The following is a 47661-nucleotide window of genomic DNA, read 5'->3' on the forward strand; positions in this document are numbered from 1 at the left end:
GCCAATACCTACCATTTTTGTGTGGATGAGATTTTAGAGCGCTTTTCTTCCCAAATTGCCAGTTTCGATCAATTTACAGAAATAATTGGGTTGGACCGACAGCTCCAGTTTCGATATCAGACAGCCATTTATGAATTCAGTAAAGGGCGGATAGAGAAAGGAATTGAAGAAAGTATATATTGCCTTTCTCTAGCGGATTTGATGAATCGACATGACGAGGCTCTTACATACATAGCATTGTTTGGATGGTTAGGGAATTTGAATAAACGAATAGCTAACCAAAAGGAGTAGGTGGCTAGTATCTCGTCACGGATTATTTTAAATAGATAGTAGATTGAAGAAACATCCTTTGTTAGGATGTTTTTATTCAATTTTTTGCAGTCGTTAAAAACCTTCATAACATATTGTGGTTAATTATGTAATTCGTTGTAAAAATAAGGTGGTTGAAAATGACGATATTGCAAGAACATTAGAGATCCAAGAGCATCTCAAAAAAGAGAAGCCGCAGGTGCCACTAAAAGCAAGTGTATTATTATGAGGTTATCAGAAGGAGATAACGAAATGAATTATTACATAATATTTTTCGTTACTTTATCTATTACTCTCTTCTTTTGTGTTTTATTCATAAAATGGAATAAGCGTGCAGCATTGCTCTATCTCTTGAATACTTTCATTGGCTTAATTTTTATTTTTTATACCCTATATTACAATGTCTTTGAGAACATTAGCTTTGTGTTATTGCCATTATTAGTCTTAGGAATATACTTGAATATTGTTAAGATCATTAAGATTGTAAGATAATAGAAGGACTCATTCTCCACTCCCCAATGCCAATATATCGTAGATCGATGAAACATCCTCTGCTAGGTTGTTTTTTATTCAATTTTTGCAGTCGGTAAGAATCTGCATATCATTTTATGGTTAATTATGTAATGAGATCCTGGACGTGGTAAAAGGAGTAGGTTGATTTTTAGATATGAAAAAGAGTCGAACAGTATAGGAGAATACAAATGATTAGCATTAGAAATTTTAAATCTACGAAAAAAATAGCATTGGCTACTATTAGTTTTATAACAATTGCAGGACTTGCTGTTTACTATATAAGTGACTTAAAAAAACAAAATTTCCTTTATTCCAGTGATTCAGATTATAGAATCGTTTCTGGTGAAGTATGGTTTACCGAGACATTCACTGACGTGGAGGGTCTAGCTGAAAATGCAGATATCATAGCCGAAGCTGAAGTTATTTCTCAAAAAAATAACCCTAATTATGAAAGACTAGATGTGTATACAGTCTCTGAATTAAGATTAACGAAAGTCTATAAAGGTGATGTAGAGATAGATGATACAGTATCTGTACTGGAAACTGGAGGGGAATTCGATGAAAGAGAGGCGGCCAAATATTTCTCAGGAAAGCCAGGATCTGAATTGAATGATGATCTTGGTGATCCTGGAATAATAACGGTAGGGATTGAAGGAAGTGTTCCTATGAAAGCAGGAAATAAATACTTTGTTTTCTTAACAGAAGATAAAGATGACGTTTATAACATAGTAGGGTCAGTTCAAGGAAAGATTAAAATTAATAGTGAGAACACTCTGATTTCACAAGTTTCTCCAGAGATAATAGATCAGCATGGTGATCTTTATTTCCTCCAGGATAGTTATTCAGGGCAGAATATTTCTGAACTTAGAAACGAAGTTGAACAACTCATTGTTTCCTCTCCCAATTAGTACCCCACAGTCTCTCAACCACATGATCATTACGAAGCAGACAGAAAAAGAAGATAACGGATAATTTTCAAAGGAAACAGGGAGCTAGGTGCTCCCTATTTTCGTTGTAATGTCATAGTGGAGGTATTTTCAGTGACATACTATTCATTTCTCGTCTTTGTGCTTTTCCTGCTAATCACTAAAGTGTATAACTATATCGAGAGTATACTCAGCCCACTAGATTTCGCCTTAGTTGTCGGTATGGGTGTTTTTTGGCTATTACTAAAAAGCTGTGAATGGTTATCTGGGGTATTGGAAAAGTTTTGTATCAAGTTCAAAATAAAAGTATGGCAATTGTATGTAGTCACTATCATTTTGTATTTCATATTTTAACTTTTGACGCATTTTCCTACCCTCTCACCCCCGATTATAGAGGAGGAATGGAAGTGAAAAAAATACGGATAGTCATTGCTATCTTGTTAGTATTAATTGCAGGATGGTTTATGCTAAAAACTGTATACTCTCCTGAAAATGCAGTAAGGACCATGATAGACAATATAGCAAATGGTACACAAAATAACGTGCAAATGAAACCAGAGCAAATTGAATTAATTCGTTCCTATTTTGAATTTGCTGCGAAGAATAATCTACATTCACCCGAAATTTCAGTTAAACAAGTAGAAGGAACCGGAGATCATATACAGCTGATCGCAGAGTTTCTAATGATAGATTACGAAGAAGATAATAGAATTCGAAAAGTGTATGCAGGAAATCTCCTTTTCACCTTACAGAAATCTTCGTTTTATCAGTTTGACGTAATAAACGTCGAGGAAAAAATGAAACTTAGCCTTTAGGTGGAAAGTGCTTGTAATAGTATCCACCCGTTTCTGTTCAGGGGACGGGTTTTTTCCATGTTCAGTATTTTTTTGCCTATCTAACGTGAACCAAACTTTGCTTTCCTGTGAATATACAGTATAGAAAAAAACGAAAGGAGGGGAACGCTGTGGACGAGTGGGAGTTAATTGCCAAATGCCAAAAGGACGAGCCTGAAGCCTTTGAACAATTGGTCAAGCCCTATCTGGCGATGGCATACCGGACAGCATATTTGATCATTCATGACAAGCATCTGGCGCAGGACGCCGTTCAGGAAGGGCTCATCGAAGCGTATCAGCACATAGACCGACTCGATCAAAAACGGGGAGTGGCCTTTCGAAATTGGCTATACCGGATCATTACGTTTCGGGCTCTGAATCTGGTACGCAAGCAAAAGCCTGCTGTGGAATACGAAGAGATGATCCCGGAAGAAGCGCTATCACCGCTGGATAATGTGATCAAGCAGGAGGAGCAGCGGCAAATATGGCAGGCGATTCGCAGCATGAAGGCGGAGCATCGCGCGGTTATTATTCTTTATTATTACGAGGGCTTCAGCGTGTCGGAGATCGCCAAAATTACCGGTTCCTTCGAGGGTACGGTCAAATCACGCATGCACAAGGCCAGAAAGCTGATTGAGCAACAATTGGACAAGGAATGCATTCCATCTGATTTTTTGCGGGAAGGGGCAATGACTCATGACTAACGAGGAGCGGCAAATCAGAGAGACGCTCACGAAAGTAGCGGAAGCTGTCGAGATACCGGAATTTCAAATGCCAGGGAAAAACTCCTCCTCGCAAGTGGCAAGGCTACCGTTTTTCCGTCAGAAAAGATGGAAATCAATTGCTATCGCTTCCGCAGTGGTTGTCACGTTGCTCACGAGCATGAAGGTATCCCCATCATTTGCAGCCTATGTCCAGTCGATCTTTGAACAGTACGGGGGAGGGGTACAGCAGGCCGCTAGACAAGGCTTCGCCGAATCACCGAATCTGTCCGTTACGGATCAGGGGATTACGCTTACAGTAAAGGAAGTGATTGCTGATCCCGTGCAGGTGACTGCTGCTTTGGTGATCAAGCAGTCGGATGGCAAGGTGTTAGATACTGACTTGCTTTTAGGTGAACACTCTCCTTTAAATGTCATTGAACTGCTAGATGAAAAAGGTGAGGTTATCTCAAGCGGCTGGGGAGCTTCCTTTGATGAAACAGTCGGATTCATCGACTTTACACTTGGGAGGAAGGAGCATGAGCCTGTTCCGAAAACACTGTCGATGCATTTCAAGGAAATAGGTGACATAAAAGGAAGCTGGGAGTTGCAAGTGCCGATTACGATGACAAAAACGGCTGCCGCAACGACGGAGTTACCTGTCAATCAAACACATACGACGAAGCAAGGGTTAAAACTGACCGTCCACAAGGTGATTAACACGCCAACGACTAGCCGCGTTCAACTGGAGACACAGTGGACAGACTCCGCCAAAAAACAGTTAGATCAAGAAGCGAGGAAGCTGGAAGGAAAGACTGCGGACCCCGACTACGCTCCATATGTTCCGTATCAACAATATTCATTGGGCTACCATTATGAGGCGGCAGATGGCAGCAAGAGCAAGAGAGATGTAGAGAAACTAGAGCTTTCCGATTCCATTGATCTGCACGGACATTTCCGCTGGATATGGGATAAAGATCCGTCAGGAAAAGGCAAGCCAGAGACACTCGTCATTGACAGTCTGTACAGGGCTGTGCCGTACGATATGAGCGTGACATTCAATCCAGCAGAATTGAGCAAAAAGCCATTGGTGAAACAGGTAGGGGAGGATACCATCCTCTTAAAAAACAGCAGGCTGGTAATAGAAAAAGATACGAACAAACAGGCAATCGAACTGGAGATCGAGGTTCTTTCGAAAGAAATTACTGATATTAATCCGGTATGGTGGGTGCTTCAGAATGAGCAAGGGACAACCTACCGGTGGGAAGAGAGTAATCGTAGCTCGGGAAAGCCGGATCAGTTGGGACGCAAGCGGAATACCTTCAAGCTAGTGATGCACGAGTACAGGAACAGGGAGGTATATGAAACAACCAGGCTCCCTGAGAAGCTCACATTACGTCTAGATGTCGTGACGAAAAAATATCCGCTGGAATGGCGAATTCCGCTTACCAGTCAATAAGGAAGAAAACCGCCCCGGTTACGAGGGCGGTTTTTTCTACGTTATTTCGCGACCAACTGCGGCTCCTTCTGCCCGAGTCGGATCGTGGCTTCGCTTGGAATCCACATGCCTGTGTTCTCGTCACGTCCTTGCAGGACTACCGTCGGGTTTGCTTTGCCCATTTGCTCAGCACCTTTGGTAATTTGCTGACCAATTTTCCCACCTTTGACGCGGTTGACGACGAGCACGAGCTGTACGCTATCCAGCTCTGTCATCATCTCGAAATCCCCGTTGCTATCGCCCGCGATGAAGATCGGACCATGACCGTACTTTTTCACCAATACATCCTGGATCACTTCCGTCTTACCGTGGCCGACCGTGATTGGGTAGTCAGGCTGGTACACATTCGTGATCCGTCCGTTTTCGGTTTTCAGACGCATTCCAATGATGTTCTCCGCTGGGAGATTGTAGCCATATTTCGGGAGAGTGGCAAAGACACGTACGACTTCTTCCAGCGAAGCCGTCACGACATACACATCGATGCCATTGGCACGCAGTGTGTTCATCAGGTTAGCGACTTCTGAGGTGAGACGTAGGCCTGTTGTATGAGAGGCTTTCACCACGCCTGCTTTGCCTGCCAACGATTTCGGGCTCGTCCAGGTTACTTTTTGAATCGACATGCCCAAGCTGAGATCATTGGAGGCTTCCGCGAGTTTATGAATCTCGTCAACGGTCATGTTCGTGAAGAGGTAGAGTACCCATGGATAGCCAATCGTGTTGCTGTGCGTATCGTTGATTGCTTCATACAGGAAGAACAGTTTGGTTCTGAAATCAGCGAATTGCTCTGTTGCCGTCACCTCTTCCAGTGACTTCGTTCCTTTAAGACCTTGATAATTTTGGTATAAGTACGTGTAGTCGGCGACGAGATCAGTCGCGATGGCATCGAGTGTGACAGGCTTGCCGTCGACATTTTTATACGAATCTGAAAACGGTCCTTCTGGTACATTCGTGCGGATAACCTTACCGAATTCTTCAGGTGTGAGCTTGTAAGCCAAGTGATTGATCTGGTAAACAAACAGTGCTTCCTCTGTGTCATGCATGATGCTCGTATTGTCCCAGTCAAAAACGACATACGGCTTTTTGTTGGCATCATAGGTAGCGCTCTTGATTCCGTTTTTCTCAATCAGTTCGTTGACTGCCTGATAAGTCGCAGGTGCCCATTTCCCCTTGTCGAGCATCTGCACATTGGTGTCCTTGGCCAAAGCTGGCATTTGCATCGCGAGTAGTGCGACGATCATCAGCATGGTCAGCCACCACGTTTTGCGTTGTGCCTTTTTGTGTGACATTGTTGTCATCCCCTTCTTCTTTTTCTAGATCCCCCAAATGAAAACGCTGTCATTTTCTTTAAAAGAAAAAGGCCTTCCCCACGCCTTTTTGTAAAGCGCGGGTAGAAGACCTCATTGTCTTAAGCGTTTTCATTTGTATTCTAATCATACTAAATCTAACAGCAAAAGCAAGAAGATTCCGATAAACATGATAAGGGCAGGACTAACCATCCAGTCTAGCGAAGTCAGAAGGGTTTGCAAGAAAAAAGTGGATATAATCTAACAATAAGATAGATAAGAAGGATGATGCTTACATGACATTGATAGAATCCAGCAAAGCCATTTTGATGAACTGCATGGCATTACAAGCGAATGAGACATTTTTGGTGGTGGCTGATGAGCGAAAGCGGGACATCGGTGAAGCGCTCTGGGAGGCCGGTAAACAGCTCGGTGCAGAAGCGATGCTGATCGTGATGAAGGAGCGGGAGAAGTCCGGCCAAGAGCCTCCTGCGGCTGTGGCAGCGGCAATGAAGAGCGCAGATGTCGTTGTGTGTGTAACCCAGCACTCTTTGACGCATACGAAAGCGCGCAAAGAAGCAGCGGCAAACGGTACGAGATTGGCTACCATGCCAGCCATCACGGAGGATATGTTCCTCGCGGGGGCAATTTCTGCTGACTATACACAAGTAAAGGCTCTCACTGAGCGCGTGACCGAGATGCTGACCCATGCGCGTACCGTACGGATCGAAAAAGCGGGCAAGTCGCTGACGTTTTCCATCGCAGATCGCAATGGCGTGCCGAGCACAGGAATGTACGTCAATCCAGGGGAATCGGGCAATCTGCCTTCAGGAGAGGCGTACATTGCGCCACTAGAAGGGACAGCAGAGGGCCAGATCCTCGTGGACGGCTCCATTGCCGGTATCGGAAAAATCGATTCGCCTCTCTTGCTGACGATTCAAAATGGCCGTATCACAGAGGCAGAAGGAACAGCGGCTGAACGCCTCCTGAAAACGCTTGGAGATCAGGATGGACGGATGCTGGGTGAATTCGGGATCGGAACGAACGACAAGGCGCGCATCACAGGAGTCGTTTTAGAAGACGAGAAGGTGTACGGAACGATCCACGTAGCCTTCGGTAGCAACAACACTTTTGGCGGAACGATTGTCGCGGGGGTACATATTGATCTGGTTGTCAAAGAACCGGATGTGTATTTGGACGACAAATGTATCATGAAGAGCGGAAAGCTTTTGGGAATATAGTACAAACTAGACAGATAGGCAAGGATGAATCCCGGAACCAAATGTTGTAATATGGGAGGTATCCTAGAGGTGGATGTGGTGTAATGGCATTGTCTGAAAAAATATTTGCGATTATTACAATAGGTAACCTGATTTTGGCTGCCGTTCTTATTTTCATGGAGAGGCGAAACATTGCGGCTACCTGGGCCTGGCTGATGGTTTTGCTGTTTTTGCCGGGCATCGGATTTATCATTTACCTGATTTTTGGACATAAGTTAAGCAAGAAAAAACTGTATCGGCTCAAGGAAGGGGAATTTTCTCATTTTCGAGCTGCGGTCGATCGACAAAAGCAGTTGCTTGCCCATGGTGATCTGCAGGTGAACGACCCTGAGATGGAGAGACACCGCGACATGATTTTCATGAACGTGGTAAGTGATGGAGCATTTTATACGCAGGATAATACCATTCAGGTTTTTAAGGAAGGCCATAGTCTGTTCAACCTCATGTTCAAACAGATGGAGGAAGCACGAGAGCACATACATTTGCTCTACTATATTTTGAATGACGATGATTTAGGGAAACAGCTCATTCAACTGTTGACGAAGAAGGCACAGGAGGGCGTCGAGGTTCGATTGCTCTATGATGCGGTAGGTTCCTCTGGTGTCTCATCCCGGTTCCTGCGCCCACTGGTAAAAGCAGGGGGAGAAGTCGCCTCCTTTTTCCCGGCGAAGATTCCGTTCCTTAATTTTCGGGTCAACTTTCGGAATCATCGCAAGCTGACGATTATCGATGGAAAAATCGGCTATATCGGTGGCTTCAACATTGGTGATGAATACTTGGGTAAGGATAAGAAGCTGGGGTATTGGCGTGACACGCATTTGCTGATTGAGGGAAGAGCGGTGTACATGCTGCAAGCACGCTTTTTCCTGGACTGGAATTTGTCTGCTGCGAAAAGAATGCATGAGTCGATTGACTATTTTCCAGAGCATCACGAGACGAACGGGACCGTAGGTGTTCAAATCGTATCGAGCGGGCCGAATTCGGAAAAGGAACAAATCAAGCATGCTTTTTTAAAGATGATTTACAAGGCACGGAAGAAGGTTTACTTGCAGACACCGTATTTCGTTCCCGATGAAAGCATGCTGACCGCACTGAAAATGGCGGCGATGTCTGGGGTAGATGTGCGGGTGATGGTCCCGGGAAAGCCAGATCATTTGATGGTGTTCTGGGCTACTCATTCTTATCTCGGTGATTTGTTAAAGAGTGGTGTGCGCTGTTACCTCTATGAAAAAGGCTTCTTGCATGCCAAAACAATCGTGGTCGATACCCAGCTCTCTTCAGTTGGAACGGCTAATGTCGATATTCGCAGCTTCAAGCTGAATTTCGAGACGAATGCGTTTCTGTATGATTCGCAGATGGCAGAGCAGCTGGAGGAATTGTTTGTCTCCGATCTGGCTGATTGCCGGGAAATCACATTGGGAGAGTATGTGAACAGACCACTGCGCTTGCGCTTGTTAGAATCGTTGACGCGGCTATTGTCTCCGCTTTTATAAAAGCGGTACTGGAAAGCAAAAGAGGACCTGTTGGCCTATGTGAACAAACACGGGCTGGCAGGTCCTTTCTTTTTTCATGCTTAAGCGGTTCCGAGCGTGACACCCATCTCCGTCAAGTACTGACGGTAGGCGATGCTCGCACGGTCACATTTTAAGGACAGCTCTACTTGCAGATCGAGCGGCAGGTCCTCGGGCTTTTGATTTTCCACGATCGGTTTATCTTGCGCGAAGATGAGGTTCTGGAAGCTGATGATTTCCTCATCGGACAGGTTTGTCTCATAGTTAAAGGAAAGTACGCCAAACGCTACGCTTCGTGCTTCATCCAGCGGCATCACCGTAAGCAGAATGGACATCAGATTCCCGTTTTCTGCATCGCGTTTGGTGAATTTTACAGTCAGAGGACGGAGTATTTCGTACGTGTAGTAGACGTGCTTGGCTTGACCGGTACCGTCCGGGTCAGGCTGAAAAATCTTGATCTCATCGGTGCGAATGACGCCGTTCTCGTCGCGGTGAACGCGATAATCACCGATTTCCATGTGAGTATCGACCCCTAAATAGCCCTCGTGAACGACAGCCAGATGGCCTACATCCAAAAAGTTCTCCACGACGCGCGGAGGCTTGGCCATAACGGTCTGCGGCCCCCAAATGACATTACGAAAACGCTCATCATCAAATTCCGGCAGTGCGAAAAATTCAGGAGATTGGTTGGCGAGATTCACCCACACGAATCCGTAACGCTCTGTACAGCCGTATAAAATAGCGCGTGCCTTGCCCGGAATGGCTTGATCGGCAGGCAGCTGCGGGATTTTTACACAGGCGCCGGATGCTTCATATTCCCATCCATGATACGGACAGACCAGCTTGCCTTCTCGGACACAGCCCAGGGACAGGGCAGCGCCTCTGTGAATACAGAGGTCTTTAAACGCATGGATTCCTTCTTCGTTGCGGAAGAGGACGACCCGCTCTCCCATAATGGTGACCTGGGTAGGGTGGTCTTGTACGTCCACCGAACGACAGGCGACGATCCACTCATTACGCAGCACGGTATCTTGCACGATCATTGATGAGACACTCCTTTGGTCGATACTTCGGTTCTTCACCCCATTGTAGCGGGAGCGGAGAAGGGAAGTCAACACAAAACACGAACATTAAAAAACGATACTACTTATTTATTACGTGAATAGTTGCCTAAAAACGTGATTATCCGTTATAATCCCACTTATATCGTTCGTAATTAGCTAAAATACCACTAGGGAGGCCTTTTGAAAGTGGAACAACATCGCGAAAGCAATCAGCTTGTTGTGGGCGTCGATGACAAAATCAGTATTAGCAAGGCGTTTTTACTTGGTTTGCAGCATGTGTTGGCTATGGACTTGTACATTGCTCCTATTATTATTGCTGGGCTGCTGACCATGGACGCTTCAAGCACTTCTTTCTTTATTCAAATGTGTTTTCTCGCAACAGGTATCGGGACGTTGATCCAGACTGGCTTTGGATTGCGTTTGCCAGTCGTGCAAGGCCCTTCCTATGTTCCAATCGGTGCGCTGGCTGCGATCGGCAGTAAGCTGGGGATGGGCGCGATGATTGGCAGCATGATCCCGGGAGCGCTGTTCGTGGCCCTGATGGGTTATCCATTGAAATGGTTTGCCAAAGCGGTTCGCAAGTTCATTCCACCACTCGTAGGCGGAACAGTGATCATCATCGTAGGAATTGCCTTGATGCCAACAGGGATGGGAAACATTTATCACTCCCCGGGAAATATTTGGACGAATATTTTGATTGCCGCTGTCTCTGCGGGTGTGCTGGTCATCTGTATGCTGCTTGGCACAAGAGCAAAGGTTGCGGGTGCGTTTTTTAGACTGGTGTCAGTACTGATCGCCATTTTTGTCGGGACTGTAACGGCTGCTTTTTTTGGAACGGTCGATTTTAGTCCCGTTGGACAAGCACCGTGGCTGTCCTTGCCGCAGCTGTTTCCATATGGACCTCCTGTATTCGATATCAGTGCTGTGTTGACGATGCTTTTTGTTTATTTGATTATCATGATTGAAACGACAGGGACATGGTTCGTAGTCTCTACGGTGACGAACAGTGAATTGACGGAGGAACGTTTGAATCGCGGTGCTGTCGGTGAAGGCTTGGGTTGCTTTGTCGGGGCATTGTTCGGAGGTACACCGACGACGGGTTATTCCTCCAATGCGGGGTTGATCGCCGTGACAGGAGTAGGAAGCCGGATGGCGATTATGGCGGGCGGATTCATCCTGATCGCTCTTGGACTTGTTCCGAAGCTGTCAGCAGCGATTACCTGTATTCCGGAGCCCGTCATCAACGGAATTTTTGGGATCGTGTGTGTAGCGATTGTAGCGAACGGAATCAAGGTCATTCAAAACATTACGATTGATGATCGCACGATGATGGTCATTGGTCTGCCGATCCTCTTGACGATGGCGGTAACGGTCCTGCCGAAGGACGCGCTTGCAGGCGTACCTGATTTTGTGAACTACATTTTATCGTCAGGCATTACAGTAGGGGCCTTGGCAACGGTGCTTTTGAATGTGCTTATTCCAGAGGGAAAAAAGAACAGAGCGAAGGTTACACAGCAACAGCCTGTCAGTAACTAAATGCAAACAGCCCGGTGAGCTAAGCTTCCGGGCTGTTTTTTCTCATAGTATCGGAAAGCGGCTATGATCATCCTAAGTTTTAAAAGGTATCGATGAACCAATAAAGCTGGTGAGAAGAAAAAGCGCAGGGCTCGTAGACCTTGACAACGCCCACCCAGTCGGAACTTCCAAAAGGGGACCCGCTTGTCGAACACTTCTTCCTTGAGAAACTTCCGCCCGTAGGGTGGATTTGGCTCGACGGTCCCCTTTTGGAAGTGGAGACGGACAGTGAATCACCCCTGCTGGCGTGTCAGAGTCGAAGAGAACTGTGTTTTTTCTTCTCCTCCACTATGCATGATGACCTCACATTTTCGATCAGGATACCAATTCGAAGGACTCGGTTACGACGATGCTTCCCTTGACGGATTGGACCATCGGGCAGTTTTTGCTTGCGGCTTCAATGGCTTTTTGCACTTTTTCTTCTTTCATATTTTCACCCGTGATAATGAAGTGCAGGTGAATTTTTTTAACACGATTTGCTTCTGTTTCATTGCGCTGAACCTCAGCCGTTACTTTCATGTCCGTGCAGGGCATTCTCATCTTGTCCAACACTTTTCGCAAAACGCCGCCACTGCAAACAGCAATGGAGGAGACCAATAGCTGATAGGGGCGGAATCCGTATTGTTCATCACCGGAGACGTGCAGCTCACCATAGGACAGCTGAGTGACGAAGCCATTTTCTTTCGCTTGGAATTGCATGCGTAACCCTCCCTTGAAATTTCTTTTCTTCATTATAAGGAAAAAGGCCCCCGTGCGACAGTAATCTATCGGTACAGGAGCCTTTTGCAATTACTTCAATGCATTCCCATTTCGCAAGAGAGACTGGATGCAACGAGGAAGCATGTCTTTTAACGTATCGAAAGCATAGTCGACATCAAGGCGCTCCGTCCACTGATGGGCGTCTCGTCCGACTGGCCCCAGGTTCATGACGGGTACATCAAAGGCTTCGAGCTCCTGAAGCGGAATGGAATAGCCGTTATCCCACAAAGGCATGTTTGCTACCAATGGCTGCATGGATGCCGCCGGATATTGCAGTCCGACATAGCTCAAGTCAGAGATACCGCCAAAGTAGTTTTGTTTGACCAAATTGACCTGGTGCTGATCTCTCGCGTATGCTCTCATCTCTTCCATGGTTTGTTGGATCAACGGATGATTGCGCGAGCTGACTGCCGGGTAAAACGGTGGAGCGAAGAACAAGATCATCATCGGAGACAGCTCTTTGCACAGAATCGCTAGTTGATCCACCAGCTCGATCGTGGTGTCGCGGTCGTCCTTGCCGCCGCGGTTGGCGATGACATCTGCTTCGAGTTGACGAAGCTTTTCTTCCCCGTATGTTTTCTTCGCGTAGGCATACAGCTCTTCGTAGGTCATGACGGAAATGGACAGATCACGCGGGCTGAACGGAGCGAAGTTGGCAAACTGGCTCGCATGCTTGAGGTAGTTTTGCTTCATACGCTCCGCGACATTTCTTGCTGATTGCAGCAGAGGCTCTACGACATCCTCCATCTGCTTCTCCAGCAGGAACAGGTTGAACAGCGTCACAGCGCGGTGCGGAATTTGCACAGAGTACTCTTTTTTCAAATCCTTTTGAATCAGGTTCGTCGGAGGAGGAGATGCTTCGCCCTCAACGACCTCGCAAAAGGACGTGTTCAGCTCCAGCTCACATGTAATCTGCGAAGCCATGTAATTGCCGTTTAATCCAGCAAAAGGCTCGCCTACATGTGTTTCTTTTCCGTAGCAGAGGAAGCCTGGCAGCACTTTTCCGATAGAGCCTGTGTACAAGTACGTATTCGTATCCCCTGGATAGCGGGTAAACATTGGTTCAGAATTGAGGACGGTGGTGTAGCTGAGGTCGAACTCTTCGGCAATTTTCAAAAGCTCTGGGACTGCTGCTCGCATCCCGACAGAATTCACTTCTTCGTCAGGGACGGTCAGAAGCAAAATGTTTCCGTCGAACTCCCCGGCGATAGCCTGCTCGATCATGGACATGTGCAGGGTAAGTCCGCACTTCATATCCATGGTGCCGCGGCCAAACAGCCAGTTGCCGGTACGAATATCCTGCTGAACGTCTGCTGGCATATCTGCTTGGTTTTGCAGGAAGAGCGGAGTGAGGGTCTTCGGATCAAAAGCATGCTTCATCCAAGCGCCATAATCTTCGACATCGACCACATCAAAATGGCTGACGAGAATGACCGTGTCACGTACGCCTTCCTTCTTCACCAGCGCTGTGACAAAATGCCGCCCGTCTCCTGTCGGATTGGCACGAACATGATCGGGATTGGACTGATAATAGGGCAGGGAACGCAGCTGATCGACGACATAGCCAGGCAAGTCCTTCTCGGCAGATGACCCTGTAATGCTTGGGATGCTTACCAAATTGCACAGGAGATCAACGAGCTGCTCTTTTGTTTGCCATTTTTGCATAATGTATGCCTCCGTTTTCCGTATAGTGAAAACTGTTTCCGGTTAGTGGGCAAAAAAATTAAGGTAAAGCGCCGATCTTATGGGAAATTTCTTTGGCGCTTTGTTGCGCTTGATCAATCAGAGTGGACAAGAGGCTATCGTTAATTCGGTAGCTCGGAACGCCGATACTCAAAGCGCCCACGACCTTTTGGTTGACACCGAAGATGGGAGCGGCAATGGATGCGGTGCCCTCGGTTTTCTCACCGTAGCTGACTGCATAACCGTTTTGTCTGATTTCTGGCAGTCGCTCTAACAGCTCGCGGCGCTTTTCTGCATCCGGGATTAAACCGGTCACGATTTGCTCTGCTTCTGTCGGATTCATGCTGGCGAGAATCGTTTTGTTTGCCGCACCGATATGAAGCGGAATGCGTTCGCCCAGATTATCCATGCTTCTGACAGACATCGGACCTTCTGCTCGTTCAAGTACGATGGCATGAGAGCCCTGTGGAATGTTCAGATAGACCGTTTCTCGTACATCTGCTGCCAATCGTTCCATGACAGTACGGGCAACTGCACGCATATCCATCTTGTCCAGGATACGCAGCCCGACCTCCATCCACATATAGCCGACCTTGTACTGCTTGCTCTCAGGCACCTGGAGGATGAGTCCATGCTTGATAAGGCTGCTTATTAGACGATGTACAGTACTCAGTGGCAGGTTGGTTTGTTCAGCAATTTCCGAGATGGCCCAATGCTGCTTGTTTGGATCTGATACCAGGACGGAGATGATGCTCATCGCCCGGTCAATCGATTGTACCAACGTGGGTTACCTCCTGGCTTGGTTGCATAGTGACTGTTTGTCGAATCGTCACGCCAGCTTAATATGACCTCAATCTATCAGAATTTTTCAGCCGAATCAATATAATTTAGACTAGATAAAAATTCGTTGACAAAAAATTTGAAACTATTTTACATTAGGAGTGTAATTTTGTATTGTAGAAGCGGTTCCACAATGCGGAATAATCCTGAGTGAGTGCTCAGAGAAGATTGAATGCAACATGGTGACGGTGGTCAAGCACAGTAGCAAATGCGGAAGCGTTTACATGCGCGATTCTCCGTCGCCAGATGTTAGTAAAAAACCGTTCAAAAACCAAGCTTCAAAAACAGAAGGGAGATCTATCATCATGAAATTTTCGCGTGCGATTGTAAGAAAACCGGGAAATAGCTATGTGAATGGTTTGACGACTTCTGATTTAGGTACACCTGATTTGGCACTTGCTCTCAAGCAGCATGCTGCTTACGTAGAAGCTCTGAAACAGACTGGGCTGGAAGTGACCGTACTGGAAGCGGACGAGCGTTTCCCGGATTCTACCTTTGTCGAAGATACAGCGGTCCTCACGGAAAAATGCGCAGTCATCACGAATCCAGGTGCAGACAGCCGCAATGGTGAAATTGAGGATATGAAACTGGTGCTTCCTCGTTTTTATGACACGATTGAATATATTAAGGCCCCTGGCTTCCTTGATGGTGGAGATGTCATGCAGGTAGACAACCATTTCTACGTGGGTCTGTCTACTCGCACGAATGAAGAAGGAGCGATCCAGTTCCGCGAGATTCTCTCCAAATACGGCTATGAAGTCACCATTGTTCCGCTGAAAGAGTTTTTCCATCTGAAAACGGGAATCGCCTACCTGGGCAATGACTTGCTGGTTCTGGCCGGGGAGTTCATCGATTCCGAAGTATTTAGCAACTACAAGCATCTGGTCGTGGAAAAAGAAGTAGAATACTCCGCGAACTGCATCCATATCAACGACTACGTCATTATTCCAAAAGGCTTTGAGAGCACGAAAAAGCAAATCACCGACGCTGGCTACAATGTGATTGAGCTGGATATGTCTGAATTCCGTAAACAAGACGGAGGATTGAGCTGCCTGTCCCTGCGCTTCTAACGCAGGCAGTTCTTTCTTTTATCGGTAGACCTTGCAAGACCTTGCAACAAGCTGGTTTTCTTTTGTTCGTATTCTTTATTCCGTTAAAGAGCTGGTGAAAGAGAGGAATCATATGAACACTGGGAATGAAAAAGACACACAGCTTCAACGCTCGATGAAAAGTCGCCACTTGTTTATGCTCTCACTCGGTGGAGTGATCGGTACAGGACTCTTCCTCAATGCAGGCTTCACGATCAACCAGGCTGGACCTGGCGGAGCGCTTGTCGCCTATATCATTGGAGGGATTTTGCTGTATCTAGTCATGACTTGCCTGGGTGAGCTCGCTGTAAAAATGCCTGTGACAGGCTCCTTCCAGGCGTATGCCAGCAAGTACATAGGACCCGCAAGCGGGTTTACACTCGGATGGATGTATTGGCTCGGGTCTGCCACGACTGCCGGGGTAGAGTTCACGGCTGCGGGTATGGTGATGCAGCGATGGTTCCCGGATACGCCCATATGGATATGGTGCGCCGTCTTTATCGTCTTGCTCTTTACCTTCAATGCGCTGACGACAAAAGGGTTTGCTGAAACCGAATACTGGTTTGCTGGCATCAAAGTACTCGCTGTCCTTATTTTCATTATTGTCGGACTAGGTGCTATTTTCGGTATTGTCAGTATGGATGGAAGACCGGCTCCGTATTTCTCGAACTTCACGGCAGATGGGGGACTATTCCCGTTTGGCATTGCGATTGTCTTTATTACGATGATGAACGTCGTATTCTCGTACCAGGGCTCTGAGCTGATCGGAATCGCGGCAGGGGAAGCAGAAAACCCGCAGAAAACCATTCCGCGGGCGATTCGCAACGTCGTGTTCCGTATTCTCGTGTTCTATGTCGCTTCCATCACGATTTTGTCCGCTCTCTTCCCGTCGAGTGAGCTGGGACTTTTGGAAAGTCCGTTTGTCACGGTATTTGATGCAGTAGGCATTCCGTTTGCGGCAGATATCATGAACTTCGTCATCTTGACTGCGCTGCTGTCTGTCGGTAACTCCTGCTTGTATGCAGCGACTCGCTTGCTGTGGTCACTGTCCCATAGCAACATGGCGCATCCTGTGTTTGGCAAGTTGACCAAGCGCAAAGTACCGCTGAACGCACTCTTGGCGACGTTGGCATTCTCGTTATTGTCTCTGTTGACGAGCGTTGTTGCTGCCGATACGGTATACGTGCTGCTCATGTCTGTATCCGGTATCGCAGTCACGTTTACATGGATGGGGATTGCACTCTCTCAATTCAATTTCCGCCGTCAATACTTGCGGGAGGGTGGAAAAGTAGAAGATTTGCAGTTCGTCGCACCGTTTTACCCGGTGATGCCGCTCTTGTGTCTGGCGATTTGCACATTCATTCTGATCTTCCCGGCGTTTGACCCGACACAGCGAATTGGACTCTTCTATGGAATCGGCGCGCTGGTGTTGTTCTATACCTTCTATTATGTGCGGTATGGACGCAAAAAGGCGCATAAACCGAATCTCCCAACGCAAGGCTAAGCCTCCTGCTCGATACAAAAATGCCCCTGCCATGATGATGTGGCTGTTGACAAAATGGGTTAGGGATTTTTGTCCCTAACCCATTTTGTATTTTTAGCGTATGTGAACTGGCAGGTATCTTATGCTGGCAGGGCTTTCATCATTCGTTTTATATTTTGGGCCAACGCTGAAAAGAGGCAGTATTCGAGTATATTTCGAATCCCCCTCTTGTTCGTTCGATCTGAAGCAAATGTTCTTTCTGTACATAATCTTCTAAATGGAAAAAGTGAAGTTAAGGTTGCTTGTCTCCATCTACTCCCATCATGTTATATCTCTCCAAAAAGAAAACCGCATAGAACTTAATTCTACAGGGTCCCTTTGATACTCTATGAGTTAAGGCTTTGTCAACAGCCCCAATTGGGTGAGGGGATTTGTGATTTTTGAGATGATTTTTTCGATTGTAAAGCATGAGTATCCAAAATTACATATACTTACAAAAGTTTGCACTACAGGAATATTAAGTTGGAGAAATAGGCTGTTTGGTAAAATGGATAGAGTGTTTCGGGACGTGCTGTGTAATATGGCACGTCTATTTTTTTGCCTGAAATACGAACGTATAATCCTAATGGTGAGGAGAGAATTAGATATCAAACTTACAGACGTAGCTAATCAGAGGTTGCAGGATGCATTTCTAGCGCAAGAAGACAATCAACAGCTATATCAACGAGTGGTTAATTCGCCGGACGATACGCAGAGGAACGATGAATTGGATAGTAGATTTCAGGAATTCTACGGTGAAGTCCGATTTACTAAGTTTATCTCCTCGCTCATCCGTTTTACAGCTATCGAGTTGGCTGTACGTAATCAAAAGATAGGCAACGCATGTCAGCCTACAGATGAAATTGAGAGGGTGGTTGACAGCCTTGTTAGCGACACTGACAAAAGTGAGCGGGAGGACAACTTTGAGTGGGAAGATGTTTTAGCAGACAAAAGAATTTTGGATGCTGTTCAAGCCCTCACAGAAAACGAACAGGAGATACTTACACTTCTCTATTTGAGGAATCTCAAAGAGGCGGAAGCTGCGAGTTTGTTAGGTGTTAGCCAGCAAGCGGTATCTAAAACAAAGAAACGAGCGCTACTGAAGCTCAGAAAACAGCTAGAGGGGGGCGGATAGTACATGAGCCTGTTAACACTGGTAAAGCGAGCACAAAATAATGATGAGAGTGCAATGGTAGAGATAATAGAAAGATTTGAGCCAAAGATTCGGAAGTCGTTGAAATTCACGGATATAAGTGTACGTGAGGACATACGTCAAGAGATAGTATTTCGGATGATTAGAGCCGTCAAAACCTATAGCACAAAAAATCGATCATTGATAAGAAAATAATAATTTTTTGAATTCGGGTTGTTATTTTTCATCTTTGATTCACTTTAATTAATACCAAGTGAATAACCGCGCGGAAAATAAGCTTGGAATAAAATTTTGGAGGAAGATGAAACATGAGAGCAAGAGAATATGCGGCTAAATTAACTGTCAACTTAGATCAGCTTCGAAAGATTGAACGTGCACAACGAGAAGTTTACGATAAAGGTCTTGTTAAACCAAGTGATACCAAATTGTTGACAGCTTTGGGTGCAGTTGCTTCCGTCTTAGGACTAGTATTTGTCGCGAGTACTCCAGCAGGAGTTGTAGCAGGAGTTACGGGTATCGTAGCAAGTATCACACCTAGTGCAAAAGATGCGCTAGAATCTATGGTTAAGGCAGGTTACTGGGAACTTGGGTACATGGAGGACTATTTAGTTGATAACCCTCGTATTAATAGAATGGAAATTGAACTTCCGTTTATTGAATATAATGTAAATGGTGAAACTATTCGATTTATTACAGGCAAAGGTATCATCTTGCGAGTTCATAACGGTTCCGGTTGGATACCGGTCGACTAAAAAGGAGGGGGTGTCTCAAAAGTCGATTTTCCGACTTAGAGGCACCCTTTTTTTATTCAAAGCCTTTAAAAAATCCATGTTTTTGATTTCATAATGTTAGAGGGTCTACGATTTGTGAACAGCCATTTTTATATTTACTTAATTAGGTGATTCCCAATTTAGGTTCTCCTGTTCAATTGTTTTTATTGGATCAAAGTCATTAACTATTTTATAGACTTCTCCACTATTATTTTGAGTTATCCATACGTAGTTTTTATCTTGAAGGACTTCCATTCCGACTTTTTCTAAGTTATTTACATATATTCTAAATGCGTATGCTCCGCTTGGCTTTGTATCGCTCACTTTTTTAAGTTCCATACCTGCGAAAGCCTTCAATATTTTATCTGTGTTATTTTTATCAGTTATGGATATTCGGGCATCATCAGAGTATCGCTTGATTTCAATACTAATGGCTTCTCCTTGGTTTAGTTGATTAATTGCAATTTCTTGAAAAGAGGTAAACGTCATCTTATCCATGGTATAAAAAACTCCAAACACAACAACTACAGCAGCCACGAATAGCAGAAGCATCTTTTTTTTCAAGGTAGTATTTTCCTTCCTATATAGATATTTGAAAAACTAACATACACTCAATGAAGACGAGAAAATAAGTGTGATTGTTACATAAATTGTGAAAAACAATAGCTTGGTTTCATTTTTTGTAGGGACTTTCAACACCAACCTTATAGGTTAAACGAAATATTAACTGATCCAAGACAATTTAAACTGCTAAGTGCAGATTATTCTGATGAAAACAGGTGGTGGTTACCAGAAGTACCCGAGCTATGCATAGAAGAACTGTGATGTATTTACGACTGGTAAGTTCGGTCAGCATTTACAGAAGCCTGTGGAAAAAGGGGATAAGTCTAAGGCCGTTCCAAATATAATATTAAACTGAACTGGGTCTATGCTACCTGTCCGAATAAAAAATACTTGTAAAAATGAACTGGCCTTTCTGTTACACCGAAGGGCAGGCCCGTTTCTATTCCTGGATTAATATACACAAAAACTTCGAAACGTCATTTATAGATTTCGCTGGTGGAATCTTGCGGTTATGTTCCCGAGGAGTATACGTTCCCTTAAAGTCAATTCAGGTAAATTCCCAAAGGTACCTAAATAAGCATCTGACACATCTAATACATCGGAAAGCAACCTTAGGCTCGGGTGAAACTTTAAGTTTATTAGCTTCTGCTAATCCAATTGTTCTTGTACACAATCCTATGGCGGCGGCAAAATCGACCAAGTACATCTGTTTTGCTGTCCGTGCTGCTCTAAGACTGGTCGGGGCATTTTTTATGTGTAGGTAGTGTTTCAGGAGATGCCGAACAACTCGGCTAAATAAGGGTTCACAAACAAGCCGTCAGGGTCGAGCTCAGAGCGAATGGCGAGGAAATCGGTCAAGCGCGGATAGACCTGATGAAGCCTCTCAGCGGTCATGCTGTGCATTTTCCCCCAGTGTGGACGTCCTCCATAGCGGGCGAAAATCTCCTCCATCCGAGCAAAGTACGCTTCGTACGGCATGCCCTTGTACATATGGACGGCAATGAAGGCACTATCGCGCTCGTATGCAGGACTGAGCCAGATGTCGTCCCTTTTGACGTAACGGCACTCCAGCGGAAAATGAACAGCAAAGCGCTCCTGCTCAATCGCCTGACGCAGCTCCAATATGGCATCGCCCATATGCTCAGCTGGAAAGCAGTATTCCATTTCGTAAAAACGAACAAGGCGGGGGGTGGCGAAAAGCTGATGGCTGTAGCCACTCTCATGGACGGAGGGAACGCTTTGGGCGGATAGCTTGCTGACGCTTTTGGTGAGAGAAGGACGCAAGCGGCAGCTCTCCGACAAGAGCCAAAACAGGCCGTTTTCCACGACCATTTTTTTCAAATAGCTCCATCGTTGATTGCCACTGGGGGGATCGGTAGTCTCGTTCATGAATTTTACCTGAACGGTGTCCGAATACGGGAAGAGAAAAAATTCGAAATGCCGGTGCTCGCTTTTGAACTTCTCCAGAGAGGAAAGGCACTCATCGAGGGGCATCCGACGACTTTGATAGCGAAGGCGATAGGCTGGGAGGACACGCAGTTTGACGCGTACGATAATACCCAAGAGACCAAGAGAGACTTGCATGGCTTTGAACAGTTCGGGTCGTACTTGCTCTGACACTTCCAAAACCTCACCAGATGCGGTCACGACTGTCAGCCCCACGACTTGCGTGGAAATGCTGCCAAAATGAATCCCTGTGCCATGGGTTCCTGTGCTGACCGCCCCGGCAATCGACTGGGCATTGATATCGCCGAGGTTTTCTTGGGAATAGCCAGCTTGATGCAGGAGGTATCCGAGCGTCTTGAGCTTGGTTCCCGCCCAGACCTCCACTGTTTGCTGAATAGTATCTACGCTGATGATTCCTTGCAGCTGATCCAAGGACAGCAAGCAGTCATCTGTCTGGACAAGCCGGGTAAAGGAATGACCTGAACCGACGACCCGAATACGCGTACGTGCCTTTTTGCAGGCGAGCACGAGCTGCACAACCTCATCGACGGATTGCGGCATTGCGATTTGCTGCGGCCGACTCTGTACATTCCCTGTCCAATTGGTCCAGCGATTCGCGTTATTCCTCACAGTGAGCATATTCCATCCCCCCGATAGGTGGTCACTTCCTCGACTATTTTTCCGCCTGAAATGCAGTACAGCCGGGTAAAGCGTTCGCAGAGTTCACCTGCTTTGGCGTGACGAAAAAAGATCGGGTCCCCTAACTCCAGTGTTTCCAAGCCTTGATAGCGGACTGGTGTCTGTACCTCACCTGCGCCTTCGTTGGGGAACAGCTTTGCTTGTGGGGGCAAGTAAGGCTTGGGGAGTCTGTCATACCCTGCAGAACCAGAGGCGATATAGCCACCACCAGCACAAGTGTAAATATGTTCGGCGGGCTTGCGGATAATCTCCAGGGCAAATCCGGCGGCAGGATGAAACCGAAAATCTTGAAAGTAGTCAAAAAGCCCGGGCGAAAAAAATCCAGAGCCTGCCGTAACCTCTGTGACGGCGTCTTCTTTCCCGGTCAGGTGCAAGCTGCCTGTTCCCCCGCCATTTACGAAGCGCATTGATATACCTAGATTTTGAATAGCTTGCACCAGTGTGGCACGTCGTTCAGCCACTTCTTTTACGGAGTATTGCTTGAGAAGTCGGATCACGGTGTTTTTCAAAAACTGCCGAGGATACCGATCGCCTACACCGGCAATCTGGGCTTCGTACCCCATAACACCATCTAGATAGAGATGATCGGAGGAAGCGACGCGCTTGGCGAGGGAAAGGGCAGCTTCCAACGAACGGAGAGGGGAACGCCAGACGCCAAAATGCAGCCCCAACATATCAGACGACATATCGATATCGAGACAGACAGGCAGCCTGACTCCCGTTTCCCGGGCGATTTGTTCGAGGTGCTCGACATGAGGAAGAGAGTCGAGCATCAATGTAATCGAGCGGCCATTCTTGATCTTGTCGGCGATGGCGATTAACCAGCTTTTTTCCCAGAGCGGATAGCCAAGCAGCAGATCATCAAAGCCCGCTTCGCACAGGTGCAAGGCCTCAGGCGCGGAATAGCACATGAGACCACGAAAGCAATCGTCCAACTGCAATAGATGCTTGAGAATGGCAACGCTTCGGATCGACTTGCTCGCGATACGAACGGGTTTTCCATTGCTTTGCAAACAGATTTGTTGTGCATTTTCCTCCAGCAGATCCAGGTCGACGAAAGCGAACGGCTTTGGAACACCGGCAAAGGCAGACTGATAATAGCGATAATCCCGCATGTACAGGCCTCATCCTTTTTAAGAGAAATAATGGACCGAGCATATTCTTAAAATTCTTTCTATTCTACCTGATTGTGATCGATTCCTTCCTGGACAGATGTGCTTTCTGTGCAGAAAAAACGAATGTTCGTTTTTTAATGTTCGTGTTTTCTGGTATTTGTGTATAGTAAAGGCATGTTTACGATAAAATAAAGTTTAAAAGACGAATAAATAGGTTGTTTCTTGTTGACTTGATTCACCTTATAAGCTACTATACATATTGTTGTGACGAACAACAAAGGCTCGACGAATGAAATAGTTAATTTGTATTCGTATATCCTCAGAAATATGGTTTGAGGGTCTCTACAGGGAACCGTAAATTCCCGGCTACGAATAGGGCAGGTTTGGTATACCCTATTCGTCAGCCGGGAATTTTTTCATTCTTCCGAGGAGGGAACGGTATGAATAAGTATGATGTGATCGTTGTAGGAGCAGGACCAGCAGGGATTTTTACATGCTACGAGGTAATGAGAAAAGCACCGAATGCCAAGGTGCTGTTGATTGATAAAGGGCATGACATTTATAGCAGACGCTGCCCAATCTTGGAAGAAAAGATCAAGCTGTGCCCACCGGCAGCAGGAAAAAAAGAATTCGCGGGCTGTTTGCCGGCCTGTTCGATTACCAGCGGTTTTGGTGGAGCAGGCGCCTATAGCGATGGGAAATTTAACATCACCACTGAATTTGGTGGTTGGATGACAGACTATCTCAACCCTTCCACTGTACTCGATCTGATCAAGTATGTGGATGAAATCAATTTGGAGCATGGGGCTACCGAATCGATTACGGACCCGACGACAGAGACGATCAAGAGCATCGAGCAGCGCGGCTATGCGGCTGGACTCAAGCTGTTGCGAGCACAGGTACGTCACCTGGGAACGGAGCAAAATCTGGAGATTCTCCAGTCGATCTTCGAGCATTTGAAGAAGCACATCGACATGATGTTCAAGACAGAGGTCGAGGATATCATTACCGTCAAAGAAGCTGATGGTCATCAAGTAAAAGGTGTCGTCTTGAAAAACGGCCAAGAGTACGAAGCTGATTACGTAGTGATCGGACCGGGACGGGACGGCTCCGCTTGGTTGACCGATATCCTGAAAAAACGCCGTCTTAAAATGTACAACAATCAGGTCGACGTAGGTGTACGTGTGGAGACGTCTGATGTCGTCATGCGCGAAATCAATGAGCATCTGTACGAAGGAAAATTCATTTTCAATACGTCTGTCGGAACGCGTGTACGGACGTTCTGCAGCAATCCATCCGGTCACGTGGTCGTAGAAAACCACAGTGGAGTCATGGCAGCAAACGGCCACTCTTACAAGGACCCGGCGCTGGGCTCGATGAATACGAACTTTGCGCTCTTGGTATCGCATACGTTTACAGAGCCATTTGACAAACCGAACGAGTACGCGAGAGAAATTTGCAAGCGGGCAAACGATTTGTCCAACGGTGGGGTTATCGTGCAAAAGTACGGCGATATTTTGCGCGGCCGTCGCTCCACAGAATCGCGTATTAAGGAAGGCTTCCTGGAGCCTACCCTGAAGGAAGCGGTACCGGGTGACTTGGGACTCGTGTTGCCATACAATACGATGAAAAGTCTGATCGAGATGGTGGAAGCACTGGACAAGGTAACACCGGGGATCGCCTCCGAGCACACGTTGTTCTACGGAGTGGAAGCGAAGTTCTACTCGGCACGTCCGAAGCTGACTGAGGAATTCGAAACAGAAATCAAGGGATTGTTCTGTGGCGGGGATGGTGCCGGAATTACGCGTGGTCTTGCTCAGGCAGGGGCTGCTGGTGTCTGGATGGCTCGCAATATCGCGAAACGCATGCAATAACGAATCAGATCAAAAGCAAATAGGCTTCTTGCTGGGCACGCTTGTGCTTGGTGAGGGGCCTTTTTTTCATGATAGAACAGCATCAGGAAAGTAATGGTCCGGATGTCACGAGGACTTGGGCAGAAGCGTATTGTATGAAAGGGCCAATAATCAAACCACGACCTTTTGTTGGCATGGAGGTATCTATGTTTTTTTGTGATGATGATGACGATACCGCTGTAATAGCACTTTGGATCATTTCGATTGGTTTTGTCATACTGGCCATTGATAAAACAACCAGATTAAGTCAAAAGCCTGCCTGCGACAATGAGAAGTCGATCCAGCCTCTCATCCAATTGAACAAGCAAATCAATGGGAACAATAAGAACGGCAATGGCAATGACAACGATGACGATATGCAATTCAAACGAATTGAACAGCAAATTGCTCAATTACGAGACAGTATTCAAGATATAAAGAAGAACTTGCAGGAGAGTCCATCTAAAAACGGAGGGAAGAAGGATGATCGAAAAAAATCTGGCGAATGAGCTGGTAGCGGTAGGCGGGTGGATCGCAGTTCTGGGAGCCTTCCTGGCTGCTATAGGCTCGACTGGACAGGTGGAACCGGATCAGGATACGTCTTCAGACAACCAATCAAATGACAAAGAATCAAATGATTTGAAGAAACAAGTGCTGCAACAGAAAAAACAATTGCAAAAGCAACAGATACAGATTGAACTGATTCAATTGGAACAAGAGCTACATGAAATAATCAGCAGTACGAAAAAGAATGGCTAACCAAAAATGACTTCACCAGCAACAGAAGTTGGGCGAAGTCATTTATTATGTCCTACGAAGACGGCTTCAAGTTTTCGTTCATTTTCTTCAATACGCGGTTAAAGGTAGCCAGTTCTTCTTCATCAAGACCGCGGAGTGCGACCTGCTCTTGTTCTTTGGCAGCTTCCAGCCATTCCGGGAACCGTTCGATTGCTTGCGCAGACAAGGAAACATAGCGCTCACGCTTGTCATCGCCCTCTGAGCGAATAATCCAGCCCATCTCCTCCAGCCGGGTGAGTGTCCGGGTAATCGTCGGTGCTTCTACATTCAGGTAGTTGCTCAATTGAACCTGTGTTAACGATTGACGATAGTGCAAGCAAAGAATAATACCCCATTGTGAGCTGTATAATCCCATGGGAGCCATGATCCCATTCAATGATTTACTGAATATTCTTGCTGTTTGGCTAATTCGATGACCATAATATTGCATGAATATATACCTCCAGGAAAGCTGGTCCGATATATCGTACACTTGATTGCTTAAGTAAATATGTACATTAACATACTAGCAGTTCCAGACATATAAGTAAATGTTTATTCGATGGCGAAAAAATGGATTTTCTGACACAAATACAACCAGACAAGTGTCATGAACAAAAGACACTCACCTGGCTGATCAATACGGGGGAACACTAGTCCGCGGACAAAATGCTAAGCGGACCTTTTTCATTGATGAGCGGCTCCAGCTCATATACCGAGATGGGAAACATGGGGAAGCCAACATAATAAGGAGTGATTTCGTACAACTGGAAATAAATGACCAACGCTTTGTCGGCGAGGTAATAATCTTGGTCTGGTTTAATTGAAGTAAATCCGTTTAGTGTCGGGATGCTTCTTTCCTTGATCTGACGCTTAATGTTTTCAGAAATCACCTTGACGTAATCGCTTCCTGGCTTGAATAACTCACGCAGCGTATACAGCTTGCCTGTCTGGATATCTGCTGTTATGGAACCGAGGAAGGTCATGCCATGAGCCATTTGCGGCGTGTAGGCGTAGTTGTTCAACACGACACTGAAAATGCCGCGCTCGTTTGTTTTGATTTCGTAGCTTCCTTGCATTTGCGTATTTCCCGGTACCTGGACCCGTTGCTGCTCGTGAATTAAGCCTTGCACCGTTTGATAAATCGCCCGGTTGATATCTTTTTCCGCTTGCTGATTGGCTAGCCCCGCCAATTGCGGATAGTAAATCGTCGTGTTCGGACGGCTAATCGTCCGTGTCAGCACAGTGGCTGGCAATTGATTGAGTTCCACTTTTCTCCCGTTGCCTCCTGTACATATGAGATGTGGTAATAGCCTATTCGCAATTGTTTTTGGCTGTTCTTACTTTTTTCACAAATTTGGCAACAAAATGGCTATATAATGGGGGGAGAATCCGATACATAAGTAACAGGTCTTTTGTCTGTTGAACAGTTACTACCAGAAAAAGGGGGGCAATTATGATTCAATTGATTCGCAATACCTTGACTGACAAAGAAGGCTTTATGATTTTTATCCTATGGAATCATTTATGGATGGCAGGACTCATTGCCTATCAGATTGATGAGAACTTCTGGGAATTGACTTCACTAGGATTGCTGATCACTCTTATCGTGTCACCGTATTACTTCATTCGCAGAGACAGTACGGTCATTCGCTATCTTGTGGCAGTAGGACTCATGTATTATGCTACTTCCTTCGAACATTTCACAGCTTACCCTGAGGTTGCCTTTCTCGCCTTTGTCGTAATGGGCTTCATGGCTGCTTATTTGGATTGGAAGCTCGTCGTATTTACGGGAATTCTTCTGATCGCTACTACAATGGGTGGGTTTTATTCGGGCGTATACGAGATTTTTAGCGGTGAATTCACAGAACTGAATCTGGTTCTGCGTATTGTGGCTATTCTCATGATGGTGGGGGGACTCACCTATCTGTGTCTCGCCGGACAAGCCTCCTTGCAAAAAGCTCACGACGCAAGGCAAGAAGCAGAAGAGAAGGAGCGCCGTCTTGGCGAGATGCTCATGAACATCCAGCAAATGACGGAGCAGCTTGATCGTACAAGCGATCATGTGCATGAGCATGCGGAGGGAACGAAGCGCAATACAGATGAAATGATGGTTGCCTTCAAGGAAGTCGCCACAGGGATGGAATCGCAGGCGAATTCTACCGTTAAGATCGAGGAAGAGGTTCAATCCATTGACCAGGAAATCGAGGCGGTCACGACACAGACCAACGCGATGAAAACAGAATCGCAACAAAACAACCGTCGTCTGGCAGAAAGCGTCACGATGATGAACGAGCTCTCCGCACAGATGGAGCAAATTGTGCAGGCGGTCAATGTGGCAGCCTCTACCATTCATCAGCTCAATCGACAGGCGAATCGCGTGGAGGAAATTGTCGGTGCCATTAACCAGATCGCGACACAAACGAATCTGTTGGCGCTCAATGCGGCCATTGAATCAGCTCGCGCAGGTGAGCATGGGCGAGGATTTGCTGTTGTAGCGGATGAGGTGCGCAAGCTGGCAGAACAAAGCTCGACAGCTACACAAGAGATTACGGATATTCTCAAATCACTCCACCAGGAAAGTGAGAATGCGGTACACCATATGAGCAATGGAGAGAATTCCGTTGCCAAAGGTCGCGAGCTGGCCGTGAAAACTGTGGCATCGATTGAAGCAGTACGTGCAGGAATGATGGCATTCTTGGAAGCGGCTGATCAAGTAAGCTCCAGCATGGACCGGGTAAAAGTACGCTCCGGGGAAGTCGCGATCGAGATGTCGACCATCACGGCCGTGACCGAAGAATCTGTAGCCAACTTAGAAGAGCTATTTGCCACCGCAGAAAACCAGCATCAAAAAGTGCGTGAAATTACAGAAGAGCTGGGCGAGCTGAATACTTTGTCTCATCGTCTCCAGCAAACCTTTCACGTAAACCAGTAAGAGGTAGTTTAAAAACAGGTTCTCGCCAATTTCTCGGTGCTGAAAAGACGACTTTTTAAACCTGATTAACTTATAAAAGTGTTTGGAATTGAGAAAAAAGAATTGCATTTTCGAACCATTCTGCTAGAATGAATTCCATTCCAACTAAATATATTCACCTACCTTATCAAGAGCGGCGGAGGGACTGGCCCGATGATGCCCGGCAACCACTGGACATGTGTATGCATGAACAGAAAGGTGCCAATTCCTGCAAAACCTGTACCATGGTTTTGACAGATGAGGAAGAGAACGGCACCGTACGCAAACTCTTCCTCCGGGAAGAGTTTTTTTGTTGTAGCAAGCAAAGGAAAGGAGAAATAAACGAACAATAAATTAGTTTTATTGAATAATATTCGTAAATAGTATTGAATTTTTGGGTAAAAAGCCGTACATTACCTAATAGGATAGAGAAAAACGTAAAGTTCGGATGGGGAGAGATACATCATGAAGAAGTTATTGCTGGCATTAACAACATTCGCTGTATTGGCAACAGGGTGCTCAACCGGTACAAATGCACCTGCAGATAAACAAGAGGGGCAGGCAGCAGGACAAGAGGGCGCTGAGAAAAAGCGAATTGCCTTGATTTTGCCCGAGAAAATCGGCGTGAACCCATTCTTCCAACAAATGGATGAGGGTGCGAAGAAGGCTGCACAAGAGCTGGGCGCAGAAGTGAAAACCATTGAATCTACCGACCATGGAGCGATTGAAGAGAATTTGCGTGTAGCGGTAGCAGAAAATTACGATATGATCATCACTTCTTCCTTTACAGCAGAGGATGCATTGAAAAAAGTAGCAACAGAAAATCCAGACCGCCAATTTGCGATTATTGATACCGTAGTCGATTTGCCAAATGTTCGCAGTGTTACCTTCCGTGAGCAGGAAGCGGCTTACCTGGTGGGAGCAGCAGCAGGCTTGGCAACCAAGACAAACAAAGTGGGAATGGTCGTTGCTCTCGATATTCCGCAGCTGAAAAAATGGACGGTGGGCTTCGAAGAGGGCTTGAAAGCGACGAATGCAAATGCAGAGCTGATGGTGAACTATGTAGGAAGCTTCACTGACCCGGCAAAAGCGAAGGAATTGGCATTGCTGCAAGCTTCCAAAGGCGCTGACTTCATTAACGGTGCAGCAGCAGTAGGCGACCTCGGCGTTTTCGAAGCGGCAAAAGAAAAAGGCTTCTATACAGCAGGTCAGGACGTTGACCGTACGACGATCGATCCAGAGCATATTGTTCTGTCCCAATTGAAAGGAACCGACGCAGCAGCTTATGAAACGGTGAAGTCTTTTGTGGAAGGCACGTTTAAACCAGGTGTTGTCACGTACGGCTTGAAGGAAAAAGGCGTGGGTGTAACCTTTGTGACGCATGAGAGCAAATCTCCTCTGAACGCTTTTATTGGACAAGAAGTAGTGGATAAGGTGAAAGCGATCAGCGATGAGATTGTAGCGGGCACCCGCAAAGTACCAGACAAATTCTAAACACGCACGTAAAAAAGCTTGTGCACAGTGATGGATGTGACCGACTACGGCTGTGTAGTCGGTCTTCCATTTTCATGAAAGGACACACAGAAATGAGGGAGTGGGAATGACCGATCGCTTGGAAATGAGGGCCATGACCAAGAAATACGGAGAGTTTACCGCCAACGACAAGGTGTCGTTCTCACTGGCAGCAGGAGAAGTCCACGCGATTGTCGGGGAAAATGGAGCGGGCAAAACGACACTGATGCGGATGCTGTACGGCATGGAGCAGCCAACGTCGGGAGAGATTGTCTTACATGGCAAGCCAGTTGTTTTTCGCGGACCAGAGGACGCGATTCAAAACGGAATCGGGATGGTTCACCAGCACTTTATGCTCTTTGGCGAATTCAGTGTGACGGAAAATATCGTGATCGGGTACGAGCCGAAGCAAGCCGGCTTTTTCCGAAGAGCAGACGCGGTAGACAAGGTGCGGGCGCTCAGTGAACAGTACCGCATTCCGATCGATGCACAGGCAAAGGTGTCGAATTGCTCGATTGGTGAGCAACAGCGGGTCGAAATTCTCAAGGTCTTGTATCAGGGCGCGGATATTATCGTGCTGGACGAGCCGACCGCTGTGCTAACTCCGCTGGAGGTACGTGATCTGCTGCAAACGATTCGAAACCTGGCGGAGAGCGGCAAAAGCATCATTTTGATTACGCATAAGCTGCAGGAGGTCATGGAGGTAGCTGACCGCATAACAGTGCTGCGTGGGGGCAAAGTGACAGGAACCGTTTCGCGGGATGAGACGAACGCGGAAGATTTGGCACGACTCATGGTCGGACGTGAATTGCAGGAGCTTTCTGCGCGGGTTCCTCTGGATCAAGGCCCGCTGTTGCAGGTGGAGAACCTCACTGTACGAGAGAAGCAGACGCTGCTCGACCAAGTCAGCTTTACCGTGCATCACGGAGAAATCGTAGGGATTGCCGGGGTCTCCGGGAATGGTCAATCCGAGCTGCTGCAAGCGATTAGCGGACTGCGAGCGGCACAGGAGGGAACGGTACGGTTAGGCGGCAAGGACGTGACGAACAAATCAGTCGCTACCATTCGGGATGCCGGCTTGGCGCATATACCGGAGGATCGCTATCTGTGGGGAACGGCCAAGCTCTCAAGTGTCGAGGAAAATGCGTTGATGGGCTATCAGAGAAAGCCTGCGTACAGCCGCCGCGGCGTTGTTTTGCGGGATAAATTCCGTCAGGTCGTAAAAGGCTGGGTGGAGCAGTTTGCCATCAAAACAGGCTCTCGACAGCTGCAGGAGCTGGCAGGAAATCTGTCAGGGGGAAATTTGCAAAAGCTGATCGTAGCGCGGGAGCTGGGGCAGGAAACCCCGTTTTTGATTGCGGCTGAGCCTACTCGTGGGGTTGATATTGGTGCTATGGAGTACATCCATGAGGCACTGATCGAAAAACGCAATCAGGGAGACGGGATCTTGCTAGTCTCCTCTGAGTTGTCCGAAATTCTCGCCTTGTCTGACAGGATATTGGTCATGTATAAAGGGCGAATTGCAGGAGAGCTGTCACGCCTGGAGGCAACCGAAGAAAAAATCAGCGTGATAATGGCGGGAGGAAGCGTTCATGGCAGCAATCAAAGAGCTATCTAAGTCATTGGTTCAGCCGTTCTTGGCTGTCGTCATCGGGTTGTTGACCGGGGCGCTGGTCATTGCTGCAGTTGGCGAATCGATTGTGGGCACCTATCAGGAAATGTGGAGGGGGGCCTTTGGCAGTTTTTATTTCTTTACTTCTACACTTGCGAGAGCTACGCCTATCATGCTGATTGCCTTGGGACTATCCCTTGCCTTTCGCGCGGGGGTGTTCAACCTGGGGGCGGAAGGGCAAATGGTGCTCGGTGCCGTCAGTGCTGCTTTGGTCGCGATCTATTTGCCAGCACCGGGAATGATCAAAATAGTGGCGGCTATTCTCACAGGAATGGCGGTAGGCGGATTCTGGGCTTTGCTGCCGGGCTTTATGGAAGCCAGGTATCGCATTCCGTTGCTCATCTCTACGTTGCTCTTCAACTATATCGCGGTATTGTTTGCGAGCTATCTGGTGACAGAGCCATTCCGGGATCGCTCGGGTTCTGCGGCACTGGCACAGACAGTCATGCTGGAGAAAAGCGCTTGGATGCCAAAGCTGTTTTCCGGGATGAGTGTACACGCAGGATTTTTACTTGCGATTATCGCGGCTCTCGTGCTGTTTTGGGTGCTTCGCTTTACGCCTTTTGGCTATGAAGTGAAGATGCTCGGACAAAACTCGCTGTTCGCCCAATACGGGGGAATCAATCGAATCAAGGTGATGCTGACCGGGATGTTCGCGAGTGGTGGACTGGCTGGCTTGGCGGGAACCGTCGAGGTATTGGGGGCGCACTATCGTTTCGTGGACGGTGCCCTGACTGTTCCGGGGTTTGCGTGGACGGGCTTGATGGCAGCTCTGCTTGCAAACTCGAATCCGCTTGGCATCATTGTGACGTCGATCCTTCTTGCTGCTTTTCAGACGGGAGCCATGGGAGTGGAGCGCAATACGGACGTGCCGCTGGAGCTAGCAAGCGTCATACAGGCTGTGTTGATTTTGTTCATCTCTGCCAAGTTCAGCTACGACTGGTGGAAAAAGCGGAAGGCAAAAGGAGGGGAATCACATGGAGCTCTTTGATTGGTCCCTCCTCAGTTCTACCATTCGGATGGTCACGCCGATCTTGTTGGCAGCTTTGGGTGGAGCGCTCTGCGCACGTGTCGGAATTTTTAATGTCGGTCTGGAGGGATTGGTACTGGTCGGTGCCTTTTCCGCGATTGTCGGCAATCACTTTACCGGGAATCTCTTTCTGGCCGTTTTGATTGCCGCGCTGGTCAGTATTGTCTTTTCGCTCTTATTTGCCTATATGACGATCAAGCTAAAGGCTAACGAAATCGTCGTCGGTGTAGCGATTAACTTTCTCGCGCTAGGGTTGACGACATTTGCACTGCGGGCGATCTTTGGTGTCAAAGGGGCGTTTTACGATAAGGATATGGCTGGCTTGCCAACCGTCGAGATTCCGATCATTCACGATATCCCTGTCATCGGAGGCATTGTCTCTGGTCATTCGCCGCTCGTGTATGTTGCGTTTTTGGCTGCGATTCTGTTGTATGTGTTCTTTTATCGGACGGTTACGGGCTTCCGCGTCCTCGCAGTGGGTCTTAATCCGGTAGCGGCACGCACTCTCGGTCTGAGGGTGACGGGACTTCAGGTGCTGGCGATTGCGATGAGTGGCGCTTTGTGCGGGATTGCAGGAGCGCAGCTGTCACTGGGGCAAGTTACGATGTTTACAGAAGGAATGACGGCTGGCCGGGGCTTTATCGCGCTGGTAGCGATGATGATGGGGCAGTCGCATCCGTTGGGCATTTTGGCGTCGAGCTTTTTGTTCGGGTTGATGGATGCGCTTAGTATTCGTTTGCAGGGCTTTTCACTCCCGACGCAGTTCACTGCGATGCTGCCATATGTGCTGACGATTGCCGCGATGTTCTTCTTGAAGAACAAGAGTCATATCGGAAGCACCAACCAGCAGAGCACCCGCTAATTCATGGTACATTTTGACAGCGAAGACAGGGGGACATGCGATTTGAACAAGGCAGATCGGATCAAAAGAATGAAGGTACCTGCCCCAGTGGGACCGGGACTTGCCAGACGATTACCGCCAGGACAAATTTTGACAGAGCGCTTTCCTATTTTGCATGAGGGAGACGTGCCGGTGTATGACATGAACGAATGGACACTGCGCGTTTTCGGAGAGGTAGACAGGGAAGTGACACTCAGCTACGAAGAGATTATGGCGATGCCACAGGTGACGGTGACGAGCGACATTCACTGCGTGACGCGCTGGTCCCGTTTTGACAATGCGTTTACTGGTGTGCGTTTTCGTGATTTTCTACAGGCGATTGGTGTGACTCCGCGAGCTTCCTTCGTTATGCTGCACGGTGATCATGGCTATACCGCCAATGTGCCGCTCGCTGATCTGGAGCGCGATGATGTGTTGTTGGCCCATTCTTTTGATGGAGAGCGACTGACGGACAAGCATGGCTGGCCGCTTCGCCTGGTCGTTCCTCATCTGTATTTCTGGAAAAGCGTGAAGTGGCTCAGAGGAATTGAATTTATGACCGAAAACAAGCCCGGCTTCTGGGAGCAAAATGGCTTTCACTTGGTCGCAGACCCGTTTCGCGAAGAGCGGTTCTCCGGTGAAGCATTGCCGATCCCAGAGGATGAGTGGGAGAAAAAGGAGTTCGATTGAGATGTTGACGAATCTAAAGGTAGATCCAGAGCAACTGCCAAAACGCGTCATCGTATGCGGCGATCCAAAACGTGCAGCCTTGATTGCTTCTAAGCTGGACGGTCATCGTCAAATCGGGGAAAATCGCGAGTACCACAGCTATGCGGGTGCATGGAAAGGCGTCGAGGTAGCGGTAGTGAGCCATGGCGTAGGCTCGCCGGGAGCAGCCGTATGCTTCGAGGAGCTGGCGAAGGGCGGCGTTCAGGTCATCATTCGCGTAGGAACTGCCGGGTCCTATCAAAAGGAAATCGAGACAGGCAGCCTTGTCATCAGCTCCGCAGCGGTTCGTCAGGACGGCTTGACCAGCCAATTAGTTCCCGCAGGCTTCCCGGCTGTCGCCAATCGTCATGTTGTGGATGCGCTAGTACAGGCAGCGAGTGCGAACGCATCTGATTTGAAGGTAGTCGAGGGAATTACGCTGACACTCGATGTCTTTTACAGTGGGGTCCTAGAGTTCCCACACAAGCTGTACCAAAAAGCTGGCGTATTGGCTGTCGAGATGGAAAACACCGCTCTCTTCGTCATTGGGGCACTTCGTGGCATGAAGGCAGGCTCTATATTGGCGATTGACGGGTATGCAGATGCAGACCTGCTCGATTCGTATAACCCGCACACAGATGTCATGGCAAAAGCTATTGAAGCGGAAGCGTTGATCGCATTGGATGCAGTCATTGCGGTTTCGTAACGAACATTAGAGAAACACTCAGAACGGATTGGTTCTGGGTGTTTTTTTAGCTGTGGCTGTAGTGGGGAGAAGAATATTTCCAGACTAGGCTCCAGGCTCCGTCCAATTGGGAGAGTGCACTGCCCGCTCCGAAGGGATTCGCGGGGAAACGCATAAGTGGTAGCCGCTACGTTGCATGGGCACGTTGCGTTTCTATTGTCCGCGAATCCCTTCTCCGCTCGGTCGGACTCCACAAGTCGCTACGTCTGGAAATATTCTTCTCTGTCGTAACTGATTACGTTCTGCAATCTTTTCAGGCTTAATAACACGGAAAGCTCGTAGAGGAAACAGGAGAAAAAAGCGAAGATCTTTGGTACACCGCCCGAGACGGAATGCAAAAAGCGAAACACGCCCTTAAGCGTCCACCTCTGAAACACATCCTGAGAGGACTACTTTGGACGCGGTTTCGCTTTTTGCATGGAGTCGGGCAGTGAATCCCTCAGCGGGTGGGACAAGAAGCTGAGCGTTTTCTCCTGTTTCCTCCCCGCCACTACAGCCACATGTAAACCATACCTAAACAACATCTTTTCCCATTTTTAACATTCCCTTTAAGCTTCCTTAACGCTCGTGCAGTACCATTCAAAGTAACAAGTGAACACATCCCTTCGGTTGGAGCCATGGAGAAACCCCCGACAGCCTTTCCAAGCACTTTCATCGAGAGTTCTTTGGCATTGTCATGTCGCAGGTTTTTTTGTCTTGGGCAAAGGAGGCTTAAGCGAGTGAACCAGGAACAATTTCAGGCAAGACTGGCACAATACAAGCTGATCGCTTCCGTAAAAGAAGCGAAGTACCTGGAAAAAGCGGCAGAAGCAAGCTTGAGTGCAGTGGTACTCTCGGTAGGCAATATCGGTGTGATCAAAGGCTACGTGGATTTCTTCAAGACGAAGCATATCCCTGTATTTTTGCATTTGGAGAGGATTGGCGGTATCAGCCATGACCGGGAAGGCATCGCTTTTCTGGCGCATTACGTCAAGCCAGACGGAATCGTGACGACGCGCAACACACTGGTCAAGCTGGCGAAAAAGCAAGGCTTGCTGACGATCCAGCGCTTGTTTTTGGTAGACAGCGACTCGATTAAGTCAGGCTTAACTTCCTTGCAGGATACACAGCCTGATGCAGTAGAGCTGATGCCTGCTATGCTGCCGGAGTTTATCGAAGAATTTCGGAGCGTGATCGATACCCCGATCATTTCAGGTGGGCTGATTCGCAAGCGGGAACAGATGGAAGAAGTATTGCAGCATGGAGCGACGGCCGTTTCAGTCGGAAGTCCCCTATTGTGGAAGGAGTGTTTCATGCATGATTCAAGCGCTGTTATTTGATTTGGACGGGACCTTGCTGGACAGTCGGGATGCGGTCGTGGACGCCGTAGCTTTTACGGCAGAGCAGTACGCTCCGGGGCATTTTAGCAGAGAAGAGCTGCTCGCTCGTTTTGGCGAATCGTTTGATGATTTTTTGGCGGCAGTGGCCACCGCAGCAGGCGTTCCTGACAAAAAAGAAGTGCTGAAGAGATACTTCGCCTACGTACGGGAGCATCATGAAGATCATGTCAAACTCTTTCCGTTTATTCGAGAAGGGCTGGAGAAGCTGAAGGCAGCAGGCTATCAGCTTGCGATCGTGACGAACAAGCAGAGAGAGTTTACAATGGCTGGTCTGGAGATGGCAGGGATCGAGCATCTGTTTGAGACAATTGTCACCGTCGATGATGTATCGCGAGGCAAGCCGTCAGCCGAACCTGTACAAAAAGCACTGGGGGCGCTCGGTAAACAGCCCGAGCAAGCCATGATGATCGGAGACAGCCGCTATGATGTACTGGCTGCAGTAGGCGCTGGTGTTCAGTCTGTTGTGCTGGAGTGGTACGGACAAGAGGAATGGCTCTACGCCACACCGGATTATCGCTACGCCGACTTCGAGGCATTTGTTACGGAAATGCTGGCCGCAAAGGCACTAGGAGGGAAATAAAAAAGATGGCACGAGTGGTGTTGGAGCAGGTAACGAAAACCTTTCAGAACCAAAGCGTGGTCAAGGGCCTTGATTTGGTCATCCCGGATGGCTCCTTTACGGTTCTGGTAGGTCCGTCCGGTTGTGGGAAATCGACCACACTCAGGATGATCGCGGGGCTGGAAACGGTGACTGGTGGCAAGATCAATATCGGTGATCAAACGGTGAACCATTTGCCACCCGGTAAGCGCGATGTAGCGATGGTTTTTCAAAATTACGCGCTCTACCCAACGATGAACGTGTACGACAATATCGCTTATGGCCTGAGAAATCGAGGAACTTCGAAAAAAGAATGTCAGGTCCTGGTGGAAGAAATCGCAGAAATCGTGGGCTTATCAGACTATCTCAAACGAAAGCCGTCTCAGCTCTCAGGTGGTCAGCGGCAACGTGTCGCACTCGCTCGTGCGATGGTGAAAAAGCCAAAGGTTTTCTTGATGGACGAACCGCTCTCCAATCTGGATGCGAAGCTGCGGAATCAGATGCGAGTGGAATTGACTGGCCTGCACAAGCAACTGGGTACCACCTTCATTTACGTAACACATGATCAAGTAGAGGCAATGACGATGGGCGATCAAATCGTCGTCATGAATGATGGGCACATTATGCAAGTAGCTGCCCCGATGGACTTGTATCAGGAGCCGGAAAATCTGTTTGTCGCCCAATTTATCGGTTCTCCGGCGATGAACATTGTTTCGGCGGAAGGCAAGAGTGAGCATCTGTGGGGATTCCGCCCGGAAAAAGCAGCTTTGCTGCCTGCTTCTGTCTCTACCATCTCTAGTGAAGATCAGTGGAATGCACGAGGTCAGGTGGTATCCAGAGAAATTCTTGGCTCAGACACACTCTTTCACGTTGAGACGGAAAAAGGCAGGGTCATCGTCAAAGCGGACTCGGAGGTAGCCATGCAGGTCGGTTCCTCGGTCACGGTTACTGTACAGTGGGAGTACATGTATGTCTTCGAGAAGGTTAGCGGAAAACGAGTTGGACGCATGAGCGGAAGAGAGCCTGTATCGATACGTGCAGGAGGGGATAGCTGATGCGAAAAGCGGCAACTGTACAGGAGTTGCCGGGTGTAAGCCAGTCGAAAACAGAAGTGCGTCCGTCGGCAGCTACATGGTCTGATCTCGCTACCCGACTGCGTCCGTACTTGTATCTGGCACCCGCATTGATTAGCTTTGCCTTGTTTTTCTTTTATCCGATTGGCTCAATCATTTATTTGAGCTTCCAGGACTGGTCTTTGATCAATCTGGAGCAAATGGAATGGGTCGGCTTGCAAAACTACCAAGACTTGATGGTGGACGGAGATTTTCATCAGGTACTGGGAAATACTGCGGTCTTTACCTTCGCAACAGTGGGGATCGGCCTGACTCTATCCTTCCTGCTCGCATTATGGCTGAACAAAAAGGCTAAAGTGTACGGCATTATTCAGGCGACGGTTTTCAGTCCCCACATCATTTCGCTGGTTTCTGTCTCGATGCTGTGGATGTGGCTGATGGACCCGCAGTTTGGCCTGTTGAACGCAGGGCTGGAAGCGGTCGGATTGCCTGCGTATACGTGGCTGACTGACCCGAAAAGCTCCTTGCTGTCACTCATTATCGTCAGCATCTGGAAAGGTGTCGGCTATAACACGCTGATTTTTATTGCAGGACTGCAAAGCATTCCGGGCGATATATACGAAGCAGCGGCGCTCGATCAGTCACCGTGGTGGCGGACGCTGAGGCGGATTACCATACCAATGCTGTCGCCGACGATTTTCTTCTTGCTCATTATCAATACGATCTCATCCTTTCAAGCGTTTGACACGATCGCCATTATGACGCAGGGCGGTCCGATCAATAGTACCAACATGCTTGTCTACTACATTTACGAGCAGGGTATGGACTTCTACAATGGCGGAATCGCTTCGGCTGCCTCTGTCATTTTGCTCATACTGGTAGGGATTTTAACCGCTGTGCATTTCCTGGTGATGTCCAAGCGCGTGCATTATCGCTGATGAACTCGTGAGAAAGGAGGAGCAGCATGTATCGAGTGGTTATGGCTTCACGCAAGACCGTGGAATGGATGGGGCTTTTGATTGTCGCTTTCTTGTTTGTCTTCCCGTTTCTGTGGATGGCCTCGACGGCTTTCAAAACGATGCCAGAGGTCAGGCAATTTCCCCCGACTCTTTTACCTGAGACGTGGGAGTGGAGCAACTTCATCCAAGCGTGGGAATCAGGTCCGTTCCTTACGTATACGTGGAACAGCATTCTGGTTGCGGTAGGAATTTTGATCCTGCAATTTCTGACGGCGGTGCCTGCGGCTTATGCCTTTGCCCGCTACAGGTTTCCCGGTCGCAATCTGTTGTTTGGTCTTGTCTTGATTGTTTTGATGATTCCCGGACAAGTCATCTTTTTACCGATTTACGTGCAATTGAGTGGCTGGGGACTCGTCAACACGCTGTGGTCGCTCATCCTGCCATACGCAGCCAGCGCTTTCGGGATCTTCTTACTGCGGCAAGCATTCATGCAGGTACCGGATGAAGTGATTGAGGCAGCACGTCTGGACGATGCCTCCGAGTGGAAGATCATGTGGACGATTATGGTCCCAATGGCGAAGCCTGTGCTGGTCACTTTCGGACTATTCAGCTTTATTTACCACTGGAACGACTACTTCTGGCCGCTGATCATGACCAATAGCGACGAGGTGCGCACATTGCCGATTGGAATATCCAGCTTGCACATGTCTGACGGCGGAACCTTGTGGAACGTCATGATGGCGGGCAACATGATCCTCATTCTACCGATTCTCGTGATTTTCTTTATCGCTCAGCGGCATATTATCAAAGCGTTTATCTATCAATCGAAATAAAAAATAAAAGATAACCTTGTGGGAGGACCTAATCATGTTATCGATGAAAAAGACAGGAACAATGTTGTGTGCATTGGCAATTGGTTTGTCGGGCGTACTGGCGGGATGTGGAGCAACAGGCAAAGAGCAGTCTTCAAGTACAGGAAGCACTTCGCAGCCTGCTGCGTCTACAGCATCCAGCGGTCCTGTCGAAATTGATTTCTGGTATGCGTTGGGTGGCGTTCGCGGGAAAACGATTGAGGATATGGTCAAAAAATTCAATGAAACACATAAAGATATTATCGTCAAACCAGCCTACCAAGGAGCGTATCAAGAGAACCACTCCAAAGTACTGGCATCTGTCGCAGCGGGCAACAATCCGGATGTCACGATGGTAGAGATCGCTTCGATCGCAGCATTCGCTGATGCAAAGGTATTGGAAGATTTGACTCCCTATTCGCAAGGGGATGAAAAGAAGTACATTCCAGGTCTCATGAAAAACTCTTATTGGAATGACAAATTATACGCAGTACCATTTAACCGTTCCACTCCACTCCTGTACATCAACCGCGACATGCTGAAAGAGGCGGGCCTTGATCCAAATGGTCCGAAAACATGGGATGAACTCGTCAGCTTCTCGCAAAAGCTGAGCAAGAAAGAAGGAGACAAAACTACCCGGTACGGCTTCTCAACACCAATTGATATCTGGTTCTACGAAGCACTTGTTTTCCAAGGCGGCGGGAGCATCCTGAGCGAGGACGGCAAGGAGCTGACCATCAACAACGAAGCAGGAAAAGCACCGCTTGAGCTCTGGTCCAAAATGGTGAAGGAAGGCATCATGAAGAACCCTCCAGGAGAGAACTACAACGCGTGGGATGTAGCGGAGCAAGACTTCCTCAATCAAAAGGTCGGCATGATTTTTACCTCGACGGGTTCCTTGACGGAATTGAAGAAAAATGCCAAATTTGACATGGGTGCAGCCTTCCTCCCAGCCAATAAAACCTTCGGTACCCCAACGGGCGGTGCGAATCTCGTGATGCTTGCGAAGTCGACCGATGCGGAGAAAAAAGCGGCGTGGGAATTCATGAAGTGGATGACCGACACGGAGCAAACTGTTCCATGGTCAATCGCTTCCGGTTATATGCCTGTCACGACTGAAGCAATCGATTCGGCTGAAATGAAAGCATTCTATGAAAAAGAGCCAAATTTCAAGGTCGCAGTAGATCAATTGCAATACGGCTATCCTCGTCCAATGGCTCCGGGTTACAAAGAATTGCAGGATGTGATTCAAAAAGAACTGCAGCGGTCTATGCTTGGGCAAGCGACTGTAGATGAAGCGATGCAGGTGGCAACGGAAAAAGGCAGCAAGCTTTTGAAGAAATAAGAGAATCGAAACGATAGAGGAGCTGGCGAAATGAACATTTGTATGGCACATCGCGGGTGGTCAGGCAAAGCCCCTGAGAATACAATGACAGCGATTCGACTGGCATTGGCAGAGCCAGCTATCAAAGCAATGGAAATTGATGTACAGCTGACGCGTGACGGGGTTCCGGTGTTGATCCATGATTTTACGCTGGAACGCACGACCAATGGCCGTGGTCTGGTCATGGATCATACGCTGGCTGAGCTGCGCGAGCTGGATGCAGGGAGCTGGTTTGGCGATAAGTTCGCTGGCGAAAGAATCCCTACACTGGAAGAAGTACTGGTTGCGGTAAAAGGTCGCTGCACGCTAAATATCGAGCTGAAAGCAACAAGTGACATGTACCCTGGTATCGCAGAAAAGGTGCTTGCGCTTGTGGAAAAGCATGGGATGAAGCAAGAGGTATACGTGACTTCCTTTGACCACGATTTGATTCGCCACGTTCGCACGCTGGATCAAGAAGTGCAGACAGGCCTGATTGTATATGGGCGTCCTGTGCTCATGCTTGAACAGATGGAAGCAGCAGGTGCCACGATCCTCTCGATGGATTATCTGTACTTGACTCGCCAGCTAACAGTAGCCGCGATTGAAAAAGGCTTCAAAGTCATCGCGTGGACGCTGGATGATCCGAAGCATATCCGCGAAGTCATCTCGTGGCATCCCCAGGTACAAATTTGCACGAATCATCCTGACCGGATGTGGGAGTTCGTATAAGGAAGAAAGCGAAAAGCCGTCGGAGATCCCCCGACGGCTTCTCTTTTTATGATGATTCCTGTGGCTGCATCTGCTTCAACAAATGCTTCACGTTGAGTTCATATATCTTGGAATAGCCCCAGTCGGCATAGGCTGCTGGTGTCTCGAGCGAAAGGGTAGAATCTCCCGTAATGGATGCTTTATCATGCAACTGACGTGCTTTTTCTAGCAAATGACTGAAATATTGCTGCACGACGGGAAGGGAATCCTTGCTTGTTACCAGGCCATGACCAGGAACAACTTTTTCAATCGGAAAATCGTGAAGAAGACGATCCAACAGCTCCATCCACTCTTCGGTATTCCCGTAAATGACAAGGGGATGAGTATTCACAGAAAGCAGGTCTCCAGTAAACAAAATCCCTTCATCAGGAAGATAGAGGACCGAATCACAAGGGGTATGCCCAGTACCCATGGCTCTGAGAACTGCGGAACGCTTCGTTCCATGCAAGGTCAGCGAATTTTCGAATGTCATCGTAGCAGGAGTAGGAACCAGTGTGGTCAGAGCGGCATCCATTGCGAGGAGATCGCCTAATTCATAAGACTTTTCCTCCCGTTTTTTCTCGTCCGTTTCTTCCTCGATTGCTTGTCTCACAGTAGCGGGGTATTCTGGATGTGCTTTGGCGAATACGAGGAACTGTTCCACATGCTCCAGAGTGAGCGCTCGTGTTTTTGCAGTAGAAAGAATGGGTGTGTTCGTAAAAACTTGATTACCGCCTACGTGGTCCATGTGAAAGTGGGAATTGATGACGAGGGATGCTGGTCTGCCAAAGAGATGGAGAGCCGCATCGTGTAAGGCTTGCCCTGCCTGGGGCGTATACATGGTGTCAAAGATGACGATTAGATCTCCCAGATCGATAATGCCTGCATTGCCCATGGCTCCGGTTCCGGGTTTTGCAATCGCAGCATACACACCTTCAGCTAGTGATTCCAGGGTGAAAAAAGGAGTTTGAAATGGATCGAACTGAGCCATACCTATGCCAACCTCCAGTTTCATTTACGATTATGTTTCGATTTCAGTATATAGTAGGAATATTTTGGTAACAACATTTCTTGCAGGCAAATACACACCTCTTTGATCGGAGTGCTTATGATGATAAAAAGGCATAATCGCCAAGGAGTGAAACATCAGCCATGATGCATCCCGATACAGAATTGCGCTATAGGAACGAGCAAATCGGGTACGGTGTGTTTGCGACAAAGCTGATTCCCAAAGGAACAATTGTATGGGCACAAGATGATTTGGATCAGGTATTGGACCCTGCATTTGTGGAAAGACTTGACTCATTACGAAAACAGGACGTACAAAAATATTCGTTCAAGAACCAGTTCGGAAAATACATTCTTTGCTGGGATAAGGCACGGTATGTGAACCACAGCTTTCATGCGAATTGTGTCGCCACCATGTATGATATGGAATTGGCTGCGAGAGATATTTTGCCGGGGGAAGAACTGACCGATGATTATGGAACGTTAAATCTGGATGAACCTTTTGATTGTTTGCCAGAGTCCGACACGGACCGCTCCAGAGTGATGCCGGATGATTTGCTTCGATATTATCCACAGTGGGATCGGATCGCAACGGAAGCCTTCCAACGTTTTAATGATGTTGAACAGCCCTTGCTGCATCTGATTTCTCCGAAGCATCTGGAAACGATCCGAGGGATCACGGAGCAGCGCCTAGCGATTGACTCTGTTATTCATCTGTATCACAAGCCGCAATGGCAAACGAGGCAGCAATGGGAGACGTGAGCGGGTCGGTCAACGACCCGATTTTGTTGAACTCTGGGTAGAGAATCAGTATTATGGAATGTAAAGGTGAAGTGAAAGGTTGATTTCATTGGAAAACAAGGTAGCGGCATCCAATTTTATCCGCAATATCATGATTGATGACATTCAAGAGGGCAAAGTAAAGGAAATTATTACCCGCTTTCCCCCAGAACCGAACGGGTATCTTCATATTGGACATGCAAAAGCGATCTGCCTCAACTTTGAGTTGGCACGGGAATTTTCCGGCAAGGCCAACCTGCGTTTTGACGATACCAACCCGGTAAAGGAAGACATCGAATACGTAGAAGCGATCAAGCGGGACGTTCAATGGCTTGGCTTCGAATGGGACGGGCTGTTTTTTGCATCTGATTACTTTGAAGAGATGTACAACCGTGCGGTGCTGTTGATTAAAAAAGGTCTGGCTTACGTAGACGATCTGTCTGCCGAAGACATGCGTAAAATGCGTGGAACATGGACAGAGGCAGGCACAGATAGTCCGTTCCGCAACCGATCTGTGGAGGAAAACCTGGACCTGTTTGCACGGATGCGCCAAGGGGAATTCAAGGACGGAGAAAAGGTGCTGCGTGCGAAAATCGATATGGCCTCTCAGAACTTCAACATGCGTGATCCGGTTCTGTATCGTATCTCTCATGCGACGCATCACAACACGGGCGACAAATGGTGCATCTATCCGATGTACGATTTCGCTCATCCGCTGGAGGATGCCATTGAGGGCGTGACACACTCTCTGTGCTCACTGGAGTTCGAAGATCATCGTCCGTTGTACGACTGGGTAGTCCGCGAGTGCGAAATGGAGAATGTACCACGTCAGTACGAATTTGCACGCTTGAACCTGACCAACACGGTTATGAGTAAACGCAAGCTGAAACAGCTTGTTGATGAGAATGTAGTAGACGGCTGGGATGACCCGCGCATGCCAACCATCGCAGGCTTCCGTCGTCGTGGCTATACACCGGAAGCGATTCGTACATTCGCTCGTGAAGTAGGGGTAGCCCGCGCCAACAGCACCGTTGACGAGAAAATGCTGGAGTATTTCATTCGTGAGGACCTGAAGCTGAAGGCACCACGTACGATGGCTGTTTTGAATCCGTTGAAGGTCGTCATTACGAACTATCCGGAAGGACAAGTTGAGATGCTCGAAGCGGAGATCAATCCAGAGAACCCAGAGATGGGCAATCGTCAAATTCCGTTCTCTCGCGAAATCTACATCGAGCAGGACGACTTCATGGAAAACCCGCCGAGCAAGTATTTCCGCCTGTTCCCTGGAAATGAAGTGCGTCTGAAGCATGCTTACTTCATTAAATGCAATGACGTCGTGAAGGATGCGGACGGCAATGTGATCGAGATTCATTGCACGTATGACCCTGAAACGAAGAGCGGCAGCGGTTTTACAGGTCGCAAGGTAAAAGGTACGATTCACTGGGTGGATGCGACTAATGCGGTTCCTGCTGAATTCCGTTTGTACGAGCCATTGATTATGGATGATGAAGATGCAGAGGGCACATTCCTCGACAACATCAACCCGAATTCGTTGGAAGTGCTGCAAGGCTATGTGGAGCCAAACATGAAAGAAACCAAGCCACAAGACAAATATCAATTTTTCCGTCATGGCTATTTCAATGTCGATCCGAAGCATACGACAGATGATAAGCTCGTATTCAACCGTATCGTATCGTTGAAGAGCTCCTTTGAACTGCCAAAAGCATAGGAAATACTCGTATAAATCAAGCGCTGTTGTGCATGGAGAAACCGTGTGCAGCAGTGCTTTTTTCTTTCGTCATTATAAATTGGCGTGTATAATTATTCCTGTCAAATAAAGGGGGACGAGTAGTGAACGGGAGAGCAGAACTAACACGTAGTTTGAAGTTGCGACATATTGTCGTAATTGGGCTGGGCTACATGGCCCCGATGGCCGTTTTTGACACCTTTGGCATAGTTTCTGGAGAAACGGGAGGGCATGTTCCTGCTGCGTATGCAGTTACACTTCTTGCGATCCTGTTTACGGCGGCAAGCTACGGAAAGATGGTGCGGCTATTCCCATCAGCAGGGACCGCGTATACGTATACGCAGCAAACGATCCATCCGTATGCAGGATTTTTGGTAGGATGGGCGTCCTTGCTGGATTATTTGTTTTTACCGATGATCAATGCCCTGTTGACTGGGGTATACCTATCGTCCGTGTTTCCTGACGTATCGACCGCGTGGTGGATTATCGGATTCATTGTTTTGGTGACGGGGTTAAACGTATTTCGCGTCACGGTGACCGCATCCGTCAACTCGATTCTCGTTCTATTTCAAGTAGTGGTCGTCATTCTTTTTGCCGGCTTGGCGATTCGCGGGCTTATGCAAGGCGATGGGCTCGGCCATGTATTTAATCTGCGTCCATTTGTATCGCCGGACCTGTCAGTGATTGCACTGCTTTCCGGTGCGTCGATTCTTTGTTTCTCCTTCCTTGGCTTTGATGCGGTAACCACGCTAACGGAAGAAACTGTCGATGCGAAAAAGACGATTCCTCGCGGGATTATGCTTGTAGCACTCGCAGGAGGAGCGCTATTTATTACGGCATCTTATTTCATGCAATCATTATTTCCTGATGTTTCGGTATTGTCTGATCCAGAAGCGGCCTCTGCGGAGATTGCTTTGTTTATCGGAGGGACGATTTTTCAATTGGTGTTTCTGGCTGCTGCTTTGTCTTCGACGCTGGCATCCGGACTCGTATCAGTCACGAGTGTCACACGCTTGCTGTACGCAATGGGACGGGACGGATTTTTGCCGCGACGCTGGTTCGGCTATGTACATCCGAAGCTGAGAACACCGCTGCTCAACGTTTTGTTGGTTGGTGCGTTGATGCTGTTCGCTTTATATATGGATTTACTTACCGCTACGTCCTTTATTAACTTCGGAGCGCTGATCGCCTTTAGCTTCGTGAACATCAGTGTAATGGCGTACTATTTCCGCAAACAAAAGAACAAGCATATCAAGCATTGGTGGGGCTTCGTGCTGTCGCCGTTTATCGGTACAACGTTCATCGCCTTCCTGTGGATCAACCTCGAAGCAACGTCCATGATGCTCGGGTTGCTCTGGACCCTTGTTGGCTTGATCTATTTGTTGTACTTGGTGAAGGTCAAGAAAACCAATTTGGAAATGGTGCGGTTTGAGGAATAGCTGTAGTGGAGAAGAAGTGCATTTCCAGTCTACGCTTCGGCCTCCGCCCCGCAAGGGGAGATTGACTGCCCGCTTCGGAATAAATACCGGGAGCGCTTCAAACGTAGAAGTTTCGAAGAAGGATTTCATAAAGTGAAGCTGAAATTCCCCGCTATTCATTCCTGCGCTAGGTTGGGCTCCAGAGGCGCTATGACTGGAAATGCACTTCTTCTAACGTGGCTTTGGTGATCAGATTTGAAAGTGAATTCAGGAGGGAGAGAACAATGATTCTCTCTCTTTTTTTCATTAGCCTCCAGATTTACCCGAATGATAGCAGGAGAACAGCAAGCAGCTCACAGAGGAAACAGGAGAAAACCAGCTAATAGTTTGTCAAGTTTTTTAAAATCTTCTCTGTACTTGTGATATCATTTAAT

The 47661-nt window shown here is 47.8% G+C and carries 44 protein-coding genes and 2 riboswitches (1 of these 46 cut by a window edge); of the genes, 33 read left to right on the top strand and 11 right to left on the bottom strand.

The window, feature by feature from the left end:
• The 5 genes from AB1L17_RS21900 to AB1L17_RS21920 form a co-directional block, all read left to right on the top strand.
• Positions 1 to 291, top strand: partial view of a helix-turn-helix domain-containing protein gene (locus tag AB1L17_RS21900; RefSeq protein ID WP_412847241.1) — the final stretch only. The gene continues 1053 nt to the left of window position 1, outside the view; 291 of the gene's 1344 nt are visible here — the last part of the coding sequence; its start codon lies beyond the left edge, outside the window; it ends in the stop codon at positions 289 to 291.
• A gap of 719 nt (positions 292 to 1010) precedes the next feature.
• Complete coding sequence (locus tag AB1L17_RS21905) at positions 1011 to 1730, top strand: hypothetical protein (RefSeq protein WP_412847242.1); 720 nt, start codon at positions 1011 to 1013, stop codon at positions 1728 to 1730.
• Between the two features lie 425 nt (positions 1731 to 2155).
• Positions 2156 to 2563, top strand: coding sequence for a hypothetical protein (locus AB1L17_RS21910; protein WP_412847243.1), 408 nt, complete (start codon positions 2156 to 2158; stop codon positions 2561 to 2563).
• Between the two features lie 149 nt (positions 2564 to 2712).
• Positions 2713 to 3285, top strand: coding sequence for an RNA polymerase sigma factor (locus tag AB1L17_RS21915; RefSeq protein WP_412847244.1), 573 nt, complete (start codon positions 2713 to 2715; stop codon positions 3283 to 3285).
• Positions 3278 to 4741, top strand: a complete 1464-nt coding sequence (locus AB1L17_RS21920) for a DUF4179 domain-containing protein (protein ID WP_412847245.1) — start codon at positions 3278 to 3280, stop codon at positions 4739 to 4741. The genes AB1L17_RS21915 and AB1L17_RS21920 overlap by 8 nt, the downstream gene beginning before the upstream one ends.
• Before the next feature lie 41 nt (positions 4742 to 4782).
• On the opposite strand, the gene AB1L17_RS21925 is transcribed toward AB1L17_RS21920, so the two are convergent.
• Entirely contained in the window at positions 4783 to 6066 is a 1284-nt protein-coding gene (locus tag AB1L17_RS21925) for a haloacid dehalogenase-like hydrolase (RefSeq protein ID WP_412847246.1), read from the bottom strand.
• Positions 6067 to 6359: 293 nt separating this feature from the next.
• On the opposite strand from AB1L17_RS21925, the gene AB1L17_RS21930 reads away from it, so the two are divergent.
• Positions 6360 to 7304, top strand: a complete 945-nt coding sequence (locus tag AB1L17_RS21930) for an aminopeptidase (protein ID WP_412847247.1) — start codon at positions 6360 to 6362, stop codon at positions 7302 to 7304.
• Positions 7305 to 7387: 83 nt separating this feature from the next.
• On the top strand, positions 7388 to 8836 hold the full coding sequence (gene cls, locus AB1L17_RS21935; protein ID WP_412847248.1) for a cardiolipin synthase: 1449 nt from the start codon (positions 7388 to 7390) through the stop codon (positions 8834 to 8836).
• A gap of 80 nt (positions 8837 to 8916) precedes the next feature.
• Here cls and AB1L17_RS21940 read toward each other — a convergent pair whose 3' ends face one another.
• Positions 8917 to 9897 (bottom strand): Rieske 2Fe-2S domain-containing protein, encoded by a 981-nt coding sequence (locus AB1L17_RS21940; RefSeq protein ID WP_412847249.1) that lies wholly within the window; start codon positions 9895 to 9897, stop codon positions 8917 to 8919.
• 207 nt (positions 9898 to 10104) lie between these two features.
• Here AB1L17_RS21940 and AB1L17_RS21945 point away from each other — a divergent pair, with 207 nt between their 5' ends.
• On the top strand, positions 10105 to 11454 hold the full coding sequence (locus AB1L17_RS21945; protein ID WP_412847250.1) for a uracil-xanthine permease family protein: 1350 nt from the start codon (positions 10105 to 10107) through the stop codon (positions 11452 to 11454).
• A gap of 354 nt (positions 11455 to 11808) precedes the next feature.
• Here the strand turns inward: AB1L17_RS21945 and AB1L17_RS21950 are convergent, their stop codons facing one another.
• From AB1L17_RS21950 to AB1L17_RS21960, 3 genes are all read right to left on the bottom strand, one after another.
• Positions 11809 to 12192, bottom strand: a complete 384-nt coding sequence (locus AB1L17_RS21950) for an OsmC family protein (RefSeq protein WP_412847251.1) — start codon at positions 12190 to 12192, stop codon at positions 11809 to 11811.
• Between the two features lie 90 nt (positions 12193 to 12282).
• Complete coding sequence (locus tag AB1L17_RS21955) at positions 12283 to 13917, bottom strand: M20/M25/M40 family metallo-hydrolase (RefSeq protein WP_412847252.1); 1635 nt, start codon at positions 13915 to 13917, stop codon at positions 12283 to 12285.
• A 58-nt stretch (positions 13918 to 13975) separates the two neighbouring features.
• On the bottom strand, positions 13976 to 14716 hold the full coding sequence (locus AB1L17_RS21960; protein ID WP_412847253.1) for an IclR family transcriptional regulator: 741 nt from the start codon (positions 14714 to 14716) through the stop codon (positions 13976 to 13978).
• A gap of 364 nt (positions 14717 to 15080) precedes the next feature.
• On the opposite strand from AB1L17_RS21960, the gene AB1L17_RS21965 reads away from it, so the two are divergent.
• From AB1L17_RS21965 to AB1L17_RS21985, 5 genes are all read left to right on the top strand, one after another.
• Positions 15081 to 15845 (top strand): dimethylarginine dimethylaminohydrolase family protein, encoded by a 765-nt coding sequence (locus AB1L17_RS21965; RefSeq protein WP_412847254.1) that lies wholly within the window; start codon positions 15081 to 15083, stop codon positions 15843 to 15845.
• 112 nt (positions 15846 to 15957) lie between these two features.
• Positions 15958 to 17367, top strand: coding sequence for an amino acid permease (locus AB1L17_RS21970; protein WP_412847255.1), 1410 nt, complete (start codon positions 15958 to 15960; stop codon positions 17365 to 17367).
• A gap of 412 nt (positions 17368 to 17779) precedes the next feature.
• The gene (locus AB1L17_RS21975) at positions 17780 to 18520 is read left to right on the top strand and encodes a sigma-70 family RNA polymerase sigma factor (RefSeq protein ID WP_412847256.1); all 741 of its coding nucleotides are present in this window, start codon (positions 17780 to 17782) and stop codon (positions 18518 to 18520) included.
• Positions 18521 to 18523: 3 nt separating this feature from the next.
• A complete protein-coding gene (locus AB1L17_RS21980; RefSeq protein WP_412847257.1) occupies positions 18524 to 18733 on the top strand; it encodes a helix-turn-helix domain-containing protein in 210 nt (69 codons plus the stop codon).
• Positions 18734 to 18846: 113 nt separating this feature from the next.
• On the top strand, positions 18847 to 19290 hold the full coding sequence (locus AB1L17_RS21985; protein WP_056489293.1) for a hypothetical protein: 444 nt from the start codon (positions 18847 to 18849) through the stop codon (positions 19288 to 19290).
• A 138-nt stretch (positions 19291 to 19428) separates the two neighbouring features.
• Here the strand turns inward: AB1L17_RS21985 and AB1L17_RS21990 are convergent, their stop codons facing one another.
• The 3 genes from AB1L17_RS21990 to AB1L17_RS22000 all read right to left on the bottom strand — a co-directional run bounded on the left by AB1L17_RS21990 (position 19429) and on the right by AB1L17_RS22000 (position 23132).
• A complete protein-coding gene (locus AB1L17_RS21990) occupies positions 19429 to 19872 on the bottom strand; it encodes a hypothetical protein (protein WP_412847258.1) in 444 nt (147 codons plus the stop codon).
• A 768-nt stretch (positions 19873 to 20640) separates the two neighbouring features.
• Positions 20641 to 21957 carry a D-arabinono-1,4-lactone oxidase gene (locus tag AB1L17_RS21995; protein ID WP_412847259.1) on the bottom strand — a complete coding sequence of 439 codons (1317 nt, stop codon included), beginning with the start codon at positions 21955 to 21957 and terminating at the stop codon, positions 20641 to 20643.
• Positions 21945 to 23132 carry an amino acid deaminase/aldolase gene (locus AB1L17_RS22000; protein WP_412847260.1) on the bottom strand — a complete coding sequence of 396 codons (1188 nt, stop codon included), beginning with the start codon at positions 23130 to 23132 and terminating at the stop codon, positions 21945 to 21947. The genes AB1L17_RS21995 and AB1L17_RS22000 overlap by 13 nt, the downstream gene beginning before the upstream one ends.
• A gap of 289 nt (positions 23133 to 23421) precedes the next feature.
• Positions 23422 to 23521: riboswitch (purine riboswitch) on the top strand.
• Positions 23522 to 23572: 51 nt separating this feature from the next.
• Here AB1L17_RS22000 and AB1L17_RS22005 point away from each other — a divergent pair.
• From AB1L17_RS22005 to AB1L17_RS22015, 3 genes are all read left to right on the top strand, one after another.
• Complete coding sequence (locus AB1L17_RS22005) at positions 23573 to 25006, top strand: NAD(P)/FAD-dependent oxidoreductase (protein ID WP_412847261.1); 1434 nt, start codon at positions 23573 to 23575, stop codon at positions 25004 to 25006.
• 68 nt (positions 25007 to 25074) lie between these two features.
• On the top strand, positions 25075 to 25533 hold the full coding sequence (locus AB1L17_RS22010; RefSeq protein ID WP_412847262.1) for a hypothetical protein: 459 nt from the start codon (positions 25075 to 25077) through the stop codon (positions 25531 to 25533).
• Complete coding sequence (locus AB1L17_RS22015) at positions 25508 to 25783, top strand: hypothetical protein (RefSeq protein ID WP_412847263.1); 276 nt, start codon at positions 25508 to 25510, stop codon at positions 25781 to 25783. The genes AB1L17_RS22010 and AB1L17_RS22015 overlap by 26 nt, the downstream gene beginning before the upstream one ends.
• Positions 25784 to 25835: 52 nt before the next feature.
• Here the strand turns inward: AB1L17_RS22015 and AB1L17_RS22020 are convergent, their stop codons facing one another.
• Positions 25836 to 26252 (bottom strand): MarR family winged helix-turn-helix transcriptional regulator, encoded by a 417-nt coding sequence (locus AB1L17_RS22020; RefSeq protein ID WP_412847264.1) that lies wholly within the window; start codon positions 26250 to 26252, stop codon positions 25836 to 25838.
• A gap of 202 nt (positions 26253 to 26454) precedes the next feature.
• Positions 26455 to 27072 carry a PdaC/RsiV family protein gene (locus AB1L17_RS22025; protein WP_412847265.1) on the bottom strand — a complete coding sequence of 206 codons (618 nt, stop codon included), beginning with the start codon at positions 27070 to 27072 and terminating at the stop codon, positions 26455 to 26457.
• Between the two features lie 185 nt (positions 27073 to 27257).
• On the opposite strand from AB1L17_RS22025, the gene AB1L17_RS22030 reads away from it, so the two are divergent.
• The 14 genes from AB1L17_RS22030 (at position 27258) to AB1L17_RS22095 (ending at position 42256) form a co-directional block, all read left to right on the top strand.
• Positions 27258 to 28736: a methyl-accepting chemotaxis protein gene (locus AB1L17_RS22030; protein WP_412847266.1), complete on the top strand. Its 1479-nt coding sequence runs from the start codon at positions 27258 to 27260 to the stop codon at positions 28734 to 28736.
• 160 nt (positions 28737 to 28896) lie between these two features.
• Positions 28897 to 29019, top strand: a riboswitch (SAM riboswitch).
• A 200-nt stretch (positions 29020 to 29219) separates the two neighbouring features.
• The gene (locus AB1L17_RS22035; protein WP_412847267.1) at positions 29220 to 30248 is read left to right on the top strand and encodes a BMP family lipoprotein; all 1029 of its coding nucleotides are present in this window, start codon (positions 29220 to 29222) and stop codon (positions 30246 to 30248) included.
• A 106-nt stretch (positions 30249 to 30354) separates the two neighbouring features.
• Positions 30355 to 31884, top strand: a complete 1530-nt coding sequence (locus AB1L17_RS22040; protein ID WP_412847268.1) for an ABC transporter ATP-binding protein — start codon at positions 30355 to 30357, stop codon at positions 31882 to 31884.
• Positions 31859 to 32929, top strand: coding sequence for an ABC transporter permease (locus AB1L17_RS22045; RefSeq protein WP_412847269.1), 1071 nt, complete (start codon positions 31859 to 31861; stop codon positions 32927 to 32929). Before AB1L17_RS22040 ends, AB1L17_RS22045 begins: the two co-directional genes overlap by 26 nt.
• Complete coding sequence (locus AB1L17_RS22050) at positions 32916 to 33830, top strand: ABC transporter permease (protein WP_412847270.1); 915 nt, start codon at positions 32916 to 32918, stop codon at positions 33828 to 33830. Before AB1L17_RS22045 ends, AB1L17_RS22050 begins: the two co-directional genes overlap by 14 nt.
• Before the next feature lie 42 nt (positions 33831 to 33872).
• Positions 33873 to 34538 carry a sulfite oxidase-like oxidoreductase gene (locus AB1L17_RS22055; protein WP_412847271.1) on the top strand — a complete coding sequence of 222 codons (666 nt, stop codon included), beginning with the start codon at positions 33873 to 33875 and terminating at the stop codon, positions 34536 to 34538.
• 1 nt (position 34539) lies between these two features.
• Positions 34540 to 35262: a nucleoside phosphorylase gene (locus tag AB1L17_RS22060; protein ID WP_412847272.1), complete on the top strand. Its 723-nt coding sequence runs from the start codon at positions 34540 to 34542 to the stop codon at positions 35260 to 35262.
• A gap of 758 nt (positions 35263 to 36020) precedes the next feature.
• Positions 36021 to 36620 carry a glycerol-3-phosphate responsive antiterminator gene (locus AB1L17_RS22065; protein ID WP_412847273.1) on the top strand — a complete coding sequence of 200 codons (600 nt, stop codon included), beginning with the start codon at positions 36021 to 36023 and terminating at the stop codon, positions 36618 to 36620.
• Positions 36598 to 37260, top strand: coding sequence for an HAD family hydrolase (locus AB1L17_RS22070; protein ID WP_412847274.1), 663 nt, complete (start codon positions 36598 to 36600; stop codon positions 37258 to 37260). The genes AB1L17_RS22065 and AB1L17_RS22070 overlap by 23 nt, the downstream gene beginning before the upstream one ends.
• A 5-nt stretch (positions 37261 to 37265) precedes the next feature.
• Positions 37266 to 38333 carry an ABC transporter ATP-binding protein gene (locus AB1L17_RS22075; RefSeq protein WP_412847275.1) on the top strand — a complete coding sequence of 356 codons (1068 nt, stop codon included), beginning with the start codon at positions 37266 to 37268 and terminating at the stop codon, positions 38331 to 38333.
• The gene (locus AB1L17_RS22080; RefSeq protein ID WP_412847276.1) at positions 38333 to 39289 is read left to right on the top strand and encodes a carbohydrate ABC transporter permease; all 957 of its coding nucleotides are present in this window, start codon (positions 38333 to 38335) and stop codon (positions 39287 to 39289) included. The genes AB1L17_RS22075 and AB1L17_RS22080 overlap by 1 nt, the downstream gene beginning before the upstream one ends.
• Before the next feature lie 26 nt (positions 39290 to 39315).
• Entirely contained in the window at positions 39316 to 40143 is an 828-nt protein-coding gene (locus AB1L17_RS22085; RefSeq protein ID WP_412847277.1) for a carbohydrate ABC transporter permease, read from the top strand.
• A gap of 34 nt (positions 40144 to 40177) precedes the next feature.
• Complete coding sequence (locus tag AB1L17_RS22090) at positions 40178 to 41506, top strand: ABC transporter substrate-binding protein (protein WP_412847278.1); 1329 nt, start codon at positions 40178 to 40180, stop codon at positions 41504 to 41506.
• Between the two features lie 30 nt (positions 41507 to 41536).
• A complete protein-coding gene (locus tag AB1L17_RS22095) occupies positions 41537 to 42256 on the top strand; it encodes a glycerophosphodiester phosphodiesterase (protein WP_412847279.1) in 720 nt (239 codons plus the stop codon).
• A 46-nt stretch (positions 42257 to 42302) separates the two neighbouring features.
• On the opposite strand, the gene AB1L17_RS22100 is transcribed toward AB1L17_RS22095, so the two are convergent.
• Positions 42303 to 43265 (bottom strand): MBL fold metallo-hydrolase, encoded by a 963-nt coding sequence (locus tag AB1L17_RS22100; RefSeq protein WP_412847280.1) that lies wholly within the window; start codon positions 43263 to 43265, stop codon positions 42303 to 42305.
• A gap of 161 nt (positions 43266 to 43426) precedes the next feature.
• Between AB1L17_RS22100 and AB1L17_RS22105 the strand changes: the two genes are divergently transcribed.
• From AB1L17_RS22105 to AB1L17_RS22115, 3 genes are all read left to right on the top strand, one after another.
• The gene (locus AB1L17_RS22105) at positions 43427 to 44044 is read left to right on the top strand and encodes an SET domain-containing protein (protein ID WP_412847281.1); all 618 of its coding nucleotides are present in this window, start codon (positions 43427 to 43429) and stop codon (positions 44042 to 44044) included.
• Between the two features lie 79 nt (positions 44045 to 44123).
• Positions 44124 to 45791 carry a glutamine--tRNA ligase/YqeY domain fusion protein gene (locus AB1L17_RS22110; protein WP_412847282.1) on the top strand — a complete coding sequence of 556 codons (1668 nt, stop codon included), beginning with the start codon at positions 44124 to 44126 and terminating at the stop codon, positions 45789 to 45791.
• A 122-nt stretch (positions 45792 to 45913) separates the two neighbouring features.
• Positions 45914 to 47248, top strand: a complete 1335-nt coding sequence (locus tag AB1L17_RS22115) for an APC family permease (RefSeq protein ID WP_412847283.1) — start codon at positions 45914 to 45916, stop codon at positions 47246 to 47248.
• Positions 47249 to 47661 lie beyond the last annotated feature (413 nt).

The sequence above is a fragment of the Brevibacillus jepli genome (genome assembly GCF_047229145.1).
Classification (GTDB): domain Bacteria; phylum Bacillota; class Bacilli; order Brevibacillales; family Brevibacillaceae; genus Brevibacillus.

What these genes read in the sequence shown, in the direction of transcription:
- AB1L17_RS22005 (WP_412847261.1), top strand. Translation starts at nt 23,573, where the DNA reads ATGAATAAGTATGATGTGATCGTTGTAGGAGCAGGACCAGCAGGGATT.
- AB1L17_RS22075 (WP_412847275.1), top strand. Translation starts at nt 37,266, where the DNA reads ATGGCACGAGTGGTGTTGGAGCAGGTAACGAAAACCTTTCAGAACCAA.
- AB1L17_RS21930 (WP_412847247.1), top strand. Translation starts at nt 6,360, where the DNA reads ATGACATTGATAGAATCCAGCAAAGCCATTTTGATGAACTGCATGGCA.
- AB1L17_RS21955 (WP_412847252.1), bottom strand. Translation starts at nt 13,917, where the DNA reads ATGCAAAAATGGCAAACAAAAGAGCAGCTCGTTGATCTCCTGTGCAAT.
- AB1L17_RS21965 (WP_412847254.1), top strand. Translation starts at nt 15,081, where the DNA reads ATGAAATTTTCGCGTGCGATTGTAAGAAAACCGGGAAATAGCTATGTG.
- AB1L17_RS22040 (WP_412847268.1), top strand. Translation starts at nt 30,355, where the DNA reads ATGACCGATCGCTTGGAAATGAGGGCCATGACCAAGAAATACGGAGAG.
- AB1L17_RS21940 (WP_412847249.1), bottom strand. Translation starts at nt 9,897, where the DNA reads ATGATCGTGCAAGATACCGTGCTGCGTAATGAGTGGATCGTCGCCTGT.
- AB1L17_RS22015 (WP_412847263.1), top strand. Translation starts at nt 25,508, where the DNA reads ATGATCGAAAAAAATCTGGCGAATGAGCTGGTAGCGGTAGGCGGGTGG.
- AB1L17_RS22050 (WP_412847270.1), top strand. Translation starts at nt 32,916, where the DNA reads ATGGAGCTCTTTGATTGGTCCCTCCTCAGTTCTACCATTCGGATGGTC.
- AB1L17_RS21950 (WP_412847251.1), bottom strand. Translation starts at nt 12,192, where the DNA reads ATGCAATTCCAAGCGAAAGAAAATGGCTTCGTCACTCAGCTGTCCTAT.
- AB1L17_RS22080 (WP_412847276.1), top strand. Translation starts at nt 38,333, where the DNA reads ATGCGAAAAGCGGCAACTGTACAGGAGTTGCCGGGTGTAAGCCAGTCG.
- AB1L17_RS22010 (WP_412847262.1), top strand. Translation starts at nt 25,075, where the DNA reads ATGATAGAACAGCATCAGGAAAGTAATGGTCCGGATGTCACGAGGACT.
- AB1L17_RS21970 (WP_412847255.1), top strand. Translation starts at nt 15,958, where the DNA reads ATGAACACTGGGAATGAAAAAGACACACAGCTTCAACGCTCGATGAAA.
- AB1L17_RS22105 (WP_412847281.1), top strand. Translation starts at nt 43,427, where the DNA reads ATGATGCATCCCGATACAGAATTGCGCTATAGGAACGAGCAAATCGGG.
- AB1L17_RS21980 (WP_412847257.1), top strand. Translation starts at nt 18,524, where the DNA reads ATGAGCCTGTTAACACTGGTAAAGCGAGCACAAAATAATGATGAGAGT.
- AB1L17_RS21995 (WP_412847259.1), bottom strand. Translation starts at nt 21,957, where the DNA reads ATGCTCACTGTGAGGAATAACGCGAATCGCTGGACCAATTGGACAGGG.
- AB1L17_RS22095 (WP_412847279.1), top strand. Translation starts at nt 41,537, where the DNA reads ATGAACATTTGTATGGCACATCGCGGGTGGTCAGGCAAAGCCCCTGAG.
- AB1L17_RS21985 (WP_056489293.1), top strand. Translation starts at nt 18,847, where the DNA reads ATGAGAGCAAGAGAATATGCGGCTAAATTAACTGTCAACTTAGATCAG.
- AB1L17_RS22000 (WP_412847260.1), bottom strand. Translation starts at nt 23,132, where the DNA reads ATGCGGGATTATCGCTATTATCAGTCTGCCTTTGCCGGTGTTCCAAAG.
- AB1L17_RS22060 (WP_412847272.1), top strand. Translation starts at nt 34,540, where the DNA reads ATGTTGACGAATCTAAAGGTAGATCCAGAGCAACTGCCAAAACGCGTC.
- AB1L17_RS21920 (WP_412847245.1), top strand. Translation starts at nt 3,278, where the DNA reads ATGACTAACGAGGAGCGGCAAATCAGAGAGACGCTCACGAAAGTAGCG.
- AB1L17_RS22035 (WP_412847267.1), top strand. Translation starts at nt 29,220, where the DNA reads ATGAAGAAGTTATTGCTGGCATTAACAACATTCGCTGTATTGGCAACA.
- AB1L17_RS22070 (WP_412847274.1), top strand. Translation starts at nt 36,598, where the DNA reads ATGATTCAAGCGCTGTTATTTGATTTGGACGGGACCTTGCTGGACAGT.
- AB1L17_RS22045 (WP_412847269.1), top strand. Translation starts at nt 31,859, where the DNA reads ATGGCAGCAATCAAAGAGCTATCTAAGTCATTGGTTCAGCCGTTCTTG.
- AB1L17_RS22020 (WP_412847264.1), bottom strand. Translation starts at nt 26,252, where the DNA reads ATGCAATATTATGGTCATCGAATTAGCCAAACAGCAAGAATATTCAGT.
- AB1L17_RS22090 (WP_412847278.1), top strand. Translation starts at nt 40,178, where the DNA reads ATGTTATCGATGAAAAAGACAGGAACAATGTTGTGTGCATTGGCAATT.
- AB1L17_RS21905 (WP_412847242.1), top strand. Translation starts at nt 1,011, where the DNA reads ATGATTAGCATTAGAAATTTTAAATCTACGAAAAAAATAGCATTGGCT.
- cls (WP_412847248.1), top strand. Translation starts at nt 7,388, where the DNA reads ATGGCATTGTCTGAAAAAATATTTGCGATTATTACAATAGGTAACCTG.
- AB1L17_RS22100 (WP_412847280.1), bottom strand. Translation starts at nt 43,265, where the DNA reads ATGGCTCAGTTCGATCCATTTCAAACTCCTTTTTTCACCCTGGAATCA.
- AB1L17_RS22085 (WP_412847277.1), top strand. Translation starts at nt 39,316, where the DNA reads ATGTATCGAGTGGTTATGGCTTCACGCAAGACCGTGGAATGGATGGGG.
- AB1L17_RS22030 (WP_412847266.1), top strand. Translation starts at nt 27,258, where the DNA reads ATGATTCAATTGATTCGCAATACCTTGACTGACAAAGAAGGCTTTATG.
- AB1L17_RS21925 (WP_412847246.1), bottom strand. Translation starts at nt 6,066, where the DNA reads ATGTCACACAAAAAGGCACAACGCAAAACGTGGTGGCTGACCATGCTG.